Annotated in this window: 53 protein-coding genes; 18 read left to right on the top strand and 35 right to left on the bottom strand. The window is 71.3% G+C overall.

Annotation, left to right across the window (positions count from 1 at the left end; genetic code table 11):
• Window positions 1–145 precede the first annotated feature (145 nt).
• The 4 genes from EUA94_RS20670 to serS are packed head-to-tail and all read right to left on the bottom strand — an operon-like array spanning window position 146 to window position 3,643.
• Window positions 146–718 carry a hypothetical protein gene (locus EUA94_RS20670; RefSeq protein WP_129428771.1) on the bottom strand — a complete coding sequence of 191 codons (573 nt, stop codon included), beginning with the start codon at window positions 716–718 and terminating at the stop codon, window positions 146–148.
• Window positions 719–727: 9 nt separating this feature from the next.
• Entirely contained in the window at window positions 728–1,537 is an 810-nt protein-coding gene (locus EUA94_RS20675; RefSeq protein WP_242495084.1) for an HAD-IIB family hydrolase, read from the bottom strand.
• Window positions 1,534–2,373, bottom strand: coding sequence for an HAD family hydrolase (locus tag EUA94_RS20680; RefSeq protein ID WP_165357081.1), 840 nt, complete (start codon window positions 2,371–2,373; stop codon window positions 1,534–1,536). The genes EUA94_RS20675 and EUA94_RS20680 overlap by 4 nt, the downstream gene beginning before the upstream one ends.
• Window positions 2,366–3,643, bottom strand: a complete 1,278-nt coding sequence (gene serS, locus EUA94_RS20685) for a serine--tRNA ligase (protein ID WP_129428777.1) — start codon at window positions 3,641–3,643, stop codon at window positions 2,366–2,368. Before serS ends, EUA94_RS20680 begins: the two co-directional genes overlap by 8 nt.
• Before the next feature lie 100 nt (window positions 3,644–3,743).
• On the opposite strand from serS, the gene EUA94_RS20690 reads away from it, so the two are divergent.
• Window positions 3,744–5,318, top strand: coding sequence for a bifunctional phosphatase PAP2/diacylglycerol kinase family protein (locus EUA94_RS20690; RefSeq protein WP_242495087.1), 1,575 nt, complete (start codon window positions 3,744–3,746; stop codon window positions 5,316–5,318).
• A gap of 7 nt (window positions 5,319–5,325) precedes the next feature.
• Here the strand turns inward: EUA94_RS20690 and EUA94_RS20695 are convergent, their stop codons facing one another.
• From EUA94_RS20695 to EUA94_RS20730, 8 genes are all read right to left on the bottom strand, one after another.
• On the bottom strand, window positions 5,326–6,000 hold the full coding sequence (locus EUA94_RS20695) for a response regulator (protein ID WP_129428778.1): 675 nt from the start codon (window positions 5,998–6,000) through the stop codon (window positions 5,326–5,328).
• Entirely contained in the window at window positions 5,997–8,522 is a 2,526-nt protein-coding gene (locus tag EUA94_RS20700) for a sensor histidine kinase (protein WP_129428780.1), read from the bottom strand. The genes EUA94_RS20695 and EUA94_RS20700 overlap by 4 nt, the downstream gene beginning before the upstream one ends.
• A 4-nt stretch (window positions 8,523–8,526) precedes the next feature.
• Window positions 8,527–9,120: a potassium-transporting ATPase subunit KdpC gene (kdpC, locus tag EUA94_RS20705; RefSeq protein ID WP_129428781.1), complete on the bottom strand. Its 594-nt coding sequence runs from the start codon at window positions 9,118–9,120 to the stop codon at window positions 8,527–8,529.
• 7 nt (window positions 9,121–9,127) lie between these two features.
• Entirely contained in the window at window positions 9,128–11,137 is a 2,010-nt protein-coding gene (gene kdpB / locus EUA94_RS20710) for a potassium-transporting ATPase subunit KdpB (protein WP_129428783.1), read from the bottom strand.
• Window positions 11,134–12,792 carry a potassium-transporting ATPase subunit KdpA gene (kdpA, locus tag EUA94_RS20715; RefSeq protein WP_129428785.1) on the bottom strand — a complete coding sequence of 553 codons (1,659 nt, stop codon included), beginning with the start codon at window positions 12,790–12,792 and terminating at the stop codon, window positions 11,134–11,136. Before kdpA ends, kdpB begins: the two co-directional genes overlap by 4 nt.
• Complete coding sequence (locus tag EUA94_RS20720; protein WP_129428787.1) at window positions 12,789–12,881, bottom strand: potassium-transporting ATPase subunit F; 93 nt, start codon at window positions 12,879–12,881, stop codon at window positions 12,789–12,791. Before EUA94_RS20720 ends, kdpA begins: the two co-directional genes overlap by 4 nt.
• Window positions 12,882–12,979: 98 nt before the next feature.
• Window positions 12,980–13,732, bottom strand: coding sequence for a DUF4118 domain-containing protein (locus EUA94_RS20725; RefSeq protein WP_129428788.1), 753 nt, complete (start codon window positions 13,730–13,732; stop codon window positions 12,980–12,982).
• A gap of 80 nt (window positions 13,733–13,812) precedes the next feature.
• On the bottom strand, window positions 13,813–14,211 hold the full coding sequence (locus tag EUA94_RS20730) for a DUF4446 family protein (RefSeq protein ID WP_242495089.1): 399 nt from the start codon (window positions 14,209–14,211) through the stop codon (window positions 13,813–13,815).
• A 69-nt stretch (window positions 14,212–14,280) separates the two neighbouring features.
• Between EUA94_RS20730 and EUA94_RS20735 the strand changes: the two genes are divergently transcribed.
• Window positions 14,281–15,117, top strand: coding sequence for a prephenate dehydratase (locus tag EUA94_RS20735; protein ID WP_129428790.1), 837 nt, complete (start codon window positions 14,281–14,283; stop codon window positions 15,115–15,117).
• A 46-nt stretch (window positions 15,118–15,163) separates the two neighbouring features.
• On the top strand, window positions 15,164–15,763 hold the full coding sequence (locus EUA94_RS20740; protein ID WP_242495091.1) for a TMEM165/GDT1 family protein: 600 nt from the start codon (window positions 15,164–15,166) through the stop codon (window positions 15,761–15,763).
• Here the strand turns inward: EUA94_RS20740 and EUA94_RS20745 are convergent.
• Window positions 15,760–16,797 carry an alpha/beta fold hydrolase gene (locus EUA94_RS20745; protein WP_129428791.1) on the bottom strand — a complete coding sequence of 346 codons (1,038 nt, stop codon included), beginning with the start codon at window positions 16,795–16,797 and terminating at the stop codon, window positions 15,760–15,762. The genes EUA94_RS20740 and EUA94_RS20745 overlap by 4 nt on opposite strands.
• Window positions 16,794–17,300, bottom strand: a complete 507-nt coding sequence (locus EUA94_RS20750) for a SigE family RNA polymerase sigma factor (RefSeq protein ID WP_129428793.1) — start codon at window positions 17,298–17,300, stop codon at window positions 16,794–16,796. The genes EUA94_RS20745 and EUA94_RS20750 overlap by 4 nt, the downstream gene beginning before the upstream one ends.
• A 118-nt stretch (window positions 17,301–17,418) precedes the next feature.
• Between EUA94_RS20750 and EUA94_RS20755 the strand changes: the two genes are divergently transcribed.
• From EUA94_RS20755 to EUA94_RS20780, 6 genes are all read left to right on the top strand, one after another.
• The gene (locus EUA94_RS20755; RefSeq protein ID WP_129428795.1) at window positions 17,419–18,402 is read left to right on the top strand and encodes a TolB family protein; all 984 of its coding nucleotides are present in this window, start codon (window positions 17,419–17,421) and stop codon (window positions 18,400–18,402) included.
• A 19-nt stretch (window positions 18,403–18,421) separates the two neighbouring features.
• Window positions 18,422–19,573 (top strand): GNAT family N-acetyltransferase, encoded by a 1,152-nt coding sequence (locus tag EUA94_RS22485; RefSeq protein ID WP_207210679.1) that lies wholly within the window; start codon window positions 18,422–18,424, stop codon window positions 19,571–19,573.
• A gap of 127 nt (window positions 19,574–19,700) precedes the next feature.
• Window positions 19,701–20,624 (top strand): hypothetical protein, encoded by a 924-nt coding sequence (locus EUA94_RS20765; protein WP_129428796.1) that lies wholly within the window; start codon window positions 19,701–19,703, stop codon window positions 20,622–20,624.
• Window positions 20,625–20,712: 88 nt separating this feature from the next.
• Window positions 20,713–21,939 carry an arginine deiminase gene (locus EUA94_RS20770; RefSeq protein WP_129428798.1) on the top strand — a complete coding sequence of 409 codons (1,227 nt, stop codon included), beginning with the start codon at window positions 20,713–20,715 and terminating at the stop codon, window positions 21,937–21,939.
• A gap of 44 nt (window positions 21,940–21,983) precedes the next feature.
• Window positions 21,984–22,358, top strand: a complete 375-nt coding sequence (locus EUA94_RS20775; RefSeq protein WP_129428800.1) for a cyclic nucleotide-binding domain-containing protein — start codon at window positions 21,984–21,986, stop codon at window positions 22,356–22,358.
• A gap of 6 nt (window positions 22,359–22,364) precedes the next feature.
• Complete coding sequence (locus tag EUA94_RS20780) at window positions 22,365–23,399, top strand: adenylate/guanylate cyclase domain-containing protein (protein ID WP_242495093.1); 1,035 nt, start codon at window positions 22,365–22,367, stop codon at window positions 23,397–23,399.
• Window positions 23,400–23,557: 158 nt separating this feature from the next.
• On the opposite strand, the gene EUA94_RS20785 is transcribed toward EUA94_RS20780, so the two are convergent.
• The 6 genes from EUA94_RS20785 to EUA94_RS20810 form a co-directional block, all read right to left on the bottom strand.
• The gene (locus EUA94_RS20785; RefSeq protein WP_129428802.1) at window positions 23,558–24,535 is read right to left on the bottom strand and encodes a DUF389 domain-containing protein; all 978 of its coding nucleotides are present in this window, start codon (window positions 24,533–24,535) and stop codon (window positions 23,558–23,560) included.
• 1 nt (window position 24,536) lies between these two features.
• A complete protein-coding gene (locus EUA94_RS20790) occupies window positions 24,537–26,492 on the bottom strand; it encodes an APC family permease (RefSeq protein WP_242495095.1) in 1,956 nt (651 codons plus the stop codon).
• A 238-nt stretch (window positions 26,493–26,730) separates the two neighbouring features.
• Complete coding sequence (locus EUA94_RS20795) at window positions 26,731–27,663, bottom strand: DUF5926 family protein (protein WP_129428804.1); 933 nt, start codon at window positions 27,661–27,663, stop codon at window positions 26,731–26,733.
• Between the two features lie 31 nt (window positions 27,664–27,694).
• On the bottom strand, window positions 27,695–28,528 hold the full coding sequence (locus EUA94_RS20800) for a glycerophosphodiester phosphodiesterase family protein (RefSeq protein WP_129428805.1): 834 nt from the start codon (window positions 28,526–28,528) through the stop codon (window positions 27,695–27,697).
• Between the two features lie 30 nt (window positions 28,529–28,558).
• Complete coding sequence (locus EUA94_RS20805; RefSeq protein WP_129428807.1) at window positions 28,559–28,900, bottom strand: UBP-type zinc finger domain-containing protein; 342 nt, start codon at window positions 28,898–28,900, stop codon at window positions 28,559–28,561.
• A gap of 42 nt (window positions 28,901–28,942) precedes the next feature.
• A complete protein-coding gene (locus tag EUA94_RS20810; RefSeq protein ID WP_129428809.1) occupies window positions 28,943–29,392 on the bottom strand; it encodes a DUF2087 domain-containing protein in 450 nt (149 codons plus the stop codon).
• A gap of 289 nt (window positions 29,393–29,681) precedes the next feature.
• Here EUA94_RS20810 and EUA94_RS20815 point away from each other — a divergent pair, with 289 nt between their 5' ends.
• Together EUA94_RS20815 and EUA94_RS20820 are read left to right on the top strand one after the other, a co-directional pair.
• On the top strand, window positions 29,682–30,179 hold the full coding sequence (locus tag EUA94_RS20815) for a hypothetical protein (RefSeq protein WP_129428811.1): 498 nt from the start codon (window positions 29,682–29,684) through the stop codon (window positions 30,177–30,179).
• A 54-nt stretch (window positions 30,180–30,233) separates the two neighbouring features.
• Window positions 30,234–30,857 carry a LysE family translocator gene (locus tag EUA94_RS20820; protein WP_129428813.1) on the top strand — a complete coding sequence of 208 codons (624 nt, stop codon included), beginning with the start codon at window positions 30,234–30,236 and terminating at the stop codon, window positions 30,855–30,857.
• On the opposite strand, the gene EUA94_RS20825 is transcribed toward EUA94_RS20820, so the two are convergent.
• Window positions 30,844–31,833, bottom strand: a complete 990-nt coding sequence (locus EUA94_RS20825; RefSeq protein WP_129428814.1) for a TerC/Alx family metal homeostasis membrane protein — start codon at window positions 31,831–31,833, stop codon at window positions 30,844–30,846. The two genes, EUA94_RS20820 and EUA94_RS20825, sit on opposite strands and share 14 nt — an antisense overlap.
• 182 nt (window positions 31,834–32,015) lie before the next feature.
• Between EUA94_RS20825 and EUA94_RS20830 the strand changes: the two genes are divergently transcribed.
• Complete coding sequence (locus tag EUA94_RS20830; protein WP_129428816.1) at window positions 32,016–33,476, top strand: dihydrolipoyl dehydrogenase family protein; 1,461 nt, start codon at window positions 32,016–32,018, stop codon at window positions 33,474–33,476.
• Here the strand turns inward: EUA94_RS20830 and EUA94_RS20835 are convergent.
• Complete coding sequence (locus EUA94_RS20835; RefSeq protein WP_129428817.1) at window positions 33,455–34,654, bottom strand: ATP-binding protein; 1,200 nt, start codon at window positions 34,652–34,654, stop codon at window positions 33,455–33,457. The genes EUA94_RS20830 and EUA94_RS20835 overlap by 22 nt on opposite strands.
• Window positions 34,655–34,826: 172 nt before the next feature.
• Here EUA94_RS20835 and zwf point away from each other — a divergent pair, with 172 nt between their 5' ends.
• Window positions 34,827–36,248: a glucose-6-phosphate dehydrogenase gene (gene zwf / locus EUA94_RS20840; RefSeq protein ID WP_207210683.1), complete on the top strand. Its 1,422-nt coding sequence runs from the start codon at window positions 34,827–34,829 to the stop codon at window positions 36,246–36,248.
• Between the two features lie 16 nt (window positions 36,249–36,264).
• On the opposite strand, the gene EUA94_RS20845 is transcribed toward zwf, so the two are convergent.
• Entirely contained in the window at window positions 36,265–36,528 is a 264-nt protein-coding gene (locus EUA94_RS20845) for a hypothetical protein (RefSeq protein WP_129428819.1), read from the bottom strand.
• 46 nt (window positions 36,529–36,574) lie between these two features.
• On the opposite strand from EUA94_RS20845, the gene EUA94_RS20850 reads away from it, so the two are divergent.
• Window positions 36,575–37,456, top strand: a complete 882-nt coding sequence (locus EUA94_RS20850) for an Fpg/Nei family DNA glycosylase (protein WP_129428820.1) — start codon at window positions 36,575–36,577, stop codon at window positions 37,454–37,456.
• A 105-nt stretch (window positions 37,457–37,561) separates the two neighbouring features.
• Here EUA94_RS20850 and EUA94_RS20855 read toward each other — a convergent pair whose 3' ends face one another.
• The 3 genes from EUA94_RS20855 to aat form a co-directional block, all read right to left on the bottom strand.
• A complete protein-coding gene (locus EUA94_RS20855) occupies window positions 37,562–37,951 on the bottom strand; it encodes an AsnC family protein (protein ID WP_129428822.1) in 390 nt (129 codons plus the stop codon).
• A 95-nt stretch (window positions 37,952–38,046) separates the two neighbouring features.
• Entirely contained in the window at window positions 38,047–38,529 is a 483-nt protein-coding gene (locus tag EUA94_RS20860) for a hypothetical protein (protein ID WP_129428824.1), read from the bottom strand.
• Between the two features lie 56 nt (window positions 38,530–38,585).
• Window positions 38,586–39,278: a leucyl/phenylalanyl-tRNA--protein transferase gene (aat, locus tag EUA94_RS20865; RefSeq protein ID WP_340640875.1), complete on the bottom strand. Its 693-nt coding sequence runs from the start codon at window positions 39,276–39,278 to the stop codon at window positions 38,586–38,588.
• A 79-nt stretch (window positions 39,279–39,357) separates the two neighbouring features.
• On the opposite strand from aat, the gene EUA94_RS23000 reads away from it, so the two are divergent.
• Complete coding sequence (locus tag EUA94_RS23000) at window positions 39,358–40,722, top strand: calcium-binding protein (protein WP_165357083.1); 1,365 nt, start codon at window positions 39,358–39,360, stop codon at window positions 40,720–40,722.
• Between the two features lie 44 nt (window positions 40,723–40,766).
• Window positions 40,767–41,444 (top strand): EcsC family protein, encoded by a 678-nt coding sequence (locus EUA94_RS20885; RefSeq protein WP_129428827.1) that lies wholly within the window; start codon window positions 40,767–40,769, stop codon window positions 41,442–41,444.
• Window positions 41,445–41,454: 10 nt separating this feature from the next.
• On the opposite strand, the gene EUA94_RS20890 is transcribed toward EUA94_RS20885, so the two are convergent.
• From EUA94_RS20890 to EUA94_RS20930, 9 genes are read right to left on the bottom strand one after another with little or no spacing between them, the layout of a single operon-like run.
• Window positions 41,455–42,237: an inositol monophosphatase family protein gene (locus EUA94_RS20890; RefSeq protein ID WP_129428829.1), complete on the bottom strand. Its 783-nt coding sequence runs from the start codon at window positions 42,235–42,237 to the stop codon at window positions 41,455–41,457.
• A gap of 28 nt (window positions 42,238–42,265) precedes the next feature.
• On the bottom strand, window positions 42,266–43,456 hold the full coding sequence (locus EUA94_RS20895) for a hypothetical protein (protein ID WP_129428830.1): 1,191 nt from the start codon (window positions 43,454–43,456) through the stop codon (window positions 42,266–42,268).
• Window positions 43,453–44,634 (bottom strand): hypothetical protein, encoded by a 1,182-nt coding sequence (locus EUA94_RS20900; protein WP_129428832.1) that lies wholly within the window; start codon window positions 44,632–44,634, stop codon window positions 43,453–43,455. Before EUA94_RS20900 ends, EUA94_RS20895 begins: the two co-directional genes overlap by 4 nt.
• A complete protein-coding gene (locus EUA94_RS20905; RefSeq protein ID WP_129428834.1) occupies window positions 44,631–45,716 on the bottom strand; it encodes a hypothetical protein in 1,086 nt (361 codons plus the stop codon). Before EUA94_RS20905 ends, EUA94_RS20900 begins: the two co-directional genes overlap by 4 nt.
• 17 nt (window positions 45,717–45,733) lie before the next feature.
• Entirely contained in the window at window positions 45,734–46,660 is a 927-nt protein-coding gene (locus EUA94_RS20910) for a hydroxymethylglutaryl-CoA lyase (protein ID WP_129428836.1), read from the bottom strand.
• Complete coding sequence (locus tag EUA94_RS20915; protein WP_129428838.1) at window positions 46,653–48,575, bottom strand: ATP-binding protein; 1,923 nt, start codon at window positions 48,573–48,575, stop codon at window positions 46,653–46,655. The genes EUA94_RS20910 and EUA94_RS20915 overlap by 8 nt, the downstream gene beginning before the upstream one ends.
• Before the next feature lies 1 nt (window position 48,576).
• Complete coding sequence (locus EUA94_RS20920; RefSeq protein WP_129428858.1) at window positions 48,577–50,118, bottom strand: carboxyl transferase domain-containing protein; 1,542 nt, start codon at window positions 50,116–50,118, stop codon at window positions 48,577–48,579.
• 49 nt (window positions 50,119–50,167) lie between these two features.
• Entirely contained in the window at window positions 50,168–51,355 is a 1,188-nt protein-coding gene (locus EUA94_RS20925; RefSeq protein ID WP_129428840.1) for a sensor histidine kinase, read from the bottom strand.
• On the bottom strand, window positions 51,352–52,047 hold the full coding sequence (locus tag EUA94_RS20930) for a response regulator transcription factor (protein ID WP_129428842.1): 696 nt from the start codon (window positions 52,045–52,047) through the stop codon (window positions 51,352–51,354). Before EUA94_RS20930 ends, EUA94_RS20925 begins: the two co-directional genes overlap by 4 nt.
• A gap of 321 nt (window positions 52,048–52,368) precedes the next feature.
• On the opposite strand from EUA94_RS20930, the gene EUA94_RS20935 reads away from it, so the two are divergent.
• The gene (locus EUA94_RS20935; protein WP_129428844.1) at window positions 52,369–52,920 is read left to right on the top strand and encodes a TetR/AcrR family transcriptional regulator; all 552 of its coding nucleotides are present in this window, start codon (window positions 52,369–52,371) and stop codon (window positions 52,918–52,920) included.
• A gap of 46 nt (window positions 52,921–52,966) precedes the next feature.
• On the top strand, window positions 52,967–53,470 hold the full coding sequence (locus EUA94_RS20940; RefSeq protein WP_129428845.1) for a ferritin: 504 nt from the start codon (window positions 52,967–52,969) through the stop codon (window positions 53,468–53,470).
• Window positions 53,471–53,541: the final 71 nt, after the last annotated feature.

Below are 53,541 nucleotides of genomic sequence, written 5' to 3' on the forward strand. Positions count from 1 at the left end.
CCCAGCCGAAGTACTCGGCCGACTATTGTCAGAAGCCGCCACAAACCACGGTGTTGCGTGACTACCTAGATTCCACCCCGGTCGGCACCAGAACTTTGATGCGGACTACCCCACGATGTGGGACCGAGACGACGCCAGCCGGAAGTCAGCGACGCGCGAGGCGGCGTACGACGAGCAGGCCGAGGAGTCCGATGAGCACGGCCGCGGCGCCGGGTGCGGCGGCCCGGGCGAAGCCGGCCGGAGCGACCTTCTCGACCTGGGTCAGCTGCGCCGTCGGCGGAGGCGGCGGCTCGACCGCGGTGCCCTCGCCGAGCAGCTCCTCGACCTTCCCGACCTTCGTCGGGTTGGCGACGCTGGTGCCGCCGCAGGCGTCGGCGGCGTACGGCGTCTCGGTGCCGGTCGCGAGGAAGACATAGCTCGTGCCGACCGCGAGCTCGCCGAGGCCGCACGCGTCGCGGCCACCGGCCGAGAGCACCTGCGTCTCCCGCTCCGGAGAGCCCTGGTAGGTGCGGGAGGCGGTGATCTCGTAGAGGAAGCCGTTGCCCTGCGCCGCGACCTTGTCGATGGTGCCGATGAAGACCAGGTCGGCCTTGCTCACCTGCTTGTCGAGCTGGCCCTGCCGGCACGTGCAGTCCGCGGACGCCGGGGCGCTCACCGTGAACACGAGGCCCAGGCACGCGAGCAGCAGCGCTGCGGCAAGTCGGGCGGCTCGGAACATGGCGGCAGCCTAGCGAGAGAGGGAGAAGAGGTCGGCCAGCACCACGGCCACGCCGTCGTCGTCGTTGGCCGGCGCGAGGTGGTCGGCGAGGTCGCGCACCGACGCGTGGGCGTTGGCCATCGCGTACGACGTGCCGGCCCACGCGAGCATCGGCAGGTCGTTGGGCATGTCGCCGAAGGCGACGACGTCCAGGGGGCCGAGGCCCATCTCGGCGGCGACGGTGGCGAGGGTGGTGGCCTTCGTGACGCCGGCGGCGCTCATCTCGACCAGCGCGAAGGCCGACGACCAGGTGGTGGTCACCAGCGTCCCGACAGCCGCCTCGACCTGCCGCCAGAAGTCCTCGGGGTCGAGGTCGCGGTGGACGGCCAGGACCTTCACGACGTCGTCGGTCCAGATCGACTCCCACGTGCCCTGGCGCAGGGTGTCGACGTCGTCGGGATGGCGCGGGAAGGCGTGCTCGCTGGCCCAGCCCGACGTGTGCTCGACCGCGAACGTCGTGCCCGGCACCGCCGCCCGCACCATCTCGGCCAGCTCCATGCCGACCTCGCGCGGCACGGCGCTGAAGTCGCGCACCCGGCGCTCGGCGACGTCGTACACGATGCCGCCGTTGCTGCAGATCGCCAGCCCGTGGCCGCCGACGTCGGCCCAGAGCTCCTCCATCCAGCGGACCGGGCGACCCGTGGTGAAGACGACCGGCACGCCGAGCGCGTCGAGCTCGACGAGGACGGCGCGCGTACGGGCGGTGACGGTGCCGTCGGAGTGCAGCAGGGTGCCGTCGAGGTCGGTCGCGACCAGGCGAGGTGCTCGACCGTCGGTCACCGAGCGGGGAACCATCGCGTCAGCTCGACGGCGGCACCCTCGTCGTGAACGGTGGCGGTCACGTCGTCCGCGGCCGCCTTCACCTCGTCGACGGACTGCCCCATCGCCACGCCGCGACCGGCCCACCGGAGCATCTCGATGTCGTTGCGCCCGTCGCCGATCGCGAGCACGTCGGCCGCGCCGAGCCCGCCGATCGCGTCGCAGACGTGCTGGAGCCCGGACGCCTTGGAGACGCCGACCGGGGACAGGTCGAGCCAGGCGGTCCAGCCGACGACGTAGTCGGTGCCGTGCAGGCCGAGCCTGGCTGCGAGCTCGATGAAGTCGTCCGCGGTTGCGTGCGGGTCGCGGATGATGACGCGGCTGACTGGCTCGCCGACGATGTCGCTGACGTCAGTGATCAGCTGCTCACCGGAGAGCTCGCCCTCGGGGAACACCCGGTTGACGCGGTAGCCGCCGACACCCCGCTCCTCGACCGCGACCAGCGCCTCGGGGTGGTGCTCGAGCACCGCCGCGACGGCTGGGGCGGCGTCGAAGGTCTCCTCGTGGACGACCTCCATCGGCGGGTAGCGGAACACCACCGCGCCGTTGGACGCGACCACCCAGAGCCGGTCGGACCCCTCGCGCGGGAGGTGGAGCAGGTCGGCGATGGTCGTCATGCCGTGCGGCGAACGCCCGCTGGACAGCACGATGTGGGCGCCGGCGTCGAGCGCGCGGTGCACCGCGTCGTACACGGGCTCGCTGATGGTCTCGTAGTCGTCGCTCGGGCCGTCGACCCACTTGAGCAGGGTGCCGTCGATGTCGAGCGCGACGACCCGCGGCGACCAGTCGTCAGCCAACGGACGAACCAAGCGGCTTCAGCACCTCGACGCCGCCCATGTAGGGGCGGAGCGCCTGCGGCAGCGTGACCGAGCCGTCCTCGTTCTGGTGGGTCTCGAGGATCGCGACGATCGCGCGGGTCACGGCGGTCAGGGTGCCGTTGAGGGTGGCGACCGGCGTGGCGCCGCCCTCGCCGCGGGTACGGATGCCGAGGCGGCGCGCCTGGAAGTCGGTGCAGTTGGAGGTCGAGGTCAGCTCGCCGTAGCCGTTGCGGCTGGGGATCCACGCCTCGCAGTCGAACTTCCGTGCGGCGCTCAGGCCCAGGTCGCCGGCGGCCGTGTCGATGATCCGGTACGACAGCTCGAGCTTGTCGAGGAACTCCCGCTCCCACGCGAGCAGCCGCTGGTGCTCGGCGTACGACTCCTCGACGGTCGTGTAGACGAACATCTCGACCTTGTCGAACCAGTGCACCCGCCAGATGCCCTTGGTGTCCTTGCCGTGCGAGCCGGCCTCCTTGCGGAAGCACGGGCTGAACGCGGCGTACCGCAGGGGCAGCGACGCGGCGTCGAGGATCTCGTCGGAGTGGAAGGCCGCCATGGGCACCTCCGACGTGCCGACGAGGTAGAGGTCCTCGCCCTCGATCCGGTAGACGTCGTCGGCGGCCTGGCCGAGGAAGCCGGTGCCCTCCATCGCCCGCGGGCGGACCAGCGACGGAGCCGCGGCCTGGATGAAGCCGGCCGCGCGCGCCTGGTCCATCGCCATGTTGACCAGCGCGAGCTGCAGCTGCGCGCCGACGCCGGTCAGGAAGTAGAAGCGCGACCCGCTCACCTTTGCGCCGCGCTCGAGGTCGATCGCACCCAGCAGCCGGCCGAGCTCGATGTGGTCGCGCGGCTCGAAGTCGAACTCGCGCGGCGTGCCGACGTGCTCGATGACGGTGTAGTCCTCCTCGCCACCGGCCGGCGCAGCGTCGTCGGCGACGTTGGGGATCGCCTTGAGCGCCTCGTCCCACTCGACCTCGGCGGCGTTGCGCGCGGCCTCGGCGGCCTTCACCCCGGCGGCGAGCTCCTTCACCTGCGCGAGCAGCGTCTGCTTCTCCTCGCCCTGGGCGCGGGCGACGAGCGCACCGCTGGCCTTCTGCTCGGCCCGCCGCGTCTCGTAGTCGGCGATCGCCTGCCGGCGTGCGGAGTCGGCCGCGAGCGCCCGGTCCACCACGTCGGCGGACAGGCCGCGCTTGGCCTGGGCAGCGCGTACGCGGTCGGGGTCGTCACGGAGGAGGCGGGGGTCGATCATGGGACAAGGCTATCCGCGCGTGACTGACCACTTTTGTCCACCTCACCCGTCGGGCTGACCGGGATCGGGCAAACGGAGCGGATTTCGTCATACTGCGCGGGTGACTCCCGCTTCCCGCACCCGCACGTTCGGCCTGGGCGCCCTCGCTGCGGGACTGTTCGCGTTCCTCGGCGTCCTGGTCACCCAGGATCGAGCACCGCTCGACAGCTTCGACGTCGAGGGCAAGCGGCTCGAGGACTGGGCCGACAACTCCTCGGCCTTCATCGACTTCCTGAGGGTGGTCGAGGTCGCGTTCGGGACCATCGGCATGACGGTCCTGACAGTGGTGCTCGTCGTGGCGCTGCTCCTGCGACGCCACCGCTGGGCGGCGCTGCTGGCCGCAGTCGTGATGATCGTGACGTCGCTGGCCACCTCCGCCCTGAAGGTGTGGCTGGGCCGGGGCCGTCCCGACTGGCAGGACAACCTGGGCCTGCTGGACTCGTTCAGCTTCCCGTCCGGGCACGCCTCGTCCACGGCGGCGTACGCCTCACTTCTGGTCATGCTGCTGGTCATCTTCGTGCGCCGGACCAGCCTGCGCCGGCTCGGTATCAGCCTTGCGGTCGGCTGGTGGCTGCTGGTCTGCTTCGACCGGATGTTGCTCGGGCGCCACTTCCCGACTGACGTGATCGGCGGGTCGCTGCTGGGCATCGGAGTGTTCCTGCTGGCCCTCGCCGTCATCGACCCGCGTCCCCGCTCGACCGCCGCGAAGGCCGAGCCGCTGCCCGAGGTGTACGCCTCTGAGCGGCGGCTCGCGGTGATCCTCAACCCGATCAAGGTCGAGGACGTCGGCCAGTTCCGCGCGGTCGTGGGGGCGATGGCGAAGGAGTCGGGCTGGTCGGAGCCGACCTGGCAGTACACGACGATCGAGGACCCCGGCACCGGGATGGCCGAGAAGGCCGCGGTCTCCGGCGCCGACCTCGTCATCGTCTGCGGCGGCGACGGCACGGTCCGCGAGGTCTGCGCCGAGCTCGCCGGCACGGGCATCCCGGTGGGGATCATCCCCGCCGGCACCGGCAACCTGCTGGCTCGCAACCTCGACATCCCGCTCTACCTCCGCGCGGCCATCGACGTCGCGCTCAACGGCCAGGACCGGGCCATCGACCTGGTGCGGGTCGGCGGCGACGGCATCGAGGACACCCACTTCATGGTGATGGCCGGGATGGGCTTCGACGCCGCGATCATGGAGGGCGTCAACGAGGAGATCAAGAAGAAGATCGGCTGGATCGCGTACGTCGTGTCCGGCCTGCGGTCGCTGATGTTCCCGGCCATGAAGGTCGAGGTCCAGATCGACGACGACGAGCCCACGGTGCACCGCGCCCGGACGGTCGTCGTCGGCAACGTCGGCTTCCTGCAGGCCGGGATGCCGCTGCTCCCGGACGCCACCATCGACGACGGCGTCCTCGACGTGGTGATCCTGCACCCCAAGAAGTTCCTGTCCTGGATCCCGCTCGCCGTCCGGGTGCTCGCCAAGAGCGCCACCGTCGACGAGCTGATCGACCGGCGTACGGGCTCCCGGGTGCGGGTCAAGGCGTCCGCCGACGTCCCCCGCCAGCTGGACGGCGACTCCATCGGCGAGGGTCGCGAGCTCTGGATGGAGTGCATCCACGGGCGACTGCTGGTCCGCGTCCCCCGCTGACCTCCCGTCAGGCGAGGAAGCGGTAGCCCATGCCGGGCTCCGTCACGAAGAGCACCGGGTTGGCGGCGTCCTCCTCGAGCTTGCGTCGGATGCTCGCCATGTGGACCCGGAGGTAATTGGTCTGGGTGTCGTACGCCGGCCCCCACACGGCGGTCAGCAGGTCGGCCTGGCGCACCAGGCGACCCCGGTGCCGGGCCAGCACCTCGACGATCCGCCACTCGATCGGGGTCAGGTGGATCTCGTCCTCACCGCGGGTGGCCCTGGAGTCGGTGACGTCGAGGCGGAGGCCGTCGACCTCGACGACGAGGTCGGGCTCCTCGCGCCCGGCGCGGCGCGACGTGGCCCGCACCCGGGCGAGCAGCTCCTCGATCGAGAACGGCTTGGTGATGAAGTCGTCGGCGCCGAGGTCGAGCGCCTCGACCTTGTCGTCGGACTCGGTGCGCGCGGACACCACGATCACCGGGACCTGGGTGAACGACCGCAGCTGCGTGAGCACGGCGATGCCGTCGAGGTCGGGCAGCCCGAGGTCGAGCAGCACGACGTCGGGCATCCGCTCGTCGACGATCTGCAGGGCGGAGCGGCCGTCGCCCGCCGTCTCGACGTCGTAGTCGCGGGCCCGCAGGTTGATGGACAGGGTGCGCCGCATGGCGGGGTCGTCGTCGACGACGAGCACGAAGGTCACGGGGCCTCACTCTGCTCGATCGTCGGGGGCAGCCGGGTGGGGAGCTCCAGCACGAACGTCAGTCCGCCACCGGGCGTCTCCTCGGTGGCAATCGTCCCACCCATCGCCTCGGTCAGGCCGTGCGCCACGGCGAGGCCGAGCCCGACACCGTCCTGCTGCGGCACGTCGCCGAGCCGTTGGAACGGCGCGAAGAGCCGCACCTGGTCGTGGTCCTTCACCCCCGGACCGGTGTCGGCGATCCGGAGCACCACGCGATCCGAGGCGGTCGTGGCGTCGATGCGTACGTGCGCCGAGGCGGGGGTGTACTTCAGCGCGTTCTCGCAGATGTTCGCCACGACCCGGTCGAGCATGCCGGCATCCGCCACTACCACGAGGTCGGGGTCGAGCGCCACGTCGATGCGCTCGCCACCCGACAGCGGGGCGATGCTCCCGCGGACCGCGGGCGCGAGGTCGACCTCGGTGAGCAGCGGCCGGACGGACCCTGTGTTGATCCGGCTCATGTCCAGCAGGTTGGCCACGAGTGCGCTCAACCGGTCGGTCGACTCCTCGATGGTCGCGAGGAGCTCCGCCTCGTCCTCCTCCGAGAACGTGATGTCGGTGGCGCGCAGGCTGGCGACGGCGACCTTGGCCGCGGCGAGCGGGTTGCGGAGGTCGTGCGACACGGCTGCGAGCAGCGCCGTACGGGTGCGGTCGGCCTCCTTGAGGCGCACCCGTTCGACCTCGGCGATCGTCGCGAGCCGGCGTTCGGCCATGACCTTCGCGTAGGCGGCGTACGCGTTGAGCAGTCCGCGCTCCGACGCGGCGAGCGTCGCGCCCGAGAGCACGAGCGTGTTGCGACCGTCGATCGCCGCCGCCATGTCGGCGCGCTCGACGGAGACCGGCGGTGTGCCGCAGCTCGCGACCACCGTCTCCACGCCGGAGTCGTCACGACGTACGACGGCCGCGCCCGTGGCGTTGAACAGCTGGCAGGCCGACGACAGCAGGCCCTCCGTGTCGTCGGTGGAGGTGAGCAGGCTGTGGGCGAGCACGGTCAGCGCATCGGCCTCGGCCCGGGCCGCGCGGGCCTGGGCCGTCCGACGTGCCGCGTTGTCGACCACCGTCGCGACGGCGATCCCGACGGCGACGAAGATCGCGATGGTGACGACGTTCTCCGGCTCGGCGATCGTGAGCGTGTAGAGCGGCGGCGTGAAGAGGTAGTTGAGCAGCAGGGCGCTCGCCAAGGCGGATACGACAGCTGGCGCGAGGCCACCGATGAGGGCCGTCGCCACCACGACCACCATCAGCGACATCGCCTCGATGGGCAGGCCGTGGAGGTCGGCGGTGGCATAGAGGGCGAGGCTCACCAGTGCCGGCGCCGCGAGCCCGAAGGCGAGGCCGGCCAGCCGGCGAGCCCGGCCCAGGTTGTCGACCGGCGGGCGGCGTGACGCGCGTCGGGCGTAGTCGTGGGTGACGATGTGGACGTCGATGTCCCCCGACGCGCTGACGACCCGCTCGCCCACCCCGGGCCGCAGCAGGGTGGAGACGCGGCCGCGGCGGCTGGCGCCGATGACGACCTGGGTGGCGTTCTCGGCGCGGGCGAAGGCCAGGATCGCGTCGGCGGCGTCATCGCCGACGACAGTGTGGAAGGTGCCCCCGAGCTCGTCGGCCTTGGCCGCCAACCGGGCGAGCTGGTCGGGCGAGGTCCCGGTGAGCCCGTCCTGGCGCGTGACGTACAGCGCCTGCCACTCGCCACCCGAGCGTCGCGTCGCGATTCGCGACGCCCGGCGCATCAGGGTGGACGACTCGGGACCACCGCTGATGGGAACGACGATGCGCTCACGGGTCGCCCAGGTGGTGTCGATCTCGTGCTGGTCGCGGTAGCGCTCGAGCCCCTCGTCGACGCGGTCGGCGAGCCACAGGAGCGCCAGCTCGCGGAGCGCGGTGAGGTTGCCCTCGCGGAAGTAGCGCGACAACGCGGCGTCGATCTTGTCGGCGGTGTAGATGTTGCCGTGGGCCATCCGCCGCCGCAGCGCCTGCGGGCTCATGTCGACCAGCTCGACCTGGTCGGCGGCCCGCACCACGTGGTCCGGCACGGTCTCGCGCTGCCGGACCCCGGTCACCTGCTCGGTGACGTCGTTGAGCGACTCGAGGTGCTGGATGTTGACGGTGGTGATGACCTCGATGCCCGCGTCGAGGAGTGCCTCGACGTCCTGCCAGCGCTTCTCATGGGTGCTGCCCGGCACGTTGGTGTGGGCGAGCTCGTCGACCAGCACCACGTCGGGCCGCCGCGCGAGGATGGCCTCGAGGTCCATCTCCTCCTGCACGGTGTCGCGGTAGCCGACCTGCGCACGGGGCACGACCTCGAGTCCTTCGAGCGCCCGCTCCGTCTTCGGTCGGCCATGGGTCTCGACGTAGCCGACGACCAGGTCGGTGCCCCGCTCGACGCGACGACGGCCCTCGTCGAGCATCGCGTACGTCTTGCCCACGCCCGGCGCCGCGCCGAGGTAGACCCGCAGCCGTCCGCGGTCGGTGGGCAGGGGCATGCGGTCAGTCTCCACCCTCGACCGAGCGGCGCACGGCGAGGTTCAGCTCGAGCACGTTGACCCCGGGCTCGCCCAGGAAGCCGAGGCCGCGGCCGTCCGTGTGCTCCTCCACGAGCCGCTCGACCTCGTCGAGCGACAAGCCGTTGGCGGCCGCGACGCGCGGTGCCTGGAGGGCGGCGTACGCCGGCGAGATGTGCGGGTCGAGGCCGGAGCCGGACGCCGTGACCGCGTCCGGGGGGACCGCCGACCCGTCGACGCCCTCGCGAGCCGCCACCTCGGCCCGGCGCTCCCCGATGGAGGCGATCAGGTCGGTGCTGAGTGGGCCCAGGTTGCTGGGGGCGGAGGCGAGGGTGTCGTAGTCGTTGGCGGAGGGCCGCGAGAGGAACCACTCGTCGCCCTCGAACTGCTGGCCGATCAGGCGTGACCCGACGACCTGGCCGTCGACCCGGACCGGCGAGCCGTCGGCGCGGTCGCCGAAGGCCTGGCCGGCGGCCCACACGGCGGTCGGGTAGCCGACCCCGAGCAGGACGGTCATCACGAGGAGGAGGCGCAGCCCGGCAACGGACTGGCGGAACAGGTCGGTGAACACGGTGATCATGCCTTTCTCAGGAGCCCAGTCCTGGGATGGTCGAGACGAGCAGGTCGATGAGCTTGATGCCGATGAACGGCACGACGATGCCGCCGAGGCCGAACACGAGGATGTTTCGCCGCAGGACCGACGTGGCCGAGGCGGCGCGGAAGCGGACGCCCCGCAGCGCCAGCGGGATCAGGGCGACGATCACCAGCGCGTTGAAGATCACCGCGGAGAGGATCGCCGACTGCGGCGTGGCGAGGTCCATCACGTTGAGCTTGTCGAGCGAGGGGTAGGCCACGACGAACATCGCCGGGATGATCGCGAAGTACTTCGCGACGTCGTTGGCGATGGAGAACGTCGTCAGCGCGCCACGGGTGATGAGCAGCTGCTTGCCGATCTCGACGATGTCGATGAGCTTGGTCGGGTCGGAGTCGAGGTCGACCATGTTGCCGGCCTCCTTGGCGGCGGCCGTGCCGCTGTTCATGGCGACACCCACGTCGGCCGCGGCGAGCGCGGGGGCGTCGTTGGTGCCGTCGCCGGTCATCGCGACCAGCCGGCCACCCTCCTGCTCCTTCTGGATGTAGGCCATCTTGTCCACGGGCGTGGCCTCGGCGAGGAAGTCGTCGACCCCTGCCTCGGCGGCGATCGCCTGCGCGGTGAGGGCGTTGTCGCCGGTGATCATGACCGTCCGGATGCCCATCGCGCGCAGCTCGGCGAAGCGCTCGGCCATCCCCTCCTTGACGACGTCCTTGAGGTGGATCACCCCGAGCACCGTGCCGTGGCCCGAGCTGTCCTTGCGGCCGATCACCAGCGGCGTTCCTCCCGAGCGGGAGATCTCCTCGACGATCTCGTGCACCTCGGCGGGCTGCTCGATGCCGAGCCAGGCGGCGATGGCCGACCCGGCGCCCTTGCGGACCTCCGTGCCGTCGGCGAGGTCGACGCCGGACATCCGGGTCTGGGCGGTGAACTCGACGAAGGTGGCGCCCGACGGGAGGTCGTGGTCATCGGCACCCTGGGCGAGCGCGAGGTCGACGATCGAGCGACCCTCGGGGGTCTGGTCGGCCAGGCTGGAGAACCGTGCGGTGTCGCGCAGCTCGACCTGCTCCACCCCCGGCGCCGGCACGAGGCGGCTGGCCTGGCGGTTGCCGTACGTGATCGTGCCGGTCTTGTCGAGCAGCAGGGTGCTGACGTCACCGGCGGCCTCGACCGCGCGGCCCGACATCGCGAGCACGTTGACCCGCACCAGGCGGTCCATGCCGGCGATGCCGATGGCCGACAGCAGGGCGCCGATGGTGGTCGGGATGAGGCAGACCAGCAGCGCGACCAGCACCACGACGTCCTGCGGGGCGCCGGCGTACGCCGCCATCGGGGCGAGCGTCGCGACCGCCGCCAGGAAGACCAGCGTGAGGCTCGCGAGCAGGATCGAGAGGGCGATCTCGTTCGGCGTCTTGCGCCGGGACGTGCCCTCGACGAGGGAGATCATCTTGTCGAGGAACGTGTCGCCCGCCGCCGCCGTGATGCGTACGACGATCCGGTCCGAGAGCACGCGGGTGCCGCCGGTGACGGCGCTGCGGTCGCCGCCAGCCTCCCGGATGACGGGAGCGGACTCGCCCGTGATCGCTGACTCGTCGACGGAGGCGATGCCCTCGACGATGTCGCCGTCGCCGGGGATGACCTGGCCCGCCTCGACGACCACCCGGTCGCCGACCACCAGCCGGGTCGCGGGCACCTCGGACTCGGAGCCGTCGTCCGCGAGCAGTCGCGCGAGGGTGTCGGTGCGGGCGGCCCGGAGCGACGCTGCCTGCGCCTTGCCGCGGCCCTCCGCGACCGCCTCGGCGAGGTTGCCGAAGAGGACCGTGAGCCAGAGCCAGACGGTGATGGAGATCGTGAAGGCACTGGGGTCCGCGACCGCCGCGACGGTGGTCGCGACCGAGCCGAGCAGCACCAGGAACATCACGGGCGAGCGCCACAGGTGACGGGGGTCGAGCTTGCGGAACGCCTCCGGCAGCTGGGTCGCGGACTGGGTCAGGAGAGTGTTCACGTGAGGGCCTCAGCAATCGGTCCGAGGGCGAGCGCCGGGAAGTACGTGAGGCCGGTCATGATGAGGATGACGCCGACCAGCATCCCGACGAAGAGGGGCTTGTGGGTGGGCAGGGTGCCCGCGGTCACCGGGACCTTGCCCTGCTCGGCCAGCGATCCGGCGAGCAGCAGCACGAGGACGATCGGCAGCAGCCGGCCGGCCAGCATCGCCAGGGCCAGCGTGATCTGGAAGAAGTCCGAGGTGACCGTGAGGCCGCCGAAGGCGCTGCCGTTGTTGTTGGCGGCCGAGGTGAACGCGTACAGCACCTCGGAGAACCCGTGACCTCCCGCGTTGCCCATCGCGTCGGCGCTGGAGTCGCGGGCGATGGCGATGCCGGTGCCGACCAGCACCAGCGCCGGAGTGGCGAGCGTGTAGAGCGCGACGTACGTCATCTGCCGCGCGCTGATCTTCTTGCCGAGGATCTCGGGCGTCCGGCCGACCATCAGGCCGGCGACGAAGACCGCCAGGATCGCCATCACGAGGATGCCGTAGATCCCCGCCCCGACGCCTCCGGGCACGATCTCGCCCAGCATCATGTTGACCAGGACGGTGCCGCCGCCGGTGGCAGTGAGGGAGTCGTGGGAGGCGTTCACCGCACCCGTCGACGTACCGGTCGTGGCGACGGCGAACAGCGCCGAGGCCCACTCGCCGAAGCGGGTCTCCTTGCCCTCCATCGCGGCGCCCGCGGCCTGCGCGGCCGGCGAGTGGGCGCCGACCTCCGCCCAGGTCGTGATCGCCAGGGAGACCGACCACAGCAGGCCCATCACGGAGAGGATCGCCAGTCCCTGGCGGCGGTTCCCGAGCATCGTGCCGAGGGTGCGGGTGAGCGCGACCGGGAGGACGAGGAGCAGGAAGATCTCGAGGAGGTTGGTGATCGCGGTGGGGTTCTCGAACGGGTGGGCGGAGTTGGCGTTGAAGAAGCCGCCGCCGTTGTTGCCGAGCTCCTTGATGGCCTCCTGGCCGGCGACCGGACCGCCGGTGAGGACCTGCGGGTGGCCGGCCAGCGTCGTCATGGTCGAGTCGGCGAAGCTCTGCACGACCCCGCCGGCGACGAGGAGGAGCGCCGCCACGAACGACAGCGGCAGGAGGATGCGGATCGTGCCGCGGGTCAGGTCGACCCAGAAGTTGCCGAGGGCGCCGCTGCGCGAGCGGACGAAGCCGCGGATCAGCGCCACCGCGACGGCGATGCCGACGGCCGCGGAGAGGAAGTTCTGCACCGCGAGACCCGCCATCTGCGCGGTGAACCCCAGCGTCGACTCACCCGCGTAAGACTGCCAGTTGGTGTTGGTCACGAAGGAGACGGCCGTGTTGAACGACATCCAGAACGGGACGCCCGGCAGGCCGCGGTCCATCGGCAGTGCGGCCTGCCCGAACTGGATCGCCATCAGGACGACGATGCTCACCAGGCTGAAGCCGACGACGCCCGTCGCGTACGACCGTGCGCCCTGCTCGGCGTCGGGGTCCACGCCGCTCAGCCGGTAGACGGCACGCTCGACCCGCAGGTGCGTGGTGCTCGTGTAGACCCGGGCCATGTAGTCGCCGAGCGGGACGTACGTCGCCGCCAGCGGGGCGACGAGGAGGGCGATCGTGAGGAGGCCGCCGAGGGTGTCGGTCACGAGAAACGCTCCGGGAAGATCAGGGCTGCGAGGACGTAGAGCGCGATGCACACCACCGCGACCACGAGCAGGCTGGACAGAAGACTCATGTCCACCAGCGTGGGTCCGGCGCCTGCCCGGCTCCCCGGTCTTGACGCGATCTTGGCGCCCGTTGACGGGCACTTGTCGCCGGTGTGACCCGCGACGCTCAGGCGTCGACGAGCGGTGCGACCTGGTCGGCCAGGAGCACCGCGACGCGGCACTGCTCGCGCGAGGGGCGTACGACGCGGGTGGCCGCAGTGACCTCGAAGTGCCCGACCACCCGGGTCGCGCGGCGCACCTCGACGGCGACGAGCTCGTCGACGGGCAGGCCGGTCCGCTCGACGTCGCGGTGGTGACCGTTCTGCGTGAGGACGCCGTCGTGGTCGAGCAGGGCCACCCGACGGTCGCGCACCGGGCCGGCGACCCAGCGGCACGAGTCGGCACCCAGCACGTCGGCAATGTGGCGCGCCACGACGTCGACCACCTCGTCCGGGCCTGCCGCTCCCCCACTCACGCTCGCGGCGGCCGACAGGGCGCCGTCGAGGTAGCCCGCGCGGCGCGCGGCCTGCGCCTGCTGCCGACGCCCCCACAGCGCGATCTCGGTGACGGACAGGCCGATGAGCACCAGCAGCACGGTGGCCTGGATGTCGTCGCGGTCCTCGATCACGAGCCGGAGGTAGGGCTCGGTGAGGAACACGTCGAACCACAACCCGCTGGACGCCGCCGCCAGCACACCGGCGACCCGGTCACCCGTCGCCGCCACCGCGACGATCGCGAGGACCAGCACGAGCACGGCGCTCGCCGCCGTGACCCAGCCCCGCAGGCCGTAGAGCAGGGCACAGAGCACGAAGGGGGCGGCCAGGGCCGCGATCCTGGCCGTCGTCGGGGTCTGCCACCAGGGTGCCGCTGACGGGTCCATCCTTGGATGGAAGCACCGCGGGGGGCTCGCGAGCCGGTCTTGACGCGTTCCTGACGCCGATCAGATGCGTTGCACGCGGGTCAGGGCCGGGCGTGCTCGATCGCCTCGTCCTCCTCCGGCGAGAGCTGCTGCTCGCAGGTCCAGCCGGCGACCGACTTGGCGTAGGTGCGGGCCTCGCTGCGACCGTGGATTGAGGTCAGCACGACCCCGTGGCCGGCGTCGTCGAGGACGGCGAGGCTCCAGCTGAGGTGCCCGCCGACGTCGCCGAAGGCGTCGTAGCGGACCACGGAGAGGTGGCGCAGGGCGTCGCGGTTCTCCGCCTTGAGGGCGGCGACCTCCTGGCGCAGGCCGTGCACGTCCTCGGGAAGCGCGTCGACCCCCTCGCCGCCGGCTCGCGGCGTCGTACGTCGCAGGGCGAGGCCGCCGAGGACGCAAGCCAGGGCGGCGAGGACGACGGCGACGACCGAGAGCACGAGCACGCCTGAACCCTATGACCGCGTGCCGGTCAGGGCCGGTCGGACACGGCCGGAGGTGCCAGACTCCAGCACGTGAATCGACGCATCGCCTACCAGGGAGAGCCCGGAGCCAACTCTCACCTGGTGTGCCAGCAGGCCTACCCCGACTGGGAGCCGGTGGCGTGCGCGTCGTTCGAGGACGCCTTCGCGGCCGTCGAGACCGGCGACGCCGACCTCGCGATGATCCCGATCGACAACTCGATCGCCGGCCGGGTGGCCGACATCCACCACTTCCTGCCGACCTCCGACCTCCACATCGTGGGCGAGAGGTTCCTCCGCATCCAGTTCTCGCTGATGGCACTGCCAGAGGCGAGTATCGACTCGCTGCGGACCGTGCACAGCCACGTCCACGCCCTCGGACAGTGCCGCGGCGTGATCCGCGAGCTGGGCCTCACCCCGGTCGTGGCCGGCGACACCGCCGGGGCGGCCCGCGAGGTCGCCGAGTCCGGCGACCTCACCCAGGCGGCCATCGCGCCGCCGCTGGCCGCCGAGATCTACGGCCTCCAGGTGCTGCGCGAGGAGATCGAGGACGAGGACCACAACACCACGCGCTTCGTCGTGCTCTCCCGCGACTTCGAGCAGGCGGTGAGCGGCGCCGGCCCCGTCGTGACGACGTTCATCTTCAACGTCCGCAACCTGCCCGCGGCGCTCTACAAGGCCCTGGGCGGCTTCGCCACCAACGGCGTCAACATGACCAAGCTGGAGAGCTACATGGTCGGCGGGCACTTCACCGCCACCCAGTTCCTCGCCGAGGTCGACGGCCACCCCGACGACCCGGGCGTACGCAACGCACTGGAGGAGCTGGCCTTCTTCACCACCGAGGTCAAGGTGCTCGGGGTCTACGCGGCCGACGCCTTCCGGGCCGGGTAGCCGAGCCCGGTAGTTCGGCTTTGAACGACCCTGACAGACTCGCCCGGTGATCGACCTGTTGGTCGTGGCCCTCGCCTTCGGCGCCATCTTCGTCGTCGAGCTGCCCGACAAGACCTTCATCGCCACCCTCGTCATGTCGACGAAGATGCGCCCGCTCTTCGTCTGGATCGGCGTGGCCCTGGCGTTCCTCGTGCAGACGGGTGTCGCGGTCGGCGTCGGCAAGGCCGCCTCGTTCCTGCCCGAGCAGCTGATCCACACCGTCGCGGCCCTGATGTTCGTGATCGGCGCGATCATCCTGTTCCGCGAGGCGCGCTCGGCCGACGAGGACGAACCCGGGCAGGAGGACGAGTACGCCGCCAAGGCCACCGCGCAGGGCTTCCGCGTCATCGTCACCTCGTTCCTGGTGCTGTTCGCCGCGGAGTGGGGCGACCTCTCGCAGCTGCTCACCATCTCGCTCGTCGCGAAGTACGACGACCCGGTCTCGGTCTTCATCGGCGCGTGGGGTGCTCTGCTCGCGGTCTCCGGCCTCGCCGTCATCGTCGGCCGGCTGCTGCTCCAGCGCGTACGCCTCGCGGTCCTCCACTATGTGGGTGCGACGGTCTGTGTCTTGATGGCACTGTTGACCGTGTGGGAGATGACGCGCTAGTCCGCCGACAGGATGCCGAGGACCGCGTCGGCCACGGACGCGGGAGCAGTGCTGGACAGGGAACCTGACGTGCCGGCCACCTCACGCACCTCGCCCCGGGCCGACTCGGCGGCGTACAGGTCCTGACCGGCCCGCCACGTCGACCACCACCGTTCCCGGAGCGGGGACGGCAGCGTCGGCAGGCGTTCGCGACCGAGAGCGGGCCAGAGGACAATGACCGGGACGTCCCCGAACCCCGGCCCGGCAGCAGTCAGCGTCTCGGCGGCTTCGGCCTCGCTGGCGGGCAGACTGATCTGCTCGCCGTTGCGGGATGCCTCGTCGCTCGCCAGGTCGGCGCGCTGCTGCGTCACCGATCGCGGCTCCCCGGTGACCTTGTCGCCCAGCGCGGTCGTTCGGTCGATCGTCACGTTCACTCCGCGCGGGTCGAGCAGCACGAGGCCGGAGAGCAGGGTCGGGTCCAGGTCCGCCAGCTCGGTCGCCGTGTAGGCAGCCGCTCCGTCGGCGACCAGGACCACTCGCGGACCGAGGTCCGCTGTCGCGATGAGCTCGCGCAGGTCGGCCGCGAGGTCGGCAGCCGTACGTGGCGCGCGCGGAGGGGCATCCGACCTGCCCACCCCCGCGCGGTCGTACAGGCACACCCGCGTCGACGTTGCGAGCTGGGCGACGACTGCCTCCCAGGCCTCGGCCGACCCACCGATGCTCCGGTCCACGACGACGGTCTCGTCATCGCCCTGCGCCTGGCCGCGGCAGTCGAGGAACAGTGAGCGGCCCCCGATGTCGACAGAACGGGAGTCAGGGAGTCGCGCCGGTTCGGGCTCGACGTGGCCACCCAGCCGCACGACCACGCCCACGCCCACCACCAGGAGCACCACGACGACCATTGCCGCGCTCGTCACATGCAGCCTGCGCCGCGCGGCGGTCGAGCGCGCGTCGTCGAGTGCGTCGAGGAGGTCACCCTGCCAGCCCGCGCGGGGTTCGAGCTGGTCGGCGATCTGGTCGAGGTCCTTCTGGAGCATCGTCTCGTGGTCCCTCATCGCCGGCCCCCGGATCCGGGCCACGACGGCGTGGGCGCCAGCACTCCGCGCAGGGCAGCCAGCGCGCGCGCTCGGTGACTCTTCACGGCACCCGTGGAGCACCCCAGGACGCCGGCGATCTCGACCTCGGACAGGTCGTGGAAGTAGGCGAGGACGATGACTGCTCGCTGGCGGGCAGGAAGCGCAAGCACCGCTGGCCAGGTCTCGCCTGCCCAGATCGGCTCCTCCGCCTCTCGAGGCTGCTCGGGGATGCGTTCGAGCGACAGCTCGGTCGTCGATCGTCGTCGACGCGTGGAGATGTGGGTGCGGACGAGGGTGGTCCTGACGTACCCCTCAATCGCAGCAGGCTCGCGAATCCGTCCGCGACTGCGATAGACCGACAGGAGGGCCTCCTGGACCAGGTCCTCTGCCTGCGCCCGGTCGCCAGTGAGGAGGTACGCCGTCCGCAGGAGGGCGGTCGAGCGCGCGCGGACGAAGTCGGCGAAGGCCGTGTCCGCATCCATGCCCCATGGTCGCCCCCACATGATTCGTTGCGCTACTGCTGCGCCCGGCGGTAACCCCCGCGACGGCCCCGATGCGTCCTACTGGGTGACAGGACATTGCTCACCCCAGGAGGCAGCCATGGCGCGACCCGGGCCGGCCGCCGCGACGCTCGCACTGCTAATGGCGCTCACGTCGTGCTCTGCGGAGGGAGTGTCCGACGCGGGCGCGGACCCGGCCCCGGCACGCGACACGTCGGAGGCGGCGACCACCCCGGCCACCATTGAGACCAGCAACGGCGCCACCCTGCCCCTCGTCTACCAGGACTCCCCGTCGATCTGGGTCGATCTCGCCGACGGCAACGACATCCGGGATGCAGCGCCCGGAGTACGGGGCGACAAGCAGCATCCCGACTGGTCCCCGGACGGCATGCGGCTGGCCTTCGACGAGAACTTCGCCACGATCTGGGTCGTGCACGTCGACGGGACCGACGAGCAGGCGATCTACGAGTGCGTCGCTCCCTGCGCCGCCGTGCAGGACGCCTCCTGGTCGCCCGACGGCACCCAGCTCGCCTTCATGCGGGTGCTCGGAGACGGCACCCACACGGTCGCCGCCCAGGTCGTCGTCGTCGACGTGGCCTCCGGCGACGTGCGGGTCGTCCACGAGGACCGCTCGGGGACCGCGTGGGTCTACCAGCCTCGATGGTCCCCCGACGGAAAGAGGATCGTCCTCGACCGCAGCGTCTGGGCCAGCAACCTCCTCGACGAGTCCGTACGTCGCCGCACCGACCTGATGATCGTCACGCTGGGCGACGGCGCCCGTCTCGTGAGGGGCACGCGGGGCGGACAGGCGCCGGACTGGAGCCCCGACGGCTCGTCAGTCGTCTTCGAGGTCAGCGGTCGGCTTGCACTGATCTCGCCCGACGGCACCGGGCGCCGATGGCTGACCCGCAAGACCGATGGTCCCTCAATCCAACCCACCTTCCTGCCAGACGGGACCGGCGTGGTGTTCACGTCAGATGGCGCGGCTGGCCCGACGGCCGCTGCTATCTCGCTGTTCGACGGCACGATCACCCGGGTCACGAGCACGGTTGCCACGCATCCGCGCGTGCGCCCCACGGGGTAGCGGTGGCACTGTTGACCGTGTGGGAGATGACGCGCTGACCAGTCGGGACCTGCATGCGGTCCGCGACCGCTTCGTCGCCGTCAACGGCGACCACCCGATGACCCCGAAGGACGACGCCTACGTCCGCGAGCACTTCGTCGCCGCGACGCCCGAGGCGGTCACCCTCATGCTCGAGGGCCGCCTGCCGCTGCCGTCGTACGTCCTCTCCGACGGGACGCCGATGGTGCCCGGGGCGCACGGCTCGCTCGCCGAGCACGCGGGTGGCCTTGACCGCCTGCACGACTGGTTCGTCGCGTTCTGGGAGGACGACCCGGCCACGGGCGAGCAGGAGTGGGCGGCCTACCTCTCCGGGCAGTACGTCTGCCTGCGCACCGTCGACCCGGTGCGGATGAAGCAGAAGACCGAGCGGATCGCCGACGCCACCGAGGCCGTCGAGCGACTGCGCCGCGACCCGTCGGACGCGGTCGGGCGTGGACTCCTCGGACAGGCCGTCGACGGCGTGATCGCGGTGCCCGGGCTGGACGCGCTGCTGCTGCCGATGACGGCGTACGACCGGCTGCGGTTCGGCGGCCCGACGAGCCGTGCGCTGTGGGTCGACGTCCCGCGCGCCGAGTTCCTCACCCCGGTCGCCCCCGCCTGGCCGCTGCGCACCGAACGCCTGGTCCTGCGGCCGTTCGTGCTCGACGATGCGGACGCCTTCGTCGACGCCTGGGCCTCCGAGGAATGGACCAGCCTGCTGCTCAGCCGGCCGATGAACCGCGCCGAGGTGCACGCGATGGTCCGCCGCCGCACCGAGCCCGGAGACGGGGAGTTCTTCGGCCTGGCCGTGGCCACCCACGACGGCACCGTCGTCGGCGACTCGATGCTCCACCTGCAGGGCACCGGGCTCAGCGAGGGCGAGATCGGCTGGACGATCCTGCCCGAGTACGCCGGCCGAGGTTATGCGACCGAAGCCGCGCGCGCCGTCCTCGAGATGGCCTTCGTCCACTTCGGCCTCCGCCGCGTCGTGGCCAACCTCGACGCCCGCAACGACCGGTCCGCCGCCCTCTGCGAGCGGCTCGGGATGCGGCGCGAGGTCGACAAGCGTGGCGACTTCTGGTCGAAGGGCCTCTGGACCAGCTCCTACGAGTACGCCCTGCTCGCCGAGGAGTGGCGCGCCCAGCAGGCCTGAGGTCGCCGCCGCACCTGCGGCGGATCTGGCCCGCGGTCCGGCGATCGCGGGGCCACAAGCGCCGCACGTGTGCGCGGGCTGTGGAGGACGCGCACGCAGCCCAGGCCGTCACGTGCACGATCTCGGGATGGACTTCGACCCCGCCACGCCCTTCCGGCGCAGCACGGGGATCGCGGCCGGGGTGAGCCCGAAGGAGCTGCGTGGCCCTTCCTACCGGATGGTGCTGCCCGGCACGTATGTGCGAGCGGCAACCGTGATCACTCCGCTGCTGCGCGTCCGTGCCGCCCTGCTGCCGTACGGCAGCGTGGCCTGGGCGAGCCACGCCTCGGCCGCCCGGGTGTACGACCTGCCGATCCCAACCATCGCCGATGAGCACGTGAGCGTGGCGCGCGCCGGACTGCGGCGGCGGCACCGAGGAATCACGGTGCACGTCGGGAGGGGAGGCACACGGGTCGTGCGGGGCGTCAGGGTCTCCGAGCCGCGCATGCTGTTCGTGGAGCTGGCGGGGCTCCTCTCCCTGGTCGACCTCGTGGTGGTCGGTGACGCGATGGTGCGCCGCCGGCTCACGACGCCCGAGGCCCTGGTGGAGTTCTGCTCTGTGGTCTCGCACCGCGCGGCAGCGGCGGCACGACGCGCGGCGACGTACGTCCGGTCCGACGTGGACTCGCCGATGGAGACTCGGTTGAGGTTGTTGATCGTCCTCTCGGACCTGCCCGAACCTCGGATCAACCTGGCCATCCGCGACGACGCAGGAGACGTCATCCGCAAGTACGACCTCAGCTATCCGCTCGTGAAGGTCGCGGTGGAGTACAGCGGCAAGGTCCACGTGCTCACGCGCGAGGCGTGGGAGGAAGACCTCGAGCGCCGCGACGCGAGCGACGACGAGGGCTGGCGGCTGGTGCCGGTGATCAGCTCCGGGATCTACGCCAAGCCGGAGCAGACCCTCCGCCGTGTCCACCGGGTGCTGCTCGATCGCGGTCAGCCGGGCGTACCCCTCCGGCTCGGCGACGCCTGGCGGGCCCACTTCCCGGGGCACGCGGACCCGACGTGAACACGTGCGGCGCATGTGGTCCGCGGGTGATGCCTCGAGGGACCAACTCCGCCGCACGTGCGCACGGCCGCAGCGCTAGAGTCCCGGCATGGTCACCACACCCCACGGCGCCGACAGCGAGGTCGGGCGCCTGGCCACGGTCATGCTGCACCGCCCCGGCAACGAGCTGAAGCGGCTGACGCCCCGCAACAACGACCGACTCCTCTTCGACGGCATCCCCTGGGTGAGCCGGGCGCAGGAGGAGCACGACGCCTTCGCCGAGACGCTGCGCAACCGCGGCGTGGAGGTCCTCTACCTGACCGAGCTGCTGACCGAGACCCTCGACAGCGAGCTCGCCCGCAACCACGCCATCACGAGCGCGCTCTCCGGGCTGCACCTCGGCGACACGATGCGCCGCTACCTCGCCCAGGCCCTGCGTGAGCTGGCGCCCGCCGAGCTCACCGACACCCTGACCTCCGGCATCCGCAACGACGAGGTCCGGGGCGGTCACGGCCTGGTCACCAGCCTGCTCGACCCGCACGACTTCCTCATCGACCCGCTCCCCAACCTGCTTTTCACCCGCGACTCGAGCGTGTGGGTCAAGGACCGGGTGGCGGTCACCAGCCTGGCGATGCCCGCGCGCAAGCGCGAGACGCAGCTGACCGAGCTGATCTACACCGAGCACCCGCGCTTCGCCGGCACCCGCAAGATCCACGGCTGGCACAACGAGCACGTCGAGGGCGGCGACGTCCTGCTGCTCGCGCCCGGCGTGATCGCGGTCGGCGTCGGGGAGCGTACGACGCCCGCAGGCGTGGAGCGCCTCGCCCGCCAGGTCTTCCACGCGGAGCTGGCCCACACCGTCCTCGCCGTGCCGATCGCGCAGGAGCGCGCGACCATGCACCTCGACACTGTCTGCACGATGGTCGACGTCGACAAGGTCGTGATGTACCCCAACGTCGCCGACACCCTGCGCGCGGTGACCGTGACGCTGGGCGACCCCGGCTCGGGCGAGTCCGACCTCACCCTCGAGGTGAGCGGGTCCGAGCCGTTCCTGGTGGCCGCTGCCAAGGCGATGCAGATCGACACCCTCCACCAGATCGACACCGGCCTGGACCCGGTCACGGCGGAGCGCGAGCAGTGGGACGACGGCAACAACACCCTCGCTCTCGCCCCGCGCGTGGCGGTCGCCTACGAGCGCAACGACGAGACGAACGACCGGCTCGAGGACGCCGGCATCGAGGTCGTCAGGATCGCCGGGTCCGAGCTGGGCTCGGGACGCGGTGGCCCGCGCTGCATGAGCTGCCCGGTCGCCCGCGAGCCGCTCCACGTGGAGTGAGCCACACCGGCATCACGTTCGCCCCGATCAATCGTTGAGGTGTCATGACTGAATCCATCCTGGATGGCCTCGAGCCCGCCGACGTCAAGCGCGTCCTGGCGGCCGGCACCGCGCTGACCCTGCCGCAGGGCTGGTCGCCGATCGCGGAGCGCACCCCGGCCGACAAGGCGTACCTCATCACCGAGGGCGAGGTCTCGGTCCGCAAGGGCGGCGTCGAGATCGCCACCCTCGGCCCGGGTGCCGTCGTCGGCGAGGCGGCGATCGTCAACCGTACGCTGCGCTCGGCCACCATCGTCGCGCTGACGCCGCTCAAGGTCGTGCACTTCACCAGCGACAGCATCGCGGCACTCGCCGACCAGGTCCCCGCCTTCGGCGCGGCCCTCCGCGCGGCGGCCGCAGGGCGCATCAAGGGGAGCTGACCCGACGTGGCCGACGAGGAGGAGGAGCCGGCCGTCGACGTCGAGCCCGGGGACAGGGCCGACCTCGCACGCGCCATGGAGGCCTTCCTGCTCGGCGAGGAGCCCAGCCTGACGCGGGTGCAGGTCGCCGAGCGCGCCGGCGTGCCCCTCGACCTCGCGGTCACCCTCTGGCACCAGCTCGGGTTCCCGCACCGCGGGGATGACGACGTCGCCTTCGCCGAGAGCGACGTCGAGGCGCTTCGCCTCACCAGCGACCTCGTCGAGCTGGGGATCCTGCCGCCGGAGTCGCAGGCCGCGCTCGTCCGCACCTGGGGTCGCAGCTACGCCCGGCTGGCGGAGTGGCAGACCACCCTGCTCGCCGGCGTCGCCGGCCAGGGCGGCGACCCGGCCACCGCGCTCACCGCGCTGGCCACCGACGTCCTGCCCCGGGTCGAGGCGCTGCAGACGTACGTCTGGCGCCGCCACCTCGCCAGCGCCGCCGGTCACCTGCTGGAGGACACCAGCGCCCTCGACCCCGGCGAGACGCTCCTGTCGGTCTGCTTCGTCGACATCGTCGGCTACACGACCCAGAGCCGCAGCCTCGACGGCCCCGAGCTCGTGGAGTGGGTCGACCGCTTCGAGCAGGACACCACCACGCTGGTCGTCGACCACGCGGGCCAGGTCATCAAGACCATCGGCGACGAGGTGCTCTTCACCGTCGCGGACCCCGCCGCCGCCGTCGAGATCGCCCTCACCCTGACTGCGCGCGGTGACGACCCCGACGACCCCTTCCCGGCCGTGCGTGCCGGCATTGCCCACGGCGCCGTCGTACGCCGTCTGGGCGACGTGTTCGGCTCCACCGTCAACGCCGCCTCACGCCTGACCTCGGCCGCGCGCCCCGGCTGCGTGCTGGTCGACGCGGGCGTCCACGAAGCCCTCACGGACTCCGACGAGGAGTCGCCGTTGCGCTGGCGCCGGCTGCGCCGAGTGTCCGCGAAGGGCTTCGACCACCTCGAGGCCTGGCGGGTGCGTCCGGGGGACCCGGCGAAGACGGATCGCTGACCGGGGCATCCGATCGGCGTAGCGGGGTACGGACCCGTAGGCCCACCCGGCATTCATGAGTGTCGGCGGCCGAGGTCCGGGTGGTCAGGAAGCGGGCACCCGGACCGCCAGGGAGCGTTGTGGCGCACTGATGGGAACCCACAGCGGTGCGTCGAGGCTCACGTCGTGCCCGTGCCGTGTTGTTCGCGGTGACGGGCGAGGAGTCGTCGTCGGTGGTGGGCTTTGCGGTTCCACACGAGGTGCTGGACGGCGAGGGTGGCCCATCCGGCGAGGACCATGCCGGAGATGTTGAGGGCGAGCTGGACGGCGCTGCCGCTGACTTCGTTCCATGCGCCGAATGCGATGCCGAGGGCGACGTTGCCTGCGGCGGGGACGGTGGTCACGGAGATGAACACTCCCGAGAGTCCGCCGACCTTGGCACTGGTGAGGGAGAGGACTCCCGCTGCGGCCGCGATGAGGGCGACGATGAAGGACCACTTGTCGGGTGAGTAGATGAAGTCGGTGCCGGGGCGTTCACCGGTCACGTCCTTGGTCACTACCCAGCCGAGTGCGCGTGCCGCGAACGCGGCCACGGTGGTGGCGGAAATGGCCACGCCGAAGCCGATGAACAGCGTGCGCGCGGCGAGGCCGAACAGGGTGCGGCGCCGGCGTACGAGCGCGAGTCCGAGAGCGGCGATGGGCACGAACTCGGGGCCCAGGACCATCGCTCCGATGACGAGGACCTGAGAGTCCACGACGATGGCGATGGACGCGAGGAGGGTCGCCAACGTCATGAACGCCAGATAGGTCCAGTTGAGCTCGGCCTCTTCGTACGCGCGCTGGGTGACATCGGCCCACACCACAGCATCGGCACTGGAGCCGGGGGTGTGTCGTTCGGAGTCGTACCCGGCACGCGACACCCATGTGGTGACCGGGTCGATGTGGATGGTGCCGTGTTCGGGGATGCCCAGGGAGTCGAGCCTGTCGACGAGCTCGTTGACTGCTTCGCGGGCTATGTCTACGAGCACGATGTCCCCGACGGGTTCGATGGCGGCTCCGCGCAGGACGGCGAGCTGGCTGACTGCCGGGTCCCTGGTGAACAACTCCACCACTTGGTCGGTGAGGTGGGCGGGCGACGTGATGCGAAGGTGCTGCACGTCAGCCTCCGACGTGTACGACGGGCCGCTTGTCTGGGTCGGCGACCGCGCGGCGCAGGATTTCATGGGTCAGGGGCGGGACGTCGCCTTCACCGGCGAAGAGGAACCGGAGCGCGTTCTGACCTGGGCCCTTCTCGGACCATTCGAAGTAGACATGGGAGGGCATGTCGTCCTTTTCGGAGACCGCGAGGAGGATCGCCGCGAGCACGTTGGGCACTGACGGGCCGGTGGCGCGCAACACCCGGTGGCTGCCGATTCGAACTCCCGTGACCTCGACGGCGGTGGCGAAGTCGCTGGCGTCATTGATCTCGACTTCCAGGAACACGGCCGTTTCGGCGATGTGGAGGTGGTTGTCGAACCGCACGTCGGACGACTTCTCGTTGTACTCGGCATCGTCACCAGCCTGAACCTTGTTCGCGATGAACCGCACCGGGGCGTTCTTGACCAGGACCTCGTCGAGGAGTTCTGCGGCAACAGGGTCGAACGTGACGTTCTGGACTCGGAGCTCGGTCGAGCGGGTGATGCGGGAGAACAGGGAGATGACCACGATCATCGCGATGAAGATGAACGCGATGACCAGACCTTCGGGGCGGTCGAGGATGGTGACAGCGATGGTGTAGGTGAAGACAGCTGAGACGACGCCGAAGAACGCTCCGGCCCTGTGGTGTCCGCGGCGCCACTCGGTGAGTGTGACTGCGACCGCTGCGGAGGTCATGAGGGCGAGAACACCGGTGGCGTAGGCACCAGCTTGGGCGTCCACGTCGGCCTTGAACGCGATGGTGACGACGACGGAGATGAATGTGAAGACGAGGACGAGGGGGCGGGTGGCGCGTGCCCAGTCGGGGGCCATGCCGTAGCGGGGCAGGTAGCGGGGCACGATGTTGAGCAGACCGGCCATGGCTGAGGAACCAGCGAACCAGAGGATGCCGATGGTCGCGGCGTCGTAGACGGTACCGAACGTGTCGCCGAGGTTCTCGTGGGCCAAGAAGGCCAAGGCGCGTCCGTTGGCTTCTCCGCCCGGTGCGAACTCGGTTGCGGGGATGAGGAAGGTGGTGACGATCGCGGAGCCCATCAACATCACGGACATGATGAGCGCGGCGGTGGTGAGCAGCTTCTTGGCGTTGCGGATACGACCGGCGGGCTCGGCGGGGGTGTCGTCCGGGTCGCCCTTGACGAGCGGCATGACCACGACACCGGTCTCGAACCCGGACAGACCCAGAGCAAGTGCGGGGAACACCAACAGGGATGCGCCGAGGACGGCGAGCGGTGAGGCGTGGGCTTCGGTGACGGCGTTGGTCCAGTCGGTGAAGGTGCCGGGGTTCTGGAAGATGTGCCAGAACCCGTTGGCGACCACGACGGCGGACAGGCCGATGTAGGCGATGACGAGGACGACGGCGATGCCGATGGCTTCGCCGAAGCCCTTGAGGAACACCGCCGCCAAGAGCGCGAGCAGCACGAGGGTGATGACGACTTCCCTGCCGTGCAGAGCATCAGTGAGGAACGGGTTCTCCACGAGGTGGGCGGACGCGTCGGCTGCGGACAGGGTGATGGTGATGATGAACCCGGTGGCGACGAACCCGATGAGGGCCAGCACGAGCACCTTGCTGGGCCAGTACGACAGCAGCCGTTCCAGCATGGAGAGGCTGCCGTCACCGTGGGGGCTTTCCTTCGCCACGCGTCGGTACATGGGCAGAGCCCCGAACAGGGTCACCAGGACCAGGACGAGCGTCGCAATGGGAGCCAAGGCTCCGGCAGCCAGTGCGGCGATGCCGGGCTGGTAGCCGAGGGTGGAGAAGTAGTCCACACCGGTCAAGCACATGACCTTCCACCACGGTCGTACGTGCTGGTGGGCGGTGGCTTCCCGCTCGCCTTCGTAGAAGCCGCCGGGGTCGGGTTGCTGACCGGCCTCGAGCAGCCATGCTTTCAAGCGGCTGCGCTCGACAGCATCATGGGTCACGACCAGAAGCGTAGGTGGTGTGCCGCACAGGCACGTGCACCACCGCCGCCGGACCGCTCGAGGCGGGATATGGGTCCACATCGGTGGCGCACGCCACGAGAAATGTATGGAAAACCCGGTCGTTGTCGACGGGGGAAACGACAACGACCGGGCAGGAACGAATCTACTCCGCCCGCGAGCGGCGACACAACCGTTGGCCCGGTTGTGTTCAGGTCGTGGTGAGGCTGTGGGGCGGGTATTACCGGATCGTCACCTGACGGTTGGCGAGTCCCGCCCGGGCCGAGCGTTCGGCGGGGGTCAGGTCCCCTCCCTCGAGCGCCTGGGCGAGGTCGGCGGCGAAGCGCGCGGCCGGCTGCTCGAGCACCTCGGCCCCCGTGCCGAGGGGCAGGTCCCAGACCGGAGCGAGCAGGCCGTGGGCCCGGAACATCCCGACGAACCGCGAGCCCTCCGCGACCGAGTCCTTCCCCGCCGCGTGCAGGCGGGCGAGCGCGTCGAGGAGCTGGTCCTCGGGGTGCGGCATGACCCAGCGCAGGTGCTCCTTGGTGCCGACGTCGGTCCAGTACGCCGCCTCGACGGACGCGAGTCGCGTCGTCGGCATCACGCCGCCGTTGGCCTGCTCGAGAGCGGCCTCCATCGAGGCGTCGCGCTCGGGAATGTCGTCGATCCAGTACTCGAAGCCGTCGTGGACGGTGATGTCGAGGCTGGTGTCGGTGATGAGGTCCTGGAGGCTCGGGCCCTCGCCGGGGTCGCTGGGCAGGCCGACGATCCCGGGCTCCTCGGTGGCGAGCGCGCGCTCGAGCACGGCGGCGAGGTCACGCGCCGGGTTGCCGTACGAGTGCTGGACCTGCAGCCCGAGCCACACGTCACCGGAGTCACGGACCATGGCCGGTGCGGCGCCGGGCAGCAGCGTGGCGAGCCGGATCGTACGACCGCCGTCCTTCAGGGTCAGGTGAACGGTCGCTGCGGGGACGAGCTCGCGGAGCGCGATCACGTCGCACTCGCCGGGCATCCCCTCGAACGGGCGCGCCACGAACGTCGGGGCTGCGCCGCCGGCGGCGCCGTGGCAGGCCTTGTAGCGCTTGCCGGAGCCGCACGGGCAGGGCTGGCGGGGTCCGACCTCACCTTCGGCGGGTGGATGGGGCTTCTGCGAGCTGCGGGACTTCTTGGCCATGCCCCGAACCCTAGTGGGGGCTTGGCCGGGGTCAGGAGCCGAGCAGCTCCAGCATGTAGTTCGGCCGGTCGCTGATCACGGCCGAGACGCCGAGGTCGAGGCAGATGTCCAGGTCGTCGGCGGTGTTCACGGTCCACACGTGGATCTCGCGGCCGGCCCGCACCAGGTGCCGGCCCAGCCCCGGGTGCAGGCGCAGCTCGTCGATGCCGGGCCCGATGACCCAGTCGGCGCCCACCACCGGACGCAGCACCGGCCAGTGGTGCGCCTTGTCGACGAGCATCACGATCTCGAGGTCGGGGGCCAGCCGTCGTACGCGGTTCATCGCGCTGAGCGAGAAGCTCATCACCCGTGCCGGCGACCCGGCCCGGTCCCAGCCGAAGTCACCCAGGGTCTCGACGAGGCGTCGCTCGACGAGGCCGCCGTAGCGGGTCGGGTGCTTGGTCTCGATGGCCAGCTCGACGTGCCGGTCGTAGTCGGCGACGGTCTCGAGCAGCTTGCGGAGCGTGAGCACCTTGTACTCCTGCGGGTTGCGCTCCGGTGCCTCGTCGTCGAGCTCGGACCACGGGCTCTTCCACGACGCGAAGTCGAGCTCGTCGAGCTCGGCCAGGTTCATCGTCGACACGATCCCCTGCGTGGATGCCGTACGCCTCAGGTCGCGGTCGTGCACGCAGACGAGGTGCCCGTCGGCGGTCAGCCGTACGTCGCACTCGAGCGCGTCGGCACCCTGGTCGAGCGCCTTCACATAGGCCGCGAGGGTGTGCTCGGCGGCCTCGTGGCTGCTGCCCCGGTGGGCCACGACCTGGGGGCGCGAGCTGGCTCCCCTGTCGTTCTGGCGAGCGCGGCGGATGCGCGGCGTACGACGCATGCGCTGAGCATGGCACGTCCGCGCGGTCACTCAGTGGATGTGCTTCTGCCAGTCCTCGGGAACCCGGTCGGCCGGACCGGGCACCGACTGGTCGGCGGGGTGGCTCTGCGGATCGGTCAACCGGGGGCCGGTGAGTCCGACGGAGCGCTCGAAGTCCCAGAACCAGTCCTCGCCGGGCTCGTAGCTCTGGATCACCGGGTGGCCGGTCGCGCCGTGGTGCGCCGTCGCGTGCTGCGCCGGGCTGGAGTCGCAGCAGCCGATGTGGCCGCACCGGGCGCAGCGGCGCAGGTGCACCCACCAGCCGCCGTCCGCCTCGCACTCCACGCAACCGGGGCCGGACGGAGCCACCTCGGGATCGATCCCTGCAGTCATGGACCCAGCCTGCCCCGTCGGCCGCCCGAGAGGAAGAGCCGGTCAGCCCTCCGCCAGGAACCCGGGCAGCCAGTGGGCCTCCCAGGCCGGGATCTCCTGCCGCTCGACCGCAGCCCGCTCCGGCGCCCGCGCGGCGGTGCGGTAGCGGCCGTCCGCGCGCTCGAGGAAGTGGTAGTTGACCAGCTCGCGGCGCAGGTAGGCGAAGTCCTCGTGCACCCCGAGGAGCACCTCGTTGACCTCGCGCTCGGCGTAGTCGCGCCCCGGCTCGAACCGGCTCAGCACCTCCAGCAGCACCGCGGCGCGCACCTTGCGCTTCGCCGGCACCCGCTCGATGCGTCCGTCGCGGAACAACCGGCCGACCAGCCGGTCCTGCTCGGCCCGCGCGGCGTCGTACGCCTCACGCTGCAGCGCGGCGCGCGCGGCCGTGTACGTCTCGCCGGTCTCGGCCATGCGCGTCCGTACGACCTGCTTGAAGTCACTGTCCCTGGTCATCTCGATCACCTTCGACTGCGCTGCGTCCCCAGCACGCCGCTGCAGCGGGCGTCATCGATGCGACTCATGGATGTGGTGCTGCCCGAGGATCCGCTCCCCTTCACCATCTCGCACGGACTGGGGCCGACGCGTCTGGTTGGGCGGTGGACGACGCCCTTGTCCGTGAGTCTCCCAGAGACTCACGGGCAACGGCAAAGACTTTGCGACGGGGTTGACCCCGCGCGGGGTGCCGCGGTCTGGTGGAGGGAGCGGCGAGCCCATCGGGGGTCTCGCCACGACGTATGGAGTCATGACTGTGCACAGCACCCTCAGCAGGACCTTCCTGGCCTTGATCGCCTCGCTCGTCGCGGTGGCCGGGCTGGCCAGCCCCTCCCACGCGGTCACCAAGCTCACCGACGCGCAGGCCGCCAGCCAGCTCTCGGCGGTCGGCATCACCCGCGTCTCGAGCGGTGGCTGCACCACCCGCAGCATCTCGACCTGCACGTCCTACGAGCAGATCAACCAGGAGACGGTCAGCGGGATCAAGACCTTCAAGTCGATCAGCGGCTGCGCCATCACCATCACGGGCGGCACCGAGGTCGGCCACGCGTCGGGCACCTACAGCCACTACAACGGCTACAAGGTCGACGTCAGCCCGACGACGTGCGTGTCCAACTACATCACCAGCCACTACTCGTACTCGGGCGTACGTGGTGACGGCGCCACGCTCTACACCGCGCCGTCGGGCAACGTGTACGCCCGCGAGAGCAACCACTGGGACATCACCTACTACTCCTGCGGTTGCTGACCGCTCGCTGATATCCCGCTGACACCGACGACGGCGTGGCCCCACACTGGGGCCATGCCGTCGTCGAGCCAGTGGGTCGCGTTCCTGGTCGCCTCGATCCTCTTCATCCAGGTGCCGGGCCCGAGCCTGCTCTTCACCATCGGCCGCGCCCTCACCGTCGGTCGCCGCGAGGCGCTGCTGTCGGTCGTCGGCAACGCCCTCGGCGTGACGGCCCAGGTGGCCCTCGTCGCCCTCGGGCTCGGCGCGATCGTCGCCGCCAGCGCGACGGCGTACACCGCGGTCAAGTTCCTCGGTGCGGCGTACGTCGTCTGGCTCGGCGTGCAGGCCATCCGCCACCGCAGCGACGCGCGCCTGGCCATGCAGTCCGCGACGCCGGTGCGGCGCGGTCACCCGGTCCGGATCGGCTTCACCGTCGGCGCGACCAACCCCAAGACGATCGTCTTCTTCGTGGCCTTCCTGCCGCAGTTCACCGACCCCGGCGGCTCGGTCGCGCTGCAGACGATGCTGCTCGGCCTCGTCTTCGGCGTGCTGGCGATGGCGTCCGACGGCACGTGGGCGCTCGCCGCCGGTGCGGCGCGCAACTGGTTCGCCCGGCGACCGTCACGCCTCGACACCCTCAGTGCCGCGGGCGGCACGATGATGATCGGCCTCGGCGCGACCATGCTCACCGTCGACTGAGCTCGCCCTCGTCGTCGCGCTCGCGCTCACGCCGCTTGTTGGCCAGCAGGCTGGTGCAGATCGTGACGCCGAGGATGCCGAGGATCACGAACAGCGAGGCCAGGGTCGGCACGTCGGGGACCGACGGCCAGACCAGGTGCGCCCAGTGCAGCACCAGCTTGAACCCGATGAAGCCGAGGATCGCGGCCAGGCCGTAGCTGAGGTGGGCCAGTGCGCCGAGGGCGCCCTCGAGCACGAAGTAGAGCGCGCGGAGCCCGAGCAGGGCGAAGGCGTTGGTCACGAAGACGAGGTAGGGGTCGCCGGTGATGCCGTACACGGCCGGCACCGAGTCCACGGCGAAGACGACGTCGGTGGCGAAGACCGCGACGGTGACGAGCGCGAACGGCGTCAGCGCACGGGCACCGTTCTTGATCACGGTGAACTTCGCGCCGTCGTAGTCGTCGCTGACGGGCATGAAGCGCTTCATCACCTTGACGACGCGCATCTCCGCGACGTCGACCTCGTGCTCCTGGCCCTTGATCGCGTCGCGGAGCAGCTTGACGCCGGTGAGCAGCAGGACCAGGCCGAAGACCAGGAACACCCAGTCGAAGCGCGACAGCGCAGCGGCGCCGAGCGCGATGAAGATGCCGCGCAGCACGAGCGCGCCGACGATGCCGTAGAGCAGCACCCGCTGCTTGAGCACCTCCGGCACCGCGAAGGCCGCCAGCAGCAGCATGAAGACGAAGAGGTTGTCGACGCTGAGCGTCTTCTCGACGAGGTAGCCGGTGTAGTACTCCAGCCCGCGGTCACCGCCGTGGGCGTTCCAGACGTAGAGGCCGAACAGCAGCGGCAGGGCGACGTAGAACGCGGACCAGGCGATGGCCTCCTTCATCGAGACCTCGTGCGGGCGCCGGGTGGCGATGAAGTCGACGACGAGCAGGGCGATCACCACGCCGATGGTGATGAACCACAGGGTGGGGGATGCGATGGACGACATGGGTCTCCTCAGGGCTGAGCGCCTGAGGTCTCCCCCGCCGCCCGGAGGACGGTCGCCGTCGAGGCGCCTGCGGAGGCGCCGTACTGACCGACGGTGGTTGGTGGGGTACTCCCCTCGCCCGTGATTTTAGTTGAACAGGCAAGGGGATCCCAAGTCCGGGACGTGCACGTATCGTCCACGACATGGAGACAGTCGAGTACGACGTCGTCGTCATCGGTGGCGGCCCGGCAGGCGAGAACGCGGCGCAGTACGCCGTCGAGGGCGCGCAGGTCGACGGCAGGCCGATGACCTCGGCGATCATCGAGCGCGAGCTGCTCGGCGGCGAGTGCAGCTACTGGGCGTGCATGCCCAGCAAGGCGCTGCTGCGCCCGATCGCCGTGGCCGACGTGACCGGTGACCTGCAAGGCGTCTCGACGGCACACGTCGCGGCGAAGGCGCTGCTGGAACGGCGCGACTACTGGGTCTCGCACTATGACGACTCCGGCCAGGAGACCTGGGCCGACGGTGCGGGGATCGGGGTGGTGCGCGGTGACGGCCGGCTGGTCGGCGAGCGCACGATCCGGGTCACCTCGACCTCCGGGGACGACGTCGAGGTGCGGGCGCGACGGGCCGTGGTCATCGCGACCGGGAGCGCCGCCCTCGTCCCGGAGATGTACGCCGACGCCCTCCCGTGGGACTCCCGCGACGCGACCGGTGTCGTCGAGGTGCCCGACCGCCTGGTCGTCGTCGGCGGAGGGGTCGTGGCCTGCGAGGCCGCGATCTGGATGTCGGCGCTGGGCTCGGAGGTCACGCTGGTCGTCCGCGACCGCCGGCTGCTCGGCCGGACCGAACCCTTCGCGGGCGAGGCCGTGCTGGCGGGTCTGCGCGAGCGCGGCATCACCGTCCACCTCGGCACCGAGGTGAGCGACGTACGCCGTGACGCACCGGAGGCGACCGGCATCGGCAAGGTCCACGGCGGCGCGGTCACCCTGACCACGTCGGCCGACGAGCTCGTCGCCGACGAGCTGCTGCTCTCCATCGGACGGGCGCCGCGCCTCGACGACCTCGGCCTCTCCTCGGTGGGGCTCACCGCCGACGACGTGACGGCCGGACGGCTGCCCGAGTGGCTCCACGCCGTCGGCGACGCCAGCGGCGGGCCGCCGCTGACCCACTGGGGCAAGCACCAGGCCCGGGTGGTCGGCGCACGCATCGCGGCCGCCGCCTCCGGCGAGGTCGCGTGGGAGCCCGACCGCGAGGCGCCCGTGCCGCAGGTCGTCTTCAGCGACCCCGAGGTGGCGAGCGTCGGGATGACCGAGGCCGAGGCCCGCGACGCCGGCCACGACGTGGTCGTCTCCCGAGTGCCGACCTCGGCGGCCGCCGGCACCGGCCTGCTGCGCGACACCGTGGTCGGCGAGTCCCAGATCGTCGTCGACGCCACGACCCGGCTGCTGCTGGGCGCCACGTTCGTCGGCGTCGAGGCCGGCGAGCTGGTCCATGCCGCGACGGTGGCGATCGTCGGCGACGTCCCGGTCCACGTGCTGCGCCACGCCGTGGCGTCGTACCCCACCGCTGCCGAGCTCTGGCTCCGGCTCCTCGAGGACCTGCCGCGGTCGTTCCGCACCCCGCCAGCGATGGAGACGGGTCAGCCGCGCTCGCGCAGGTAGCGCCCGAAGTGGGGCACGGTGAAGGCGATGCGGCCGCGCTCGCCGGAGTAGACGAGGCCCTTCTTGAGCAGTGAGTCGCGGGCGGGTGAGAGCGACTGCGGCTTCTTGCCGAGCCGTGCGGCGACGTCCGCGCTGTGTACGGAGTCCTCGGCGTCGGAGTCGGGCTGCGCGGCGGCCACGTCGGCCATCGCCATCAGGTAGTCGCGCTCCCCCGGCGTGGCCCGCTCGTAGCGCGAGCCGAAGAAGCCGACCGCGAGCTCGGACTCGGCCTCCGGCGCCGCGACCGCGACGTCGGCGGCGGTGATCGGCGAGCGCGGCGCGAGGTCCCACACGGCCTTGCCGTAGGCCTGGATGAAGTAGGGGTAGCCGCCGGTGGCGTCGTACATCGCGGCGAGGGCGTCGGGCTCGTACGCCGCCTCCTCGTCGGCGGCCGGGGCCTCGAGCGCTCGGTCGGCAGCCTCGCGGGCGAGCCGGTCGATGCGCTGGTAGCGGAACAGCCGTTCGCTGTACGACTTGCTGGCGCTCAGCACGGCCGGCAGGTGCGGCAGCCCGGCACCGACCACGATGACCGGCAGGCCCGACTGGCTGAGCTCGTGGCACGCCGCGCACAGCGCGGACACGTCGTCGGGGCCGAGGTCCTGCATCTCGTCGATGAAGATCCCGACGCCCTTGCCGACGTCGGCCGCGAGCCCGCCGAGGTCGGTGAAGAGCTCGACGAGGTCGATCTCGATGTCGCCGGAGTCGGCGCGACCGCGTACGGCGGGGGCATCGATACCCGGGCTCCACTGGTCCTTCAGCTTCGCGGCCGTGCCGGCGTCGCGGTGCGCGAAGGACTTGATCACGCCGAGCACGTGGTCGACCGACTCCTCGTCACGATGGCCGAGCTCGCGCACCGCCTGGTGGAGCGCGCTGCTCAGCGGGCGGCGCAGGCCCTGACCGGGCCGGGCCTCGAGCTTGCCGGTCCCCCAGCCCTTGCGGACGGCCGCGCCGCGCAGGGCGTTGAGCAGCACCGTCTTCCCGACACCGCGCAGCCCGGTGAGCACCAGGCTGCGCTCGGGCCGGCCCTTGGCCACCCGCTCGAGGACGACGTCGAAGGCGGCGAGCTGCTCGTCGCGACCGGCGAGCTCGGGAGGGCGCTGGCCCGCGCCGGGGGCGTACGGGTTCCGGATCGGGTCCACGCTCAGACGATATCGGCGAATCTAGGCACACCTTTAGATACCGCGATACTCGGCGAGTCACCGGCAGCAGTGCCACGATCTATCCGTGACCGAGCCGTCCGCGCCGCATGCTCCTCAGACCATCTCCTACCCCGCGGAGCCGCGTGCGAGCTCGCGCTACGCGCACGAACACATGGACCCGCACGTCATCGTCCTCTTCGGGGCGACCGGCGACCTCGCCCGACGCAAGCTGCTGCCCGGGCTCGCCCACCTCGTCGTCTCCGACCTGGCACCCGACATCCGCATCGTCGGCACGTCGCTGGAGGACATGGACGACGCGTCCTTCCGCGAGTTCGCCCGTACGGCCATCGAGCAGTTCGGCGTGCACCACCTCACGGCCGAGCAGTGGGACCTGTTCGACGACAACCTCGCGTACGTCCCCCAGTCCGCCGGCCCCGAGGCGCTCGCCGCCGCGGTCGCGCGCGCAGAGCAGGCGCTCGGCGAGGACGTACGCCGGCTCCACTACCTCTCGGTGCCTCCGAAGGCGGCGCTGCCGGTCATCGAGATGCTGCGCGAGGCCGATCTGGTCAGCCGCGCTCGCGTGGTGATGGAGAAGCCGTTCGGCACCGACCTCGAGTCCGCGATCGACCTCAACGCCCGCGTGCACCAGACGTTCGACGAGTCGCAGGTCTTCCGGATCGACCACTTCCTCGGCAAGGAGGCAGCGCAGAACATCCTGGCGTTCCGCTTCGCCAACGGGCTCTTCGAGCCGATCTGGAACCGCAACTTCATCGACCACATCCAGATCGACATCCCCGAGACCCTCGGCCTCGACCAGCGGGCGAACTTCTACGAGTCGACCGGCGCCTACAAGGACATGGTGGTCACCCACCTGTTCCAGGTCCTGGCCTTCGTCGCGATGGAGCCGCCGACCGCGCTCGAGCCGCGTGCGATCTCGGAGGAGAAGAACAAGGTGTTCCGCTCGCTGATGCCGATCGAACCCCGCCACGTCGTACGCGGCCAGTTCACCGGCTACACGTCGCTGCCCGGCGTCTCGCCGGACTCCGACACCGAGACCTTCATCGCGATGGAGTGCCGCCTCGACAACTGGCGCTGGGCCGGCGTGCCGTTCTACCTCCGCACCGGCAAGGAGCTGGCCGAGGGCAAGCGGATCATCTCGATCGCCTTCCGCGAGGCACCGCGGTCGATGTTCCCCGCCAACTCCGGAGTGGGCTCGGCCGGGCCCGACCATCTCACCTTCGACCTCGCCGACGAGTCCAAGGTGTCGCTGTCGTTCTACGGCAAGCGCCCGGGGCCGGGGATGCGCCTGCAGAAGCTGTCGATGCAGTTCTCCACCGGTGAGACCGAGGCCGCGGGCGACGTGCTCGAGGCGTACGAGCGGCTGATCCTCGACGCCATGCGCGGCGACCACACGCTCTTCACCACCGCCGAGGGCATCGAGTCACTGTGGGACCGCTCCGCGGCGCTGCTCGACGACCCGCCGCCGGTCAAGCCGTACGCCCCCGGCACGTGGGGCCCCAACGCCATCCACCAGCTCGTCGCGCCGCACGCGTGGCGGCTGCCCTTCGAGCGGGAGTGGCGCGCGAAGAAGTAGGGGCAGATCCAGGTGACTAGCCAGCCTGGCTGGGTCGCTCGACGCGCTCGACCCGCTCGCGCGCCGCGTCGTACGCCTCGTCGAGGCCCTGGCGCAGCAGCGCGATGAGGTCGGGCACCTCGTCGGCGGCGAGCCGGAAGGTGCCGGCGCAGACGTTGTCGCGCCACAGCGACAGCACGACGAGCTGCGACTCCTGGTGCCAGGTGACGCGCAGCGAGCGGTCCTCGCCGCGCGGGTCGAGGAAGACCTGCCCGGTGCGAGGAGTGCGCGGCGGTGCCATGCGCCATTCTGACCCCCTGTCCCCAGATCTGCCTAGACTTTCACTCGTGCCCGAGCTCCCCGAGGTCGAAGCCCTCGTCCAGGACCTGCGCGGCCGCCTCGTCGGCCGGGCGATCAGCCGCGTCGACCTGACCGCCTTCAGCGCGCTCAAGACCTTCGACCCGCCGCTGAACGCACTGCACGGCACGCTGGTCGACGAGGTGACGCGGCACGGCAAGTTCCTCGACGTCGACGCGAGCGGCGTGCACGTCGTCATCCACCTCGCGCGGGCCGGCTGGATCCGCTGGCGCGACGAGGTGCCCGCGCTCCCGGCCCGACCCAACCCCAAGAACCCGCTCGCCGCGCGGATCGTCATCGACGACCCCGACCTCGATGTCCAGCCGGGCCTCGACATCACCGAGGCGGGCACCAAGAAGGGCCTGGCGATCTACGTCGTCCGCGACCCGCAGGAGGTCCCCGGCGTCGCCCGGCTCGGACCCGACCCGTTGAGCGACGACTTCACCCGCGAGGCGCTCGCCGAGATCCTGGAGCGCGAGGGGCGCAAGCAGATCAAGGGCGTGATGCGGATGCAGTCGATCATCGCCGGGATCGGCAACGCCTACAGCGACGAGATCCTGCACGCGGCGCGGATGTCGCCATTCAAGCCGGCCAACAGCCTCGACGAGACCGAGCTGCAGACGTTGTACGACGCCGTACGCGGCACGCTCGGGGACGCCGTACGGCGCTCGGCCGGGCTCGCCGCCAGCCAGCTCAAGGGCGAGAAGAAGACCAACCTCGCGGTCCACGGCCGGACCGGCGAGAAGTGCCCGGTCTGCGGCGATGTGGTGCGCGAGGTGTCGTTCGCCGACTCGAGCCTGCAGTACTGCCCGACCTGCCAGACCGGCGGCAAGCCGCTCGCGGACCGACGGATGTCACGCCTGCTCAAGTGAGCGGCGGCAGGCGAAATAGGCAACGGGCGTCGGTCCGACCCACCCCCGTGAAGTCCGACCGACGCCCGGCATTGTCAAGCGTACCTTGACTCAGGTCGAAGTGTGTCACGCCGTGGCGGACTTGTCGCTGCCTTTCCTCGCGAACCGCTCCCAGACGGCCTGGCGCGAGACGCCGAGGGCGCGGCCGATCTCGGCCCAGGAGATGTTGCGCTCGCGCAGCAGGTCGACCCACTCGTGGGCGAAGGCGGTGTTCTGCTCGGCCGAGGCCATGATCATGGAGAGGTTGGCGAGCACCTCGGCGTCGCTCATCCGGTCCCACGGGAACGCGCCCTTGGCCGCCGCGTGCTGCACAGGATCGTGCAGGAGCGCGTGGAAGTCGTCGACGCAGGTGCCGCACACCTGCGCGCCGAGGCCGCCGATGAGCTGGACGTCGGTCCCGGGACCACCGGACGTGCCGCAGAACGAGCACATCCTGCCCTCGCGCGTGATCGACATGCCATCCCTCCTCGCCTGCCCCCGCCGTCTCCGATGCTACTCGGCCGGGTCCAACCTCGTCGCAGGACGAGCGGGCTCGTCCAGGTCCAGACGCCTCACTCGGTGGGCATCTCCGGCATCTCGAGGTTGTCGAGCGGGTTGCCGCAGGTCTCGGTGAGGTATTTCTCGAAGGCGTCCGCCTGCTTCTTGGCCTCCGCCGAGGCGTCCTTGCCCCCGGCCTCGAGCTCCTCGAGCTTCTCGATCGAGAAGTCGGCGGCGTCGATCTCGTTGGCCTGCGCGACGATCGTCTCGAAGCCCTGGCGCGCGTCGTCGGAGATGTCCTCCGGCGTGCCGACCTCCTCGATCTTCTTGGCCCAGTCCTGGACGGCCTTCGCCATCTTCTCGTCGCTGGGCAGCTCCGGGTTCGACATGTCCGCCGGCATCAGGTCGGTGAGCAGGCTGGACTGGGTCTGGCAGAAGTCCTTCTCGCTCGCGTCGGTCGGCGCTCCACCACCTGCGCCGCCTCCACCACAGGCGGACGTGGCGGCCCCGACCAGCAGGGCGACGGTGATCAGGCTGAGACGGGTGCGGCTGGCCATGGTGCAACTCCCTCGACGGACGCGGTCGGTGACGAACGCGCCCACCCTTGCGCGTCTCACCCCTCGTCGTCCACCCGGAAGGCGGTCGGCAGCGGGAGGTGCAGGCACGCCTGGAGCGACTCGAGGTACTCCGCGCGCGGACGGCGTACGACCCCGAGCGAGGCCAGGTGCGGCGTCTGCCACTGCACGTCGAGCACCCGTCGATCGGCGTGCTGGTCGCCGAGGATGTCGACCAGCGCCAGCAGCGCGACCTTGGACGCGTCGCGCTCACGGTGGAACATCGACTCACCGGCGAACAGCCCCCCGATGCTGATGCCGTAGAGCCCCCCGGCGAGCTTGCCGTCGCGCCACGCCTCGACCGAGTGGGCCCATCCCAGGCGGTGCATCCGGCCGTACGCGTGCACGAAGTCCGGTGTGATCCAGCCGTCCGGGCGGTCGGGGCTGCCGCACGCGGTGACGACCTCGTCGAAGGCGGTGTCGATACGGATCTCGAAGTCCCGCGCCGAGCGTCGCAGCGACCGCGCGACCCGCAGCCCGTCCAGCGGCAGCACGCCGCGCTCGACCGGGGAGAACCACCCGAGGTGCTCCTCGGCGTCCAGCGTCACCGGCATCGGGAAGAGGCCGAGCGCGTACGCGGTGACGAGCGTGCCGGGCTCCAGGTCGGCGCCGACCGCGACGAGGTCGTCCTCGGGGTCCCACGCCGAGTGGGGTGGAAAGCCCCACGGCGTCGGAGCGGGGGCGATCGGCACGTCTGGAACGCTAGACCACAACCAAGGGCGTTCCGAGTGCGTCACACCTCCGACGCCCGATCTCGTGGAGGAAACACACATGCGACGTACGACGACCCTGACCGCACTCACCGCGCTGGTGCTCCCCCTCGGCCTCGGCCTGGGAGCGGGACCTGCCCAGGCGGCGGAGACGTGCGACGGCAAGGTGGCGACGATCGTCGTCACCGAGCTCGTCAACAGCTACACAACGTCGGCCGTCACCGGCACGCCCGGCGACGACGTCATCGTCGGCAGCATGGAGAACGACACGATCTACGGGGCCGGCGGCAACGACACGATCTGCGGCCTCGCCGGTGCGGACACCCTCGTCGGCGGTGACGGCGACGACCGGCTGTTTGGCGGGGCGGACGCCGAGTACTTCGCCGACGACGGCTACTTCGGCGACCTGCTGGTCCCCGGCGCGGGCGACGACCTCGTCGACCTCGGGACCGGTGAGGACGACATCTGGTTCTGGGAGCCCGACCTCGAGGTGGACCAGGTCTCCTACGCCGACGCCCCGGCCGGGGTCACGGTGGACCTCGCTGCTGGCACCGCGACCGGTCACGGCAGCGACACGATCATCGACGGCGCCCCCGGCAGACCCATCGGCGTGATCGGATCGGCGTACGACGACACGTTGCTCGGCACGCCTGCGCGCGATGTCATCGACGCCGGCGGCGGTGACGACACGATCGTCACCGGCGACGGGGCGGACGTCGTCGGGCCCGACCACCCCGGCCGCACCACGTCGGGCTGGCGGGTCGGCGACCACCCGCAGTCCTACGAGCCCGTTGCCGGCGACGACACCGTGGACGCCGGCGCCGGGAGCGACGGGGTGTGGGTCCGGCGGGGCGCCGACGTCGTCCGCGGAGGTGGCGATGTCGACCGACTCACCTCGAGCTCCCCGGAGGCAGGCACCCGTCTGCTGGGCGGGTCCGGCAAGGACCGCCTCTCCGTCGACGACGCCACGAGCACCGCGCTGCTCGGCCAGTCGGGCGACGACCAGCTACGAGTGACCCTGGTCGACGGCTCGGCGCGACCGACCTTCGACGGAGGCGCCGGGCGGGACCGCCTCACCCTCTACACACGGGGAAGCACGAAGATCGACCTGCTGCGCGTGGACACCGCCCGCGGGCGCATCGACGTCGACGGTAGCCGGGTGGCACGCCTGGTCCGCACGGAGCGCGTCTCCTTCTTCGGCAAGGCCATCCGGGCGGTCTTCGTCGGAGGTCCGCGCGCCGACTGGTTCGAGTCCGCCGCCCGTTCGACGAGGGCGACCGGTGGCGGCGGCAACGACCGGCTCGTCGGTGGCCGCGGCGCCGACGTCCTCGACGGCGGACCGGGCCGTGACGTCCTCAACGGGAGCTTCGGGCGCGACCGGTGCCTGCGGGGCGAGCGGCTGCAGTCCTGCGAGCGGCGTCGCTGACGTCGTACGACCCGGCGCTGGCTGCGCGACCGTACGATCGGGGCATGGGCCTCAAGCAGACCGTCGGACGCCAGCTCGCACCGCGACTCCAGGAGCTCGCGCCCGGCCTCACGTCGGGGTTCGTCCGTGAGGCGCTGAACCGCGCCATCGACGGCGTCGGGCCCCTGCCGCCGGCGGCCAAGGCGGCCGACAAGCAGCTGGCGGAGCAGAAGGGCAGCGTCGACCGCGCGATCCACGAGGTGATCGAGAACAACGTCCGCATCGCCGGCGCGCAGGGCTTCGCGACCAACGTCGGCGGCCTGGTGACGATGGCCTTCGCCATCCCGGCCAACATCACCGGCCTGGCGATCATCCAGTGTCGGATGGTGGCCGGCATCGCGCACCTGCGCGGCCACGACCTCGAGGACCCGCGCGTCCGCAACGCGATCCTGGCCCTGCTGCTCGGCGAGGAGCAGGTGGGCGACCTCGTCAAGAAGAAGAAGATCCCCACCACGCCGATGGGCCTGGCCTCCGCCCCCGCCCACGACCCGACCATCGACGGCGTCATCTCCGCCGTGGTCGCCACCGACATCATCACCCGCGTCGCGGGCAAGCGGCTGGCCACCACCGTCGGCCGCCGGGTACCCGTGATCGGCGGTGTCGTCGGTGCCGGCGCCGACGGCTACGCGACCTGGAAGATCGGTCGGTACGCCGACCGGGAGCTGCTGCCCCGCCGGAAGTGAGGCGCGCCGCTTAGGCCGTACGGTGCCGCGCGACCAGCGCCAGCAGCGCTGCGTGGGACTCGCGGTCGCGTGCGGCGATGATCCCCGGGCCCTCATGAACGGCGTTGCCGTCGAAGTCGGTGATGACGCACGCGGCCGCCTGGCACAGGGCGATCCCGGCGGCGAAGTGCACGCTGCCCTCCAGCCGACCGTCGGTGACGTAGCCGAGCCGACGCCCCGACGCGACCCAGGCGAGGGCCAGGGTGGTGGACTCGATGCGCGGATTGAACACCGCACGGAAGTCGGGGTCGGCGGCGAGCTGGGCTCCGACGAAGGGGCGGTCGAGCGGGCCGTCGGCATTGATGTCGACCAGCTGGTTCGGCGCCGGCGGTTCTGTCGAGCTTCGGCCGAGGACGCCGAACTCCTGCCCGGCGGACCAGTACAGCTCACCGGTCGGCGGGTGGCTCACCGTCGCGGCAACGGTCACCCCCGCGTCGACGAGGGCGACGTTCACGCAGAACGAGGGAGATCCGGCCGCGAAGTTGAGCGTGCCGCACAACGGGTCGACCAACCACGTACGACCGCCCGCGCCGGCGTGCACGGCACCGAGCTCCTCACCCTCGAACCCGTCCTCCGGCCGAGCAGCGTGGATGACGTCCAGGATCGCCCGCTCCGCGGCGCGATCCGCCTCCGTGGCGAAGTCCGTGGCCGTCTTGTGGTGCCGCGTCAGGGGCGACCCGAACATCTCGGTGAGCACGGCCGCACCCGCCCGCGCCGCGTCCAGTGCAACGTCACGGTCAGTTCTGTCAGGCACCGGGCCATCGAAGCACGAGACGCGCGACCTACTTCTTCCCTCGCGCCCGCCGGTAGGCGTCGAGGGTCCCCCGGCCGGCCGGGCTGTCCTCCAGCGACGTGACGATCTTGCGCTTCACGCGGTACGACGGTGTGAGCCGCGCGCGGTCGCGCTCGTCGCGCGCTTCGCGGAGCTCCTCGTGGAGCCGCTCCTCGACCGCGCGGAGGCGGGCGCCCTCGACCAGGAGGGCCGAGATGGCGTCGAGGGCGGGCGGCAGCAGCACGTCGGCCGTGGCGACGTCGGGATCGGCGAAGGAGCCGGGGTCGGGCCCGATCAGGTCGTCGAGCGAGCCGCTCACGTCGTACCCCCGCGAGGTCATCACCTCGACCCAGCTGCGGCAGAGGTCCTGCGCCCAGGCGTGGTCGTCGGGCGCGAGCCCGAGGCGCGCCGAGGCGACGCCGCGCGAGAGCGTCTGGTGGGCGAGCAGCTCGCGGACCAGGGGGCGGTAGTCGGGCGGCGCGAGGATCGAGGTGACCCGCTGGTTGATCGTGCGCAGCAGCGAGGTCTCCGGCACGCCGAGCGACGGGTTCTCGCGCTCGGCGGTCAGGTCGAGGTCGAGCCCCTCGAGGCCGAAGGCGTGGGAGAAGCGACGCCAGAGCTCGCCGCGGTCGGCGCCCGACGGCGGCACCGTGACGAGGTGCACCTGCGACGGCGGCAGCGAGGCGCCCCACCGGTCGAGGATGTCGGGGATCTCCTGCACCGCCCAGAACCACGAGCCGATCCTCGAGTCGCGTGCCGGGTCGCGGATGGTGCGGAGGAACTTGGCGTACGTGATGTGGCTGCGGTGCTTGACGTTCTCCTGCCACTCCGCCGGGATCTGGCGCACCAGGTCGCGCACCGACAGCACGAGGTGCACCTCGGCGTCGCCGAGCGACTCGAGCGCGCGCGCCACCTGCGTCGGTGTGGCCCGCGCGAAGATCTCGTGGCTGATGATCGAGGTGCCGTGCCAGTCGCGCACCTGCTCGGCCAGCCGGTCCCACGCCCCGACGGCCTCGGTCTCGAGGCCGCCCCAGGGCAGCGTCATCAGGTCGAGCGCGGCCAGGAAGTGCGCGTCGAAGCGGTCGGCGGGATAGAGGATGTCGTGCTCGCGCAGCACCTTCTGGTTGCGGAAGAGGACGTCCTGGAGGTACGACGTGCCGGTCTTCGGGCAGCCCACGTGCAGCAGCACTCGCCTGCTCACCGCTCCACCTGCCTCTCCGTCGTCCGCGCGGACCCGGCCCGCCAGCCCGGGTCGACGACCATCCTGATGGCCAGGTCCAGCACCTGCTGGTCGTCGGGCCCGGCCGGACCGGACGCCATCGACGCCGCAGCGTGTGGCGCGAGGTCGGCGAGGTCGCCGACGACAGAGTAGCCAGCGCGGGTCACGCCGCGGACGGTGCGCGCCGCGGACGCCGCCACCCAGTCCCGCTCGCGATCAGGGACGACGACGGGCGCGACGGTGCTGTCGGGGATCCGCTGCTGCAGCGTCCGCATCAGCCCCGGTCGCTCGTGGGCCGGGACCCGGAGACCCACTACCGCAGCGATGCGGCGGGCGAGCTCGGCCTGGTCCGCGCCCGGCACCCGCACCGCGGGCACCGACCGTACGCCGACCTGGCGGGGCAGCCGGTCGAGGTCGGTGACGACGCGGACGAAGGGCCGGTGCCCGCGCCAGCGGCGGACCGACGCGACGAGGTCGGCACGGTCGGGCAGCTGGTCGCGCTCGCGCCAGAACCGCAGCCACTCGGCCCACGGGGTCGCGCCGGTCTCGAAGCAGCGCTGGGTCCAGGTGTGGGCGAGCAGCTCGTCGAGCGGACGCCCGACCGCGACGACGAACGGGCGCGGCCCGCCCTCGGGACGGCCCCGCGCGGCCAGGTGCTCGCGCAGGGCGACGGTCACGACGGGATCGCCGACCAGCCGGAAGCGTCGCCGCCACGGCTTGGCCCAGGTGGTGGTGACCGGGTCGGCGCCGAGGGCGACGAGGTCGTCGGCGAGCAGGACGCTCGCCACCCGGAGCAGCTCGTGCGGTCCGACCGTCGCGGGGTCGACCGGTACCGCCCCGAAGCCGTGGTGGGGCAGGCCGACGAGCGGCAGGTCGGCCTTGCCGCGCCCGGCGGCCGGGGTCGCCAGCACGCGGTCGGCGAGTCGAGTGCGGTCGCGGCCGTGGTCGCCGCGGGGCTGCGCACTCGACCCGGAGGCCAGGTTGAGCCGGCGGAGCAGCTCGAGCTGCTGGGCTCCGGGCAGCGGGCGAGCGGTGGACGGGTCAGCCTCTCCGGTCCACGCCAGCCAGGGCGTCGTACCCCCGTCGCGCAGGTGCGCGACCCATCCGTGGGCGCGCCCGACCGCGCCGGGGCCGGCGGACTGGGGGCTGGTCGTGGTCAACGGTCGCGCAACCGGCGAGCGGTCTCGCGGAGCTTGCCGCTCATGGTGTCGGGCACGGCGCGGCTGGCCGCCTCCTGGGTCATCACGGCGAGCGCGTCGAGCGCGGCACCGAGCTCGAGCTTGGCGCGGACCCGGTCGGGGTTGCGCCACTCGTCGTCCTCGGCGGGCCGGCGCGGCCGCAGGTCCTCGGCGTCGCCGATCACGTCCACGCCGCTGCCCTTGATCCAGTCGATCCAGACCTGGGCGCGCTCCTCGGCGAACTCGTACCTCTCGGGAGGCAGCCGTACGGGGATCGCCGTACGCGTCACCAGCACCTCTTGGGCGAGCACCTCGCGGATCAGGTTGTCGTAGGCCGGGTCGCGCCACACGCCGAGCTCGAGGCGGCGGTTGAGCTTGCGGAGGAGTGAGGTCTCGGCGATGCCGAGCGAGCGGTTGTCGCGCTCGGAGTCGAGCGGCGCCCAGGAGGGATCGATGCTGAAGGCGCGGCAGAACCGCAGCCACAGCTCGTCGCCGTTGGGGCCGCGGTCGTGCGGCACGGTGACGACGTGGACCTGCTCGGGGGGCAGCTTGGCGCCCCACTGGGACAGCACCCGCGGCAGGTCCATCGCGTTGAAGAACCAGGTCTGGCCGCGCTCGACCTTGGTGAGGAAGCGCTTGAAGGGCCACTTGCGGCCCTGCTTGATCGACTCCTGCCACGCGGCGGGCAGCTGGCGGCCGAGGTCGCGCGCGGAGTAGATGACGTGCACCTCGCTGCCGGCGAGGTCGTTCATCGCCTTGGCGATCTTGTCGGGCTTGGCCCCGGCGAGGATCTCGTGGCTGATCACCACGTTGCCGTCGGCGCGGTTGACCCGCTTGACCATCGCCTCCCACGACCCCTTGGCGTGACCGGGCGCACCGCCCCAGTCCTGGTCGAGCAGGTCGAGCGCGGCGCGGAAGTGGAAGGTGTCCGAGCGCCCCATCCGCGAGGACGGGATCGTCACGCCGTGGCGAGACAGGGAGGAGGCGTTGAGCACGAGCCGGTCCTGGAGGTACGTCGTCCCCGTCTTGGGGGCCCCGATGTGGAGGTGGACGACGCGGCTCATGCGGCTGATTGTGCCAGTCACCCGCCCAGCGCTCGTACGACGGCGCTCGGGCTCGGGCGGCCCAGCTCGCCGGCCATCCAGACGCTGGTCGACACGACGGCGTCGAGGTCGACACCGTGGTCGATGCCGAGGCCGGTCAGCATCCACACCAGGTCCTCGGTCGCGAGGTTGCCGGTCGCCGACTTCGCGTACGGACAGCCACCGAGCCCGCCCGCGCTGGCGTCGAACGTGGTGATCCCGGACTGCAGCGCGGAGTAGGTGTTGGCGAGCGCCTGGCCGTAGGTGTCGTGGAAGTGCATGGCCAGCCGGTCGGTGCCCACGCCCGCGTCGGCGAAGGCCGCGACCAGCGCCGTCACGTGCCCCGCAGTGGCGACGCCGATGGTGTCGCCGAGGCTCAGCTGGCTGGCGCCGAGGTCGAGCAGCCGGGTGCCGGCGGTGACGACCTGCCCGATCGGCACGGCGCCTTCCCACGGGTCGCCGAAGCACATCGAGACATAGGCCCGGACGTCCATCCCGGCCTCGCGGGCCCGCGCCACGGTCGGCTCGAACATCGCGAACTGCTCGTCGAACGTGCGGTTGAGGTTCTTGCTCGCGAAGGTCTCGGTGGCGCTGCCGAAGATCGCGATGTGCTCCAGGCCGAGCTCGAGCGCCCGGTCGAGGCCGCGCTCGTTGGGCACGAGCACCGGCAGGTGCCGACCCTCCTCGCCCAGGTCGGCCATCAGCTCGGCGGCGTCGGCCAGCTGCGGGACCCACGTCGGGTGCACGAAGCTGGTGGCCTCGACGATCGGGAGACCGGCGGTCAGGAGACGGCGTACGAACTCGGCCTTGACCGCGACCGGCACGATCGCCTTCTCGTTCTGCAGGCCGTCGCGCGGACCGACCTCGTAGATCGTGACGGCGGACGGGAGGCCGTCGGCGCGGACGGTCATCGGCAGGTCAGCCATCGGTCGGCTCCACCACGAACAGCACCGCGCCGAGCTTCACGAGGTCGCCGGTGGCCGCGCCGACCGTCGTGACGGTACCGGCGAAGGGCGCCTTGAGCGCGAGCTCCATCTTCATCGCCTCCATCACGCCCAGCGTCTCACCCTCGGCCACGGTCGCGCCCTCGGCGACGTTGACCGCCAGGACGGTGCCCGGCATCGGCGCGACGAGCGTGCCGTCGCCGCCCGCGGCCGCATGGTCGGCGAAGGGATCCGGCCGGTCCCACACCCAGCGCTGGCCGCGGTGCACGACCTCGACGAAGTCGCGCTGCACGTTGAGCACGGCGTGCTCGGCGCGGCCGTCCACGAGCAGGTGGACGGTGTGGTCGGCCGCCGACACCAGGCGTACGTCGTGGGCGATGCCGTCGTGCTCGACGCGACCGCGGTGCCGGTCGACCACCACGAGGTCGTCGCCCAGGACCACCGTGTCGGGCGCGGGGTCGGCGCCCATCCGCCAGCCGTCGGCGCGCCAGGGGCCGCTCGTGCCCGTCGTGTCGAGCAGCACCTCGGTCCACGCGCCGAAGACGCGCGCCAGGTCAGCGTCGGGTGCCGGCACCTCGTGGTCGTCGAGCCAGGCGGTGTCGATCGTGGTGTCGCGGAACTCGTCGGAGGCCGCGAGCGCGCGCAGGAAGCCGGTGTTCGTGGTGATGCCGAGGATCGCGGTCTCGCCCAGCGCAGCGACCAGTCCGGCACGGGCGGCCTCGCGATCGGCGCCCCACGCGATCACTTTGCCGAGCATCGGGTCGTACGACGTGCTGACCTCCTGGTCGGGTTCGAGCGCGTGGTCGACGCGGATCCCGTCGCCCGAACCCCACCGCACGATCGACGTACGTCCGGCCTGGGGCAGAAAACCGTGGAAGGAGTCCTCGGCGTAGACCCGCGCCTCGATGGCATGGCCGTCGAGGGTGACGTCGTCCTGGGCGAAGCCCAACGGCTCTCCCGCGGCCACGCGCAGCTGCAGCTCGACCAGGTCGACCCGCTCGCTCCCCTTGTCGGACTGGACCCGGACGACCTCCTCGGTGACGGGGTGCTCCACCTGGAGGCGGGTGTTCATCTCGAGGAAGTAGAACTCGCCGGTCGCGTTGTCGAGCAGGAACTCCACCGTGCCGGCGCCGGTGTAGCCGCACTGCTCGGCGAGGGCGACGGCAGACGACGTGATCGCCGCGCGCTGCTCGGCGCTGATCGTCGGAGCAGGCGCCTCCTCCAGCACCTTCTGGTGCCGCCGCTGGGTGGAGCAGTCGCGCTCGAAGAGGTGGACCACGTCGCCGTGGGTGTCGCCGAAGACCTGCACCTCGATGTGGCGGCCGGACTCGACGTACTTCTCCACCAGCAGGGTGTCGTCGCCGAACGCCTTGGCCGCCTCGCGCCCGGCTGCGTCGCGCGCCTCGACGAAGTCCGCCGGACCGCGGACGACGCGCATGCCCTTGCCGCCGCCGCCGGCAGCGGCCTTGACCAGGACGGGGTAGGCAAAGCCGGAGGGGTCGTCCTCGAGGGAGTACGACGGCACGACCGGCACGCCGGCGGCGAGCGCGATCTCGCGGGCCCGGTCCTTGCGGCCCATCGCGTCCATCACGTCTGAGCTCGGCCCGACGAGGACGACGCCGTTGCTGCCCTCCAGCGCTCGGGCGAACGCGCTGTTCTCCGACAGGAAGCCGTAGCCGGGGTGGACGAAGCCGGCACCGCTCTCGCGCGCAGCGGCGACCACGGCGTCGATGTCGAGGTAGGACCCGACCCGGACCGCGGCGTCGGCCGCGCGTACGTGCGGCGCCTCGGCGTCGAGGTCGGTGTGAATCGCGACCGCGCGCCAGCCGAGGCGGTGCGCGGTGCGCATCACCCGGAGCGCGATCTCGCCGCGGTTGGCGATGAGGAGGGTGTTCATGTCACATCCTGAAGATGCCGTAGCGGGGCTCGGGAATGGGCGGGTACGACGTCGCGGCGAGGGCCATGCCGAGCACCCGGCGGGTGTCGGCGGGGTCGATGATCCCGTCGTCCCAGAGTCGGGCGCTGGCGTAGTAGGGCGAGCCCTGCGTCTCGTACTGCTCGCGGATCGGCGCCTTGAAGGCCTCGACGGCCGCGTCGTCCTCGAGGTCGGTGCGTACGGTCGCGAGCACCGACGCGGCCTGCTCGCCGCCCATCACCGAGATGCGCGCGTTGGGCCACATCCAGAGGAAGCGCGGGTCGTACGCGCGGCCGCACATGCCGTAGTTGCCGGCGCCGAACGAGCCGCCGATGACGACGGTGAACTTGGGCACGACGCTGCACGCGACGGCGGTGACGAGCTTGGCGCCGTCGCGGGCGATGCCGCGGTTCTCGTACTCCCGGCCGACCATGAAGCCGGTGATGTTCTGCAGGAACACCAGCGGGATCTTGCGCTGGTTGCACAGCTCGATGAAGTGGGCGCCCTTGAGCGCCGACTCGCTGAAGAGGATGCCGTTGTTGGCGACGATGCCGACCTCATAGCCGTCGATCCGGGCGAAGCCGCAGACCAGGGTGTCGCCGTAGAGCTTCTTGAACTCGTGGAAGCGGCTGCCGTCGACCACCCGGCGGATCACCTCGCGCACGTCGTACGGCGTGCGGGTGTCGGTGGGGACGACGTCGTAGAGCGACTCCGGCGGCTCGTGCGGCTCCTCGACGTCGGCCGCCGCCTCGCGGGCGGGCCGGACCGCGGGGAGGGTGTCGACGATCGAGCGGACGATCTCCAGGGCGTGCGCGTCGTCCTCGGCGAGGTGGTCGACCACGCCCGACGTACGCGCGTGCACGTCGCCACCGCCGAGGTCCTCGGCCGTCACGACCTCGCCCGTCGCGGCCTTCACCAGCGGCGGTCCACCCAGGAAGATCGTGCCCTGGTTGCGCACGATGACGGTCTCGTCGGACATCGCGGGGACGTACGCGCCGCCAGCGGTGCAGGAACCCATGACGCTGGCGATCTGCGGGATGCCCTGGGCCGACAGGTTCGCCTGGTTGAAGAAGATCCGGCCGAAGTGCTCCCGGTCGGGGAAGACTTCGTCCTGCATCGGCAGGAACGCGCCACCCGAGTCGACGAGGTAGATGCAGGGCAGGTGGTTCTCCGCGGCGATCGTCTGCGCGCGGAGGTGCTTCTTGACCGTCATAGGGTAGTAGGTGCCGCCCTTGACGGTCGCGTCGTTGGCCACGATCACGCACTCGCGGCCCGACACCCGGCCGATGCCGGCCACGACTCCCGCCGACGGCACCGCGAAGTCGTCGCCCGCGTCGCGGGCGTACATCCCGTAGGCCGCGAGCGGCGCCAGCTCGAGGAACGGGCTGCCGGCGTCGAGCAGCCGGTCGACGCGGTCGCGTGCGAGCAGCTTGCCCCGGTCGGTGTGCTTGCGGCGGGCGCTCTCCGAGCCACCCTGGCGCACGCGCGCCAGCCGGGAGCGCAGGTCGTCGACGAGCTCGCGCATGGTCGGGGGGGTGCTCACAGGCTCGGACACGCCCTCAGGTTAGCGATCGTTAACCTGTCGAGTCCAGTGGTGGGAACTCGCCGTTCAGCGATGTGCCGTGGCCCGGCACCGTCGTCAGCCGGAGGGTGCCACCAGCGGCGGCCATCCGGGCCTCCATCCCGAGCAGCCCGCCGGGCTCGACGCGGCTCCGGTCGAAGCCGCGACCGTCGTCGGAGACGCTGAACGACAGGTGCGGCCGGCCTCGTACGGTGACGCGTACGCCGCTCGCGCCGGCGTGCTTGGCCACGTTGGTGAGGGCCTCGAGGATGCAGAAGTACGCCGCCGCCTCGACCTGCCGACTCGGCCGCTCGAAGTCGGCGACGTCGAGCGTGACCGGCACGACCGAGCGCCGCGCCGTGGCCTGGAGGGCGATCACGAGCCCGCGCTCGGCCAGAAGTGGCGGGTAGATGCCGCGCGCCAGCTCACGCAGCTCGTTGACGATCTCACGGTTGTCGGCCGCGAGCTGGCCGAGCAGGGCCGAGGCCCCTTCGTGGCGACCGGCCAACAGCTCCTTGCGGGCGCGCTCGATCGTCACGCTCATCGCGATCAGCCGCTGCTGCGCCCCGTCGTGGAGGTCGCGCTCGATGCTGCGCCGCGCCGCGTCGGCGACCTCGACGATGCGGGTGCGCGACTCCTCGAGCTGCTCGGTCCGCTCGGTGAGGCGGGCGTAGGCGTCGCGGACGAGGAACGTCACGACGAGCACCACGGCGGGCAACGACGCCGCGATGACGACCGCGTTGACCCACCAGATCTCGTTGAGGGCATCCTGGCGCCGGGCTTCCGCCAGGGCGGCCACTGCGGCGCTGCCCAGCACCGCATAGACGAGGAACGTGTTGAGCCAGGCCCGCGAGACGAAGGGGATGGCCACCAGCATCGGGATGAGCATCAGCATGGCGGTCAGCGGCGACAGGTTCGGCGTCGCGTAGGTGCCGCCGACCGCGAAGCAACCGGCCGAGAGCGCGAAGCCGACCAGCACCGCCGGCGCCCCGAACCGCGGGGTGAGCGGGAGCGTCAGCAGCATGAGGACGATCGACAGCAGCATCACGCCGAGGTCCACCTCCACGGCGGTGTGCCGGAACCCCAGGGCGTAGGCCACCGCCAGGATGGTGGTCGAGACCACGAGCGCGAGCAGGTTGATCCGCAGCAGCCGCACCAGTGACGGGTCCAACGAGTCCCAGCCCGACAGTGCGCGGGTCATCGTCGCGGTGCCACGCCGCCGCCCACCCCGGCCTCGCTCAGGAAGACCAGCGTCGCAGCGACCCGGCGGTGCACCGGCGAGTCGGCGGGCAGGTCGAGCTTCGTGAGGATCGAGTTGATGTGCTTCTCCACGGCGCGGTCGGTGACGACGAGGTCGCTCGCGATGGCACCGTTGGTCATGCCCCGGGCCACCAGGCCGAGCACCTCGAGCTCGCGCGGTGTCAGCCGGTCGAGCAGGGAGTCGTTGCGTCGGGTTCCGGTGGCCATGAGCGCGTCCACCACGATCTGGTCGATCACGGACCCGCCAGCCGCGACCGTACGCAGCGCCGCCACCAGCTCGTCGACGTCGGCCACGCGCTCCTTGAGCAGGTAGCCGCGACCGTTGCTGCCGTCGCGGACCAGGTCGAGGGCGTACTCCACGTCGGAGTACTGCGTGAGGGCGACGACGCCGATGCCGGGATGCGTACGCCGCAGCTCACCGGCCGCGCGGATGCCCTCGTCGGTGAAGTCGGGGGGCATCCGGATGTCGGTGAGCAGCACGTCAGGACGGTGCTCGTCGACCATCGCGAGGAGCTCCGGCAGGTTGGTCGCCGTGGCGACGACGTCGATGTCGTCGAAGCCCTCGAGGAGCGCGAGCACACCGGCCCGCAGGAGGTCGCCGTCCTCGGCGAGGACGACCCGGATCGGGGGCATGCGGGCACTGTAGCCACGCCCGGCGGGTCGCGTCGGTAGAGCAGGCACCACCCTCCGAGGTGCCCGGACGGCCCTGTTACCAAGAGTGGTGCTGCCACCACTGGATTTGTTTGGCGTGGCGAGCGAGACTCTGCAGGAAGAAATGGTGCGCTGATCGTGGGGATCAGCCTGGTGGCCGCCGCGGGGGTGCGGCCCACTGGAGAAGCACCAGGGGAGGCATGTGTGATTCCGCTCGCCATCTGGGAGCAACCACGGCGTGAAGTGGCGCTTCCGTCGCCGCGTACGCCCGTCGACGGGTTAACAGGCACTAACCTCGATGCCGTGACCCCGCGCCGCCAGCAGATCCTCGACATCGCTGCCGAGCTCTTCGCTGCGCGCGGGTTCCACGGGGTGTCGGTCGCCGAGCTCGGCGCGGCGTGCGGCATCTCGGGGCCGGCGCTCTACAAGCACTTCGAGTCCAAGGACGCGATGCTGGCCGAGATGCTGGTCACCATCAGCGAGACCCTGCTGGCCGAGGGCCGCACCCGGGTCGCGAGCGCCGAGGGGGCGCGCGAGGCGCTCGAGGCGCTCGTCGAGTGGCACATCGAGTTCGCCATCGGGCACCGCGCGCTGATCGTCGTGCAGGACCGCGACTGGAGCAGCCTGCCCGACGAGGCGCGCGAGCGCGTCCGGGCCCTGCAGCGTGCGTACGTCGACGTCTGGGCCACGCAGGTGCGCCTGAATGACAGCACGATGAGCCCGGAGGCCTCGCGCACCCGCGCCCACGTGCTGTTCGGCCTGCTCAACTCCACGCCGCACAGCGGCCGGCTGCCCGACCCGCAGATGCACGACGTGCTCCGCGACATGGCCCACGGCGCCCTCGGTCTCAGCTGAGCCGCGGGGCCCCGGGGTCCGGGAACACCCCCGATAGGGTGGTGCCATGAAGCTGAGCCGGGCCCTCGAGGACGCCTTCAACGCCCAGATCACACTGGAGTTCCAGGCCTCGCTGGTCTACCGGCAGCTCTCGATCGAGCTCGACCTGATGGACCTGTCCGGCATCTCCCTGTGGTTCCGCCAGCAGGCGGACGAGGAAATCATCCACGCCCACAAGTTCATCGACCACGTGGCCGACCGCGACAACCACCCCCGGATCGGCGCCGTGCAGGCGCCGAGCGCCGTGGTGGGCAGCGTGCTCGACGCCTTCGAGGCAGCCTTCGCCCACGAGCAGAAGGTGTCGGACTCCATCCGCAACCTCTACCGGCTCGCCGAGGCCGAGGGCGACCTCGACTCCCGCCCGCTGCTCAACTGGTTCCTCGAGGAGCAGATCGAGGAGGAGGCCACGGTCAGCGAGATCGTCGGCCGGGTCAAGATGATCAACGACGACGGTCCAGGCCTGCTGCGCCTCGACGAGGAGCTCGGCTCCCGTACGACGCCGACCCCCTAGATGTGATGACCAGTCACGTTGGTCGAGATCGTGTGACGACACGGTCTGACCTGTAGGTGGGTGAAGGCCTC

The sequence above is a fragment of the Nocardioides zhouii genome, assembly GCF_004137345.1.
GTDB lineage: Bacteria > Actinomycetota > Actinomycetes > Propionibacteriales > Nocardioidaceae > Nocardioides > Nocardioides zhouii.

Excerpts from the sequence above, each read along its gene's own strand:
- EUA94_RS20670 (WP_129428771.1), bottom strand. The coding sequence starts at position 718 with ATGTTCCGAGCCGCCCGACTTGCCGCAGCGCTGCTGCTCGCGTGCCTG.
- serS (WP_129428777.1), bottom strand. The coding sequence starts at position 3,643 with ATGATCGACCCCCGCCTCCTCCGTGACGACCCCGACCGCGTACGCGCT.
- EUA94_RS20700 (WP_129428780.1), bottom strand. The coding sequence starts at position 8,522 with ATGCCCCTGCCCACCGACCGCGGACGGCTGCGGGTCTACCTCGGCGCG.
- kdpC (WP_129428781.1), bottom strand. The coding sequence starts at position 9,120 with ATGATCACCGTGTTCACCGACCTGTTCCGCCAGTCCGTTGCCGGGCTG.
- EUA94_RS20720 (WP_129428787.1), bottom strand. The coding sequence starts at position 12,881 with ATGAGTCTTCTGTCCAGCCTGCTCGTGGTCGCGGTGGTGTGCATCGCG.
- EUA94_RS20725 (WP_129428788.1), bottom strand. The coding sequence starts at position 13,732 with ATGGACCCGTCAGCGGCACCCTGGTGGCAGACCCCGACGACGGCCAGG.
- EUA94_RS20745 (WP_129428791.1), bottom strand. The coding sequence starts at position 16,797 with ATGAGGGACCACGAGACGATGCTCCAGAAGGACCTCGACCAGATCGCC.
- EUA94_RS20750 (WP_129428793.1), bottom strand. The coding sequence starts at position 17,300 with ATGGATGCGGACACGGCCTTCGCCGACTTCGTCCGCGCGCGCTCGACC.
- EUA94_RS20755 (WP_129428795.1), top strand. The coding sequence starts at position 17,419 with ATGGCGCGACCCGGGCCGGCCGCCGCGACGCTCGCACTGCTAATGGCG.
- EUA94_RS20765 (WP_129428796.1), top strand. The coding sequence starts at position 19,701 with ATGGACTTCGACCCCGCCACGCCCTTCCGGCGCAGCACGGGGATCGCG.
- EUA94_RS20770 (WP_129428798.1), top strand. The coding sequence starts at position 20,713 with ATGGTCACCACACCCCACGGCGCCGACAGCGAGGTCGGGCGCCTGGCC.
- EUA94_RS20775 (WP_129428800.1), top strand. The coding sequence starts at position 21,984 with ATGACTGAATCCATCCTGGATGGCCTCGAGCCCGCCGACGTCAAGCGC.
- EUA94_RS20795 (WP_129428804.1), bottom strand. The coding sequence starts at position 27,663 with ATGGCCAAGAAGTCCCGCAGCTCGCAGAAGCCCCATCCACCCGCCGAA.
- EUA94_RS20800 (WP_129428805.1), bottom strand. The coding sequence starts at position 28,528 with ATGCGTCGTACGCCGCGCATCCGCCGCGCTCGCCAGAACGACAGGGGA.
- EUA94_RS20805 (WP_129428807.1), bottom strand. The coding sequence starts at position 28,900 with ATGACTGCAGGGATCGATCCCGAGGTGGCTCCGTCCGGCCCCGGTTGC.
- EUA94_RS20810 (WP_129428809.1), bottom strand. The coding sequence starts at position 29,392 with ATGACCAGGGACAGTGACTTCAAGCAGGTCGTACGGACGCGCATGGCC.
- EUA94_RS20815 (WP_129428811.1), top strand. The coding sequence starts at position 29,682 with ATGACTGTGCACAGCACCCTCAGCAGGACCTTCCTGGCCTTGATCGCC.
- EUA94_RS20820 (WP_129428813.1), top strand. The coding sequence starts at position 30,234 with ATGCCGTCGTCGAGCCAGTGGGTCGCGTTCCTGGTCGCCTCGATCCTC.
- EUA94_RS20825 (WP_129428814.1), bottom strand. The coding sequence starts at position 31,833 with ATGTCGTCCATCGCATCCCCCACCCTGTGGTTCATCACCATCGGCGTG.
- EUA94_RS20830 (WP_129428816.1), top strand. The coding sequence starts at position 32,016 with ATGGAGACAGTCGAGTACGACGTCGTCGTCATCGGTGGCGGCCCGGCA.
- zwf (WP_207210683.1), top strand. The coding sequence starts at position 34,827 with ATGGACCCGCACGTCATCGTCCTCTTCGGGGCGACCGGCGACCTCGCC.
- EUA94_RS20845 (WP_129428819.1), bottom strand. The coding sequence starts at position 36,528 with ATGGCACCGCCGCGCACTCCTCGCACCGGGCAGGTCTTCCTCGACCCG.
- EUA94_RS20855 (WP_129428822.1), bottom strand. The coding sequence starts at position 37,951 with ATGTCGATCACGCGCGAGGGCAGGATGTGCTCGTTCTGCGGCACGTCC.
- EUA94_RS20860 (WP_129428824.1), bottom strand. The coding sequence starts at position 38,529 with ATGGCCAGCCGCACCCGTCTCAGCCTGATCACCGTCGCCCTGCTGGTC.
- EUA94_RS23000 (WP_165357083.1), top strand. The coding sequence starts at position 39,358 with ATGCGACGTACGACGACCCTGACCGCACTCACCGCGCTGGTGCTCCCC.
- EUA94_RS20885 (WP_129428827.1), top strand. The coding sequence starts at position 40,767 with ATGGGCCTCAAGCAGACCGTCGGACGCCAGCTCGCACCGCGACTCCAG.
- EUA94_RS20905 (WP_129428834.1), bottom strand. The coding sequence starts at position 45,716 with ATGAGCCGCGTCGTCCACCTCCACATCGGGGCCCCCAAGACGGGGACG.
- EUA94_RS20910 (WP_129428836.1), bottom strand. The coding sequence starts at position 46,660 with ATGGCTGACCTGCCGATGACCGTCCGCGCCGACGGCCTCCCGTCCGCC.
- EUA94_RS20915 (WP_129428838.1), bottom strand. The coding sequence starts at position 48,575 with ATGAACACCCTCCTCATCGCCAACCGCGGCGAGATCGCGCTCCGGGTG.
- EUA94_RS20920 (WP_129428858.1), bottom strand. The coding sequence starts at position 50,118 with ATGCGCGAGCTCGTCGACGACCTGCGCTCCCGGCTGGCGCGCGTGCGC.
- EUA94_RS20925 (WP_129428840.1), bottom strand. The coding sequence starts at position 51,355 with ATGACCCGCGCACTGTCGGGCTGGGACTCGTTGGACCCGTCACTGGTG.
- EUA94_RS20930 (WP_129428842.1), bottom strand. The coding sequence starts at position 52,047 with ATGCCCCCGATCCGGGTCGTCCTCGCCGAGGACGGCGACCTCCTGCGG.
- EUA94_RS20940 (WP_129428845.1), top strand. The coding sequence starts at position 52,967 with ATGAAGCTGAGCCGGGCCCTCGAGGACGCCTTCAACGCCCAGATCACA.